Below are 57,671 nucleotides of genomic sequence, written 5' to 3' on the forward strand. Positions count from 1 at the left end.
ACCTCCCCGTTCCGCTTGTCCCCGGGCTCTTTTTGCCCCGCGGCCCTATCCCACCCCCCCCCCGGGGGGGCCGGGGGGGGGGGGGGGCGGGGGGGGCCCCCCCCCCCGGCCGGACCCGTCCCACGGCCCCGCCGCACCCGGGCCCCGCGGCCCCGGGCGGCCCCCCGATGTCCCCATGTCCCCCGAGGAAAGGCAGGGAAGACAAATTCCGGTTACCGACACGCCGACCACCCTCCCCATCGCACCCCGCGTCGGGTCTCCCGGCGGGCCCGAGGCCCGCACGCTGAACGACGTCCGTCCGATGACGGGCGAGGAGTACCTCGACTCGCTGCGCGACGGCCGCGAGGTCTACATCCAGGGCGAACGCGTCGCCGACGTGACCGAGCACCCGGCCTTCCGCAACAGCGCGCGCTCGATCGCCCAGCTCTACGACGCGCTGCACGCACCGGAAGCCAGGGGCACCCTCGCGGTCCCCACGGACACCGGCAACGGCGGCTTCACCCACCCGTTCTTCAAGACCGCCCGCAGCTCCCGGGACCTCTTCCAGGCGCGCGACGCGATCGTCTCCTGGCAGCGCCTGGTGTACGGGTGGATGGGCCGCTCCCCCGACTACAAGGCGGCGTTCTTCGGCACGCTGAACGCGCACGCCGACTTCTACGGGCCGTACGCCGACAACGCCCGCCAGTGGTACAAGAAGGCCCAGGAGCGGGTCCTCTACTTCAACCACGCCATCGTCAATCCGCCCATCGACCGCGACCGGCCCGCCGACCGCGTCGACGACGTGACCGTGCACGTCGAGGAGGAGACGGACGCCGGCCTGATCGTCAGCGGCGCCAAGGTGGTCGCGACGGGCTCGGCGCTCACCAACGCCAACCTGATCGCGCACATGGGCGCCCCGCTGCGCAAGAAGGAGTACGGCGTCACCTTCACGGTGCCGATGAACAGCCGCGGGCTGAAGCTGATCTGCCGCACCTCCTACGAGATGCAGGCAGCCGCCCTGGGCAGCCCGTTCGACCGGCCGCTCTCCAGCCGGCTCGACGAGAACGACTCGATCATCGTTCTCGACCGGGTGCTGGTGCCGTGGGAGAACGTCTTCATGTACGACGCGATGGCGGCCAACTCCTTCGCGTCGAGGTCGGGCTTCCTGGAGCGGTTCACCTTCCACGGCTGCGCACGCCTGGCCGTGAAGCTGGACTTCATCGCCGGCTGCCTGCTCAAGGCGGTGGAGACCACCGGCACCTCGGGGTTCCGCGGGGTGCAGGCGCAGGTCGGCGAGGTGCTGAACTGGCGGGACCTGTTCTGGGGTCTGTCCGACTCGATGGCGGCCTCGGCGACCGACTGGTCCAGCGGCTCGGTGCAGCCCAACCTGCACTACGGGCTGGCGTACCGGACGTTCATGGGCGTCGGCTACCCGCGCATCCGCGAGATCATCCAGCAGAGCGTGGGCAGCGGCCTGATCTACCTCAACTCGCACGCGAGCGACTTCAAGAACCCGGAGGTGCGCCCGTACCTGGACCGGTACCTGCGCGGCTCGCACGGCATCGAGGCGATCGACCGGGTGAAGCTGCTCAAGCTCCTGTGGGACGCGGTCGGCTCCGAGTTCGGCGCCCGGCACGAGCTGTACGAGCGCAACTACGGCGGCGACCACGAGGGCATCCGCGTCCAGACCCTGATGGCCCACCAGGCCAACGGGTCGGCGAACGCGCTCAAGGGCTTCGCCGAGCAGTGCATGTCCGAGTACGACCTGGACGGGTGGACACGGCCCGACCTGTTCCCGCGCCGGGACTGACGGCGGGCGGACAGCACGGGAAGGGCCGGGCGGGGGCGGTTGCCCCCACCCGGCCCTTCCCGTGCGGCTCAGCTCGTGCGCAGACCCGAGCGGTAGGCCAGGCACCGCTCGTACGACGGCAGCGAGCCGTCCTTCTCGCGTTCGGCGAGCGTCGGTGCCACCGCGTCCTTCGCGGACAGCAGCGGCGTCAGGCCGGCCGGCCACTCGATGCCCAGATCGGGGTCCAGTGGGTGGATGCCGTGCTCGCGGCCCGGGGCGTACCCCTCGGAGCACAGGTAGACGACCGTCGCCTCCTCGGTCAGCGCGATGAAGCCGTGCCCGAGGCCCTCGGAGAGGAACACCGCCCGGTGGTCGGTGTCGTCCAGCCGCTTGCTCTCCCACCTGCCGAAGGTCGGCGAGCCGGTCCGGACGTCCACCACGACGTCCAGCACGGCGCCGCGCACGCACTTGATGTACTTGGCCTGGCCGGGCGGCACGTCGGCGAAGTGCACGCCGCGCAGCGCGCCGCGCCGGGAGACGGACAGGTTGGCCTGGGCGAGCGTCAGCTCCTGGCCGGTGGCTTCGGCGAACTCGGCGCTGCGGAACCACTCGTGGAAGTCGCCGCGCTCGTCCGGGAAGACCTTCGGCTCGTGGAGCCATGCGCCTTCTATCGACAGTGGTCGCATAGGGAGGGTTTTCCTCGCGGGTAGAGGGGAGTGGTGTCGGTCATGCCTGCTGGTGCACCGGGTGCGGGTGCCGCTCGGGCCGGCCGTGCCGCAGGTGGGGCAGGGCCGCGGCCAGTGCGGTGCGCCAGTCGCCCAGCGGGGCCAGGCCCGCCGCGTGCCAGCCGTCGTGGCCCAGCACGCTGTTGGCGGGCCTGCGGGCCACGGTGGGGTACGCGTCGCTGGTGACGGGGCGGACCCGGGCGGGGTCGGCGCCGGCCAGCCGGAAGACCTCCCGGGCGAGGCCGCACCAGGTGGTCCGGCCGGCCGCGGTGCCGTGGTAGATGCCCGCCGGGGCCCTGTTGGCCAGTGCCGCCCGCCCCAGCTCGACCAGCCGGCCGGCGAGTTCGACGGCCCAGGTGGGCTGGCCCCACTGGTCGTCGACGACGTCCGGGCGGGCGCCCTCGCCCTCCAGCCGGAGCATGGTCGACACGAAGTTGTGGCCGCCGGTGCCGTAGAGCCAGGCCGTGCGGACCACGAAGCCGGTGTCCGGCAGGGTGGTGGTGACGGCCAGTTCCCCGGCGAGCTTGGTGCGTCCGTACGCGGTGCGGGGGCCGGTCGGGGCGTGCTCGGCGTACGGCAGCGGGGCGTCGCCGTCGAAGACGTAGTCGGTGGAGACGTGCAGCAGTACGGCGCCGGTGGCCCGGCAGGCCTCGGCCAGCCGGGCGGTGCCGGTGCCGTTGACGGCGAGCGCCTCGGCCTCCCGGCCTTCCGCGGCGTCGACGGCGGTCCAGGCCGCGCAGTTGACGACGACGGCGGGCCGGTGCGCCGCGAGGTAGGCGTGCACCGGCTCGCCGTCGGTGAGGTCGAGGGCGTCGCGGCCGGCCGCCAGCGCGGGGATGCCGCGGGCCGCGAGGGCGGCCAGCACGTCCCGGGCGAGCATGCCGCGCGCGCCGGTCACCAGCCAGGGGCGGCCGGGGCCGCCGGTGGCGTCGGGGAGGTCGGGGGTCACAGCTGGGCCCGCTGCTTCAGCGGCTGCCACCAGGCGCGGTTGTCGCGGTACCACTGGACGGTGCGGGCCAGACCGTCCTCGATGGAGACCCGGGGCTCGTAGCCCAGCTCCTCGCGGATCTTGGTGCAGTCCACGGAGTAGCGGCGGTCGTGGCCCTTGCGGTCGTCGACGTAGCGGACGCTGGTCTCCCAGTCGGCGCCCAGCTCCTTGAGGAGGCGGCGGGTGAGGTCGTCGTTGGACAGTTCGGTGCCGCCGCCGATGTTGTACGTCTCGCCCGCGCGGCCCTTGGTGCGCACCAGCTCGATGCCCTGGACGTGGTCGTCGATGTGCAGCCAGTCGCGGACGTTGCCGCCGTCGCCGTAGAGCGGCACCTGCGCGCCGTCCAGCAGGTTGGTCACGAACAGCGGGATGAGCTTCTCCGGGAAGTGGTGGTGCCCGTAGTTGTTGGAGCAGCGGGTCACCCGGACGTCCATGCCGTGGGTGTGGTGGTAGGAGAGCGCCACCAGGTCGCCGGACGCCTTGGACGACGAGTACGGGGAGCTGGGCCGCAGCGGGTGGGTCTCGGGCCAGGAGCCGGTGTCGATGGACCCGTACACCTCGTCGGTGGAGATCTGCACGAAGGTCCGGATGCCCGCGCGGTACGCGGCGTCGACGAGGGTGTGGGTGCCGACGACGTTGGTGCGGACGAACTCCGCGCCGCCGTCGATCGAGCGGTCCACGTGGGACTCGGCGGCGAAGTGCACCACCTCGTCGTGCTCCCGCATCAGCCGGCCGACGAGGTCGGTGCTGCAGATGTCGCCCTGGACGAAGGCGAAGCCGGGGTGGTCGCGCACCTCGTCGAGGTTGGCGAGGTTGCCCGCGTAGGTGAGCTTGTCGAGGACCGTCACCGACACGTCGCCGGGGCCCTGGGGGCCCAGCAGGGTCCGTACGTAGTGGGAGCCGATGAAGCCGGCGCCGCCGGTCACGAGGATGCGGGTGGTCATGGGGTCTCTGCCTTCTTCGGGTCTTCGGGACGGTGGCGCGGGCAAGGTCAGCGGGGTACCGCGAGCGCGGCGAGCAGGAGGCCGCCCTCGGCGAGCCAGCTGCCCCTGAGCACGGCGGGCGGCGGGGGCCCGGTGTCCCGGGGCGCGGCTCTCAGCAGGCGGGCGGTGAGGGCGGGGGGCGAGCGCTCGATGCGTACCGACGCCTCGTGGAAGCCCAGCCAGCCGCCGCCGGTCAGCGGCGACCAGACCTTGTAGACCGCCTCCTTGGCGCAGAACAGCAGCCGGTCCCAGCGCACCGCGCCGTCCTGCGCGCGCAGTTCCTCCTGGTGGTGCAGTTCCTCGGGCAGCGCGATCCTCTCCAGCATTCCGGGGGGCAGCGGGCGGTGCGGTTCGGCGTCGACGCCCAGCGCGCGCAGGTGGGTGTCGCGGGCGAGCGCGGCGCCCCGGTAGCCGGGGCAGTGCGTGAGGCTGCCGACCGTTCCGGCCGGCCATCGGGGTGCGCCCGCCGGTCCGGGGAGCAGCGGGAAGGGGGGCAGACCGAGCTGCCGCCCGGCCCGGCGGGCGCAGTGCCGCACCGAGGTGAACTCGGCGCGGCGCGGAGCGCGGAGCGTGGCCGCGTGGGCACGCTCCGCGGGATGGAGCAGGGGGTCCTCGCCGCGCGGGGTGCCCGGCGCGGTCCGCGGCGGCGTCGGCCGCGGGTCGCCGAAGGACTCGGCGACAGCGGTGCCGGCGGGCAGGATCCGCGCGAGCAGGGGCGGGGCGGGGGGCCGCACGGGTCAGTCCCGGCCCGGTGCGAGTGCTTCGACGTGCGCGACGGGGTCGCCGCCGCGGACCGGAAGCAGCGCGACGAGCGGGGTGTCGATGCCGGCGGCCGTGTACCGGCGCAGGCGTTCGCGGCACTCCTCGGGGGAACCGTGGACGACGAGTTCGTCGACGACGGAGTCGGGGACCGCCTGGCCGGCCCGGTACCAGTGCTCGCCCGCGTCGTGCGAGCGGTGCATCGCGGCGAGCTCCGCCGAGCGCCCCAGCCACTCCTGGAACGCGCGGTAGGCCGGCACCTTGAAGTAGGTGCTGATCAGCAGCCGGCCCGCGGCGCGGGCCTGCTCGGCGTCGGAGGTGGGGCACACGAAGACCGGGGCGACGAGTTCGGGTTCCGGGCCGATCACCTCGCGGATCCTCGGCACGTCCCGGGGCGCCACCCAGTTGGTGATCACTCCGTCCGCCTCGGCGGCGGCCAGCCGCAGCATCCCCGGGCGCAGCGCGGCCAGCAGGACCGACGGCGGGACGGCCGGCGGGTGGTCGAGCCGGAACTGCCGTACCGAGAACGTCGGGTAGTCCTCGCTCACCGTCTTGCCCGCGAACGCGGACCGCAGGAAGCGCAGGGTGTCGCGCGTCCTGCCGAACGGCTGCTCGTGCCGTCCGGCGTTCCACTTCTCCACGATGTTCGGGGAGGAGGCCCCGATGCCGAGGGCGAAGCGGCCGGGGGCGATGTCCGCGAGGGTGGCGGCGGACATCGCCAGCAGTCCGGGGCCCCGGGTGAACACCGGGACGATGGCCGTGCCGAGCCGTACCGCGTCCGACCACTGGGAGACCAGCGTGAGCAGCGAGAACGCGTCGTGCCCCGCGGTCTCGGCGGTCCACACGTCGGTGTAGCCCAGGTCGGGCAGCCTGCTCACCAGCGCGTGGTGCTCGCGCAGTGGTACGCCGGTCAGCGGGAGGAGGATCCCCCAACGGTTCATCGCACGCCCTTCGGCCTTCGTGGTGGTGCTCAGGAGCGGTCGGCGAGCAGGGTGTCCGCGTGGCGGCGCATCACGTCGGCGGCGCGGCGCACCTCGCCGGCCATCGGGCGGTCGACGTCCAGCGGCGGGGAGATCTCGGTGAGTTCGGCCCACAGGCCGGTGCCCTCGGTGGAGCGGCCGGTGATGGCGGCGAGCTGGGTGACGGCGAGGGCGAGGGAGCCGATGGTCAGCCAGGCCAGGTCGAGGGCCTCGCCGACGCCGTTGGCGCTGTTGAGGGCCATCGGGACGTGGTCCTGGTTCCAGCCGTTGGTCGGCAGGGTGGTCAGGGACGCCGGGGTGACCAGCTGGCGGATCCGGGAGATGAAGGAGGTGGTGCTGATCTGCACTCCGGCGAGACCGGCGCCGCGGCCGGCCCGGGGGGTGAGCATGATCGGCAGGCCGTTGTTGGTGGTCGGGTTGAGCAGCACGCCGAGCTGACGCTCCGCCAGGTAGGCGGCGCTGTGCAGGGCGAGGCCGGTCTGCTCGGAGGCGAACCCGACGGGCATGGCGTGGAAGTTGCCGCCGTGCAGGACCTTGTCGTCGTACGTGAGCGGGTTGTCGGTGCAGCCCTCGGACTCGCGGACCAGGATCTCGCCGGCGAAGTTGAGCTGGTCGAGGACGGCGCCGAGCACCTGCGGGGTGCAGCGCAGGCTGTACGGCTCCTGGAGCGGGCGGCTCTCGTTGCGGGTGTGGCCGGCCGGGATCTCCTTGCGGAGCCAGCGGGCCACCTCGATCTGGCCCTGCTGGCCGCGGGCCTGGCCGACGCCCTCCTCGAAGTGCTCCGGGTTGCCGCCGAGCAGCTCGGTGATCCGGGCGGTGAGGGTGCTGATGGCGCGCACGGCGCGGACGGCGGAGCGCTGGTTGAGCAGGGAGACGGCGAGGCAGACACCGGTGCCGTTGACGAAGGCGAGGGCCTCGCGGACCGGCCACTCCAGCGGCTCGCTGCCCAGTTCGGCGAGCACCTCGCGGGCCGGGGCGAGCGACCACTGGCCGCTCTCGCCGCGCACCCACGCCTCGCCGTGCCCGGCGAAGCCGAGCGCCGCGTGCGCCAGGGGCTGGAGGTCGCCGCTGGCGCTGACCGTGCCGTCGCGCGGGATGGCGGGGACGAAGCCGGCGTTCCACAGGTCGGCGACGCGCTGCCAGAACTCCGGGGAGACCGCGGAGAAGCCCTTGCGCATGCTGTTGAGGCGCAGCCAGACGACGAGGCGGCAGGCCTCCGGGTCCAGCGGGCGGCCCTGGGCGGTGCCGAGGTGGGATATCAGCGAGTTGCCCTGCTCGGCCTCGTCCTCGGCCTCGAAGGTGACCAGCGGGCCGAAGCCCAGGGTGAGGCCGTAGATGGGCCGGCCGGTCGCCAGGTGGCCGTCGATCGTGGCCGCGCTCGCCTCCATCCGGTCGATGTCGGCGTCCGTGAGGGGGCCGATCTTCTCCGGCAGCGGCTCATGGATGAGTGTCACGATGTACTCCCTGGCGTGGTGGCTGTGCCTGCGGCTGAGGCGGTGGCGTGGTCGGTGGCGGGCTCGGCGGTCGGGGTGTGCAGCAACTTGCCCGTCGCCGACCGGTTGATACGGGGCACCTTGTGCACCTTCCTGGGGCGTACGCCCAGCAGGGCGGGCACCTCGGACAGGTCGGTGCGCGCGGCCGTACCGGAGGGGTCCGGGCCGTCGGCGGGTACGACGTAGAGGTCGATCTGCTCGCCGGTCATCGCGTCGTCGACCGCGACGAGCGCGAGGTCCTCGCAGCGGACGGCGGCGCGCAGGATGTGTTCGCTCTCGTCGAGGTTGATGCGGCGGCCGTTCACCTTGACCAGGCGTCCGACGCGTCCGACGAGGCGGAAGGTACGGGGTCCCACGGGTTCGACGAGGTCGCCGGTGGGCCAGTGGGCGGGGCGGGGCTCGGCCGGGCGGCGGGCGAGGCGGGGGCTGCGGATCACCAGCGGGACCGCGGTGCCGTCGGTGCCGTCGGTGTTCTCCGTGCCGGGGCTCGTCTCGGTCCCGGCGTCGGGGCGTGCGTCGAGGGGTGCGTCGGGGTGTGCGTCGAACTCCACGTCCGGGAAGAGGGTCCACAGCGGCGGTTCGCCGCCGGTCCAGCTGCGGGTGGCGATGCCGCCGGTCTCGGTGGAGCCGAGCAGTTCGACGACGGTCACCCGCCCCGGGCCGGCCCGCTCGATCAGCTCGTGGGCGTCCGCCGGGAGCATGGCACTGCTGTAGAGCACGGTGAGGTGCGCCAAGGAGCGCACCCAGTCCAGGTTCCGCAGCAGCAGCGAGAAGATCCACGGGGTGGCCACCACCACGGTGTGCCCGTGGCCCGCCTGCGGCATCGCCCCCACGTAGCTCTTGCGGTACCACACCGGCACCCCGAGCCGTGCGGGCACGAGGTAGCTGGCCAGGGCGCCGTAGACGTGCAGGGGAGGAGCGAAGGCGACCACCGCGGCGGGCGGGCCGGCCGGACCCGCGGAGACGAACTCCGCGAGCATCCCGGCCTCCGACCAGGCGTCCTCGCGGGACCGCAGCCAGGTGCGGCTGGGGCCCGTACTGCCCGAGGTGTGGAACTCCAGCTCGGGCGGCAGGAAGTCGAGGACCAGCTGCCGCGTCTCGGCCGCGTCCCTGAGGCCGGTCGCCTCCGGGTCGCCCCACCGCACGTGCCAGGAACGGTCGTTGACCTCCGGGTCGGCGTGTCCCGGGTGGAGCAGTTCCTTCGGCGTCAGCTCCTGGTAACCCACAACTTCTCCCCTGTCCCGTCAGGCGACGGACTGTGCGACCTGCATGAGGTATTGGCCGTACTCGGAATTCCGCATGTGCGTGCCGAGTTCGTAGCAGTGGTCCGCGTCGATGTATCCCATGCGCAGCGCGATTTCCTCGATGCAGGCCACCCGGACGCCCTGGCGCTTTTCGATGACGTGCACGTACTGGCTGGCATCGAGGAGCGAGGCGTGGGTGCCGGCGTCGAGCCAGGTGTATCCGCGGCCGAGCCGGATGAGCCGGGCCCTGCCGTCCTTCAGATAGACCTGGTTGACGTCCGTGATCTCCAGCTCGCCACGGTCCGACGGAGTAATGTCGCGGGCGATTTCCACCACGTCGGGGTCGTAGAAGTAAAGCCCCGTGATCGCGTTGTCGGAACGCGGCCTGAGCGGCTTTTCCTCCAGCGACACCAGATTTCCGGCGGCGTCCGTCTCGCCGATTCCGTACCGCTCGGGGTCGGAGACCGGATAGCCGAAGAGGGTGCAGCCGTCGAGTTCGTCGCGTGCCGTACGAAGGATCTTCGGGAATCCGGCGCCGTGGAAGACGTTGTCGCCGAGAATCAGCGCCACCGGGTCGTTGCCGATGTGCTCGGCGCCGATGATGAACGCCTCGGCGATGCCGCGGGGTTCGTCCTGGATGGCGTAGGTGATCTCAAGTCCCAGGTGGGCGCCGTCCTTGAGCAGGGCGCGCAGCGCCACGACGCTCTCCGGCGTCGAGATCACCAGGATCTCCCGGATTCCGGCCAGCATGAGCACCGAAAGCGGGTGGTAAATCATCGGTTTGTCGTAGACCGCGAGCAACTGCTTCGAAGTCGTCAGGGTGGACGGGTACATACGAGTACCGCGGCCGCCTGCGAGGACAATTCCCTTCACTGCGCTCCCCCGTTCTTTCCTCAAGAAGCTGTCGGACCAATGGGGCGGTATTCAGCGAGTGTGGCAGCCGGATCGGCGGCGGCGGAAGCCATGCCTGCCGAGTTCCGGGCCCGGTGTCCCGCTGGCGGGACAGGCGCCCGATGTGCGCGGCATTCCGCACATTGACCCGGAAACACCGGCTCGCTAGCGTCGCAAGAGGCTGGACTTCCCTGTAGCGGGCCGCAATTCACCGGCCCCGGAGCGTCGTTTCGGCACATGCCACCGAAAGACCGCAGGGAACGGTCCCGGCGCGGACCGCACACGACCGAGGCCCGACTCCCCTTTCCGTCGCCGCCGTCGCCGCCGTGCCGTCGCGCGCCCATTTCCCTGACCCGGCAACCTTGAGAAGGCAATTGCCCATGACGGAAATTTCCGCAACCCCTCTTGTCGCTTCGGCGGTGATCCTCACAGACGCGCAGCGCGACCAGGTGCGCGCGGTGGCCGACGAGCTGTCCCGTGCGGCGGACGGCGTCATCGACGGGCCCGGCTGGCTGCCGGCCGCCCGTGCCGCCTCCCAGCGCCTGCCCCGCGAACTCCGCCACGAGCTGCGCGAGTTCCGGCACGACGCGGGCCCCGACGGGCTGCTGCTGATCCGCAACCTGCCCGTCGAGGACCAGCTGCCCACCACCCCGGTGCGTCCGGGTTCGGTGCGCCGGACGGCGACGGTGGCCAGCTCGGCCATCACCGCCGTCATGCTCCAGCTCGGTGAGGTGATGGCCTACCGGAGCGAGAAGACCGGCGCGCTCGTCCAGGACGTGGTGCCCGTTCCCGGGCACGAGAAGCAGCAGAGCAACGCGGGCTCGGTGGCCCTGCACATGCACACCGAGAACGCCTTCCACCCCAACCGCCCGCACTACGTGGGCCTGATGTGCGTCCGCGCCGATCCGACGGGCGAGGCACGGCTGTGCACCTCCTCCGTCCGGCGGGCGCTGCCGCTGCTGACGGCGCAGGCCCGCCGGGTGCTGACCGAGCAGCGCTTCATGACGGAGCCGCCGCCGTCGTTCGGCGACCTGGGCGAGGTCACCCCGGTGCACGCGGTGCTCCAGGGCGACCCGGACGACCCGGACGTGGTGGTCGACTTCGCCGCCACGCACCCGCTGGACGACACGGCCCGTGCGGCCATGGAGGAGCTGCGGGAGGTCTTCGAGCGGATCGCCCTCCCGCACGACCTGGGCGCCGGCGACCTGGCGGTCGTCGACAACCGGCTGACCGTGCACGGGCGGACGTCGTTCAGCCCGCTGTTCGACGGCACCGACCGGTGGCTGCACCGGGTGTACGCCTCGCTGGACCGCCGGCGCACCCGGCCCGACCTGGAGCAGGCGGGCGGAGCCGTACTGCGCTGACCCGGCGCGGCGGCACACCGACCGGAAACGGCGGGCGGGCCCCCGGGGGGTCCCCCCCCGGCCCCCCCCCCGGTCCGCCCCCCCCCGCCGGCCCGGCGCCCGGGACCAGCCCCGCGCCCCCCCGCGCCCGCCCCCCCCCCCCCGCCCCCGGGGGGGGCCCCGGGGCCCCCCCCCCCGCCCCCCCCCCCGCCGTTTCCGGTCCCGTTTCCGGTCCCGGCGGCAGGTCCTAGCCGCGCTCCCCGCGGCACCACTCCAGTACCGCCATGGCGCTGTGCATCTTGTTCTCGGCCTGCGCGAAGGCGATGCTGTGCGGCCCGTCGAGCACCTCGGCGGTCACCTCGTCGCCCCGGTGGGCGGGCAGGTCGTGCAGGAACACCGCGTCCGGGCTGCTCTCCCACAGTGCGGAGCTGACCTGGAACGGGGCGAACAGCTCGCGCCAGTCGGGGTCGGGCTTCGTGGTGCCGGTGGTCTCCCAGCGCGTCGTGTAGACCACGTCGACGTCCCGGGGCAGGTCGTCCATGGTGTGCGACTCGCGGACCTGGGCCCCCGAGCGTGCCGCGTGCCGCCGCGCGGACTCCAGCACCGGGGCGGCGAGGCCGTAGCCGGGCGGGGTGCGCAGCTCCAGTTCGACGCCGGGGTAGCGGCTCAGGGCGAGGGCGAGGGCGGCGGCGGTGTTGTTCCCCTCCCCCAGATACAGCACCCGCAGACCGGCCACGCGGCCGAACTGGCCGAGCAGCGTGACCAGGTCGGCGATGGCCTGGGTGGGGTGCTCCTCGGCGCTCATCGCGTTGATCACCGACATCCGGTCCTGGCGCGCCCAGGCCCGCATCTCCTCCTGCGGCCCGGCGGTCCTGGCGACCAGCAGGTCGAGCATCCGGGAGAACACCCGGCCGGTGTCCTCGCTGGTCTCGCCGGTGTTGGTCTGGAGGTCACCGGGCCCGTACGCGACCACGGAGCCGCCGAGCCGCTGGGCCCCGGCGGAGAACGCGGTACGGGTACGGGTGGACGTCTTGGCGAAGTAGACGCCCGTCACACAGCCCGCCAGCGGGCGCGCGTCCCCGGCGGCGTCGGTGGCCCGGCCGGTGCGGGCGGCCCGCGCGGAGAACTCCGCCCCACGGGCCGCGACCGCGTACAGCTCGGCGTCGGTCAGGTCGTCCAGGGAGATGAAGTGCCGTACGGGGGTGCCCTGTTGCGCGGCGGAGTCGCGCGGCTCGGGCGAGCCCTGCGCGGCGGAGGACTCCTCGGACGTCGGTGACTCCTGCATGAGCGACATGCTTGATCAGCCTTCCTTCCCTGTGTCGTGGGCAGCGGTCCGGGCGTGGGCCGCGACGGTGTCGCGGGCGCCGGCCGGGGCCGCCGCGGTGCCGTGCGGGACGGCGGTGTCGTGGGCGACGGCGAGCGCCGCCACGGTCGGGTTGCGCAGGATCGTGCTCAGGTCCAGCTCCAGCCCCGCCGACCGGCAGCCGGCCAGGACGGACAGCGACAGCAGCGAGTCGCCGCCCAGGTCGGTGAACCGGTCGTGCACCCCCACCCACGCCAGCCCGAGCACCTTCTGCCACACCTCGGCGATGGTGCGCTCGGTCCTGGTGCGGGGCGCGGTGAAGGTGTCGGTGCTGCGCGGCCTGGCGTGCTCCACACCGATCCGGGCCATGGCCCGCCGGTCGTACTTGCCGTTCTCGGTCAGCGGCAGTTCGGCGACGATCCGGTACGTCGCCGGGACCAGCGGCTCCGGCAGCAGGTCGCGGAGGCGTCCGCGCAGCGCAGCGCCGGTCAGCCGGGCGGCGCCGTCCGCGGGCACCACCCACACCGTCGCCGTGCTGCCGCCGATGTCGCGCGGCACCGGGACCACCAGGGCCTCGCGCACCCGCGGGTCGGTCAGCAGCGCCGCCTCGATCTCGGCGGGCTCGACCCGGTGGCCGCGCACGTTGAGCTGGCGGCCCAGGCGTCCGGCGAACTCCATCTCGCCGCCCGGCAGCACCCGGGCCAGGTCGCCGGTCCGGTAGAGCCGGCCGCCGGGCGGGCCGTAGGGGTCGGGCAGGAAGCACTCGGCGGTGTGTCCGGGCTGCCTGGCGTAGCCGCGGGCCAGTCCGTCGCCGCCGATGTACACCTCGCCGACGGCGCCGTCGGGCACCGGGAAGAGGTTCTCGTCCAGGATCCGCAGGGTGGTGCCGGGCAGGGCCAGGCCCATCGGGACCAGGTCGCGGACGACGGTGCCGTTGGTGCGGTAGGCGGAGGCCGCCACCGTCGCCTCGGTCGGCCCGTACTCCGCGACCAGCCGCAGCGTGCCGCCGCTGTCGGCGACCCGGGCGGCGACCCGTTCGGCCTGGCCCGCGGGCAGCGCCTCGCCCGCGGTCACCAGCAGGGGGGCGAGCGCGGCGAGTTCCTTGCCGTCGAGCTGCTCCTCCAGCAGTGCCAGGTGTCCGGGCGTCAGCCCGACGAAGGAGTACGGCGCCCCGGCGGACAGCAGCGCGCCCAGTTCGGCGGGCTCCCAGCGCTGCGGCAGCAGCGTGACGGTGCGGCCGGTCAGCAGCGGTCCGAAGAGCGCGGGCACGCCCAGGTCGGCGCCGATGGAGGTGAAGAACGGCGCCCCGCCGACGGGCCGGCCGAACTCGTCGCGCCCGTCCAGGTAGTGGTGGACCGCCCAGTCCAGGTAGTGCCCCAGGGCCCGGTGGCTGACCTCGACGCCCTTGGGCCGCCCGGTGGAGCCGGAGGTGTGCAGGACGTAGGCGAGCCGGTCCGGGTCGGTGAACCGGGCGGGCCGGGGCGCGGAGTCAGCCCGCTCGGGCGCGCTTTCCTCGGGCGCGCTCTCCTCGGGCGCGTCGACGCACAGCACGTCGAGGGTCACCGCGATGCGCGGGGCGTACCCGCTGTCGGTGACGACGAGCCGGCAGCCGGCGTCGCCGAACAGCGCGCGCAGCCTGGTCTCCGGGGTGCAGGGGTCGACCGGGACGTAGGCGCCGCCGGCCTTCCAGATCGCGAGGAGCGCGACGACGAGGGCGGGGCCGCGGTCCAGCAGGACCCCGACACGGGTCTCCCCTCCGGCGCCCAGCCGGGCGAGCCGGGCGGCCAGCCGGTCGGCCCCGGCGTCGAGTTCGGCGTACGTCAGCCGGGCCGCCCCGGCCACCACGGCGGGGGCGTCCGGGGTGCGGCGGGCCTGCTCCTCGAAGGCGGCGAGGGCGTCGAAGGGGCCGTCGGAGCCGGGCAGTCGCGGCACGCACGGCAGCCCGTAGTCGTCGGCGATCACCTGGACGTCGACGCCGCGCTCGGTCGCCTCGGGGTAGCCGCGCAGCGCGTCGCCGTGCGGTCCGGTCGCCGCCATGTCCTCCAGTACGGCCCGGTAGAGGCGGGCGAGCCGCTCGGCGCGGTCGCGGCGCAGGGTGCGCACGTCGGAGGCGAGGCTGAGCAGGCCCCTGGTGGGCGTACCGACGACGAGCGGGAACTCGTTGGGGCTGATGTCGCGGGAGACGGCGCTGTCCACCAGGTCGCCGTCCACCTGGTAGAAGTCGAGGTAGTGGAAGAGCACGTCGACCAGGTGCCGGTCGCCGCCCTCGCGGCGCATGGCGGGCATCGGGAAGCGCCGGTGCGGCCACACCTGGACCTCGGCGTCGAAGACCTCGCGGGCCAGCTCGCCCCAGGTGGCCGCGCCCCGCCGGTAGGGGAAGGGCACCGAGTTGAGGTACATGCCGGACACCCGGTCGGCGCCGCGCACCTCGGGCCTGGCGTCGATGACCATGCCGCCGCGGAAGCTCTCCTGCCGGGTGAGCAGGCCGAGCACCTTGCTGTGCGCGGCGTGCAGCACGCTCTTGTAGGGCACTTCGGCGCCGGTGGCCAGGGCGCGCAGGCCCGGTTCCAGGTCGCCCAGCGGGATGTCGATGCGGTACCGCTCGGGCACCCCGGTCCCCTCGCCGTCCCCGGCGTCGGGCGTCCAGTCGTCGGCGGCCCAGCCGCGCGGCACCCGGAACTTCTCGTGCGCGTCCACCAGGGCGCGCCAGAAGTCGCGGTCCTCGCCCGCCTCCAGGGAGCGGAGTTCGGCGGCGATGAAGTCGGCGTAGCGCAGGACGGGCGGCTCGGGGGCGGGGTCGGCCTCGTGGCCGTCGCGGTAGCGCTCGTAGGCGCGGAGCATCTCCATGAGCTGGTTGTGGTAGCTCCAGCCCTCGATGGCCGGGTGGCCCTCGGTGATGGACAGCCACCAGCCCTCGTCGTCCAGGACGTGGGTGGCCATGCGCATCAGCGGTGCGCGGGCGGCGTCCAGCAGCCGCATCCGGTCGGCGTCGGCGTACGCGGTCAGGGTGGGCCAGCGCAGGTCCTCGGGGAGGTGGCGCAGGTCCTCGTGGTGGCAGGGCATGGTGCCGTTCGCGTGGACGATCTGCAGCGCCCGGGAGTAGCCGGTGAAGACGAAGGAGGTGCGCATCACCTCGTGGCGCGCGACGACGAGGTCGGCGGCCCGCTGGAAGGCGGCGGGGTCGAAGGGCTTGTCGTCGCGGATCCGGAAGGAGGTGATGTTGTGGTACCGGTGCTCGGCGTCCGCGTACATCTCGATGAACATGCCGGCCTGGGTCCGCGAGAGCGGGTAGGCGTCGACGGCGTCCGCCGGGAGCGCGGCCCGGTCCTGCTCGGTGATCAGCGCGAACGGCTCGACGGGCGTGAAGACCTCGCCGCCGCCCCCGCCGCCCTGCCCGATCACCCGGCACAGATCGGCCACCGTGCGGTGCTCGAAGATGTCGCGCACCGCGACCGGCTGGCCCTGTTCGCGCAGCGCGCCGGCGAGGGCGACGGCGCGCATGGAGTCGCCGCCCAGGTCGAAGAAGTCGTCGCGCACTCCGACCCGGTCCAGTCCCAGCACCCCGCACCAGACGGCGGCCATGGACCGCTCCTCCTCGGTGCGCGGGGCGACGTGGTCGCCGACGGCGGCGGCCTCCCGGCCGGGCACCGGCAGCGCGGCGCGGTCCAGCTTGCCGTTGGCGGTGAGCGGCAGGGCGGGCAGCGTGACGAACGCGGACGGGATCATGTAGTCCGGGAGCGCGGTCTCCAGGTGCGCGCGGAGCTGTTCGGGGGCGACCGGCAGGACGCCGTCCGCCGTCTCCCCCGCCGCGTCCGGCACCAGGTAGGCGACCAGCCGCCGGTCGCCCGGGGTGTCCTCGCGCACCAGTGCCACCGCCTCGGCGACGCCGGGAACGGAGGTGAGGGCGGTCTCGATCTCGCCGGGCTCGATGCGGTAGCCGCGCAGCTTGACCTGGTGGTCGGCGCGGGAGACGAAGTCCAGGTTGCCGTCCGGCAGCACCCGGGCCAGGTCGCCGGTGCGGTACAGCCGTCGGCCCGGTGCCCCGAAGGGGTCGGGGAGGAAGCGCTCGGCGGTCTGGCCGGGGCGGCCCGCGTAGCCGCGGGCGAGGCCGATGCCGCTGACGTACACCTCGCCGATGCCGCCGATGGGCACCGGGCGCAGGCCCTCGTCGAGGACGCGCATGGTGGTGTGCGGGATGGCGCGGCCGATGGAGACGAGTTCGGCGTCCTGGGGTCCGTCGAGGAAGTAGGCCGAGTTGCCGACGGTGATCTCGGTGGGCCCGTACTCGGCGGCGAGCCGGGTGCCGCCGGGGCCCGCCTTGCGCAGCCAGCGGTTGGCGAGCCGCCCGGTGAAGGCGTCGCCCGCCGCGATCACGACACCGGCCAGTGAGGCGGCCTGCTCGTCCGTCAACTGCTGGGTGAGCAGGTCGAGGTGACCGGGCGTCAGCTTGACGAAGGCGTACGGGGCGCGCAGGGCGAGCAGTTGGCCGAGCGCGGTGATGTCGGCGTCCTGGGAAAGCAGGTGCACCGGCTGGCCGGTCATCAGCGGGGTGTAGAGGTCGGGCACCCCGAGGTCGAAGGCGAGCGAGGAGAAGAAGGGGGCGCCGCCCGTACCGGCGCTCGCGTACGCGTCGACGGTCCAGCCTAGGTAGTTGGCGAGGCCGCGGTGCGGGACCAGGACGCCCTTGGGGCGCCCGGTGGAGCCGGAGGTGTAGATGACGTACGCGAGGTGGTCGAGGTCGTAGCCGCCGGGCGGCGGGTCGAGCGGGCCGCTCGCGCTGCGCCGCACGGCGGCGCGCCCCTCGGGGGTGTCGACGACGAGCAGGGTGACGTCCAGGTGGGCGAGCCGCTGCGCGTAGCGCCGTTCGGTGATGACGAGCCGGCTGCCGGTGTCGGCGACCATGTACGCCAGCCGGTCGTCCGGGTAGCCGGGGTCGAGCGGCACGTAGGCGCCGCCGGCCCGCCAGATGCCCAGCAGCGTGGCGAGGGTCTCGGGGCAGCTGTCGAGCAGGACGGCGACGGTCCGCTCGGGTCCGACCCCGTGCTCGCGCAGCAGGTGGCCGGTCCGGCAGGCGTGCTCGTCGAGTTCGCGGTACGTCACCGAGCGGTCGCCGTGGTGCACGGCGACGGCGTCGGGCGTCGCGGCGGCCTGGCGGGCGATGGTCTCGTGGACGGGGTGCAGCGCGGTGGCGTCCAGCGGGGCGCGGGTGCCGACCGGGTCGGGCCTGCCGTCCACCAGCAGGGTGCGCTCCTCGGCGTCGAAGATGTCGAGGGCGGCGACGGGCTCGGCGGGGGTGGCGGACGCGGTGTCGAGCAGCCGTACGTACTGGCCGGTCAGCCGGCGGGCGGTGGTCGCGTCGAAGAGCGCGGTCGCGTATTCGAGGGCGCCGTCGATGCCGCCGTCGGGCCGCTCCTCCAGGTGCACGGTGAGGTCGAAGCGGGCGATCGGCGCGGGTACGTCGACGGCGTGCGCGGCGGCCCCGGGCAGCCGCAGCGGGTCGGCGCCCGCCGCCTCGGCCAGGTCGAACATCACCTGGTAGACGGGGGTGGTGGACAGGTCGCGGGTCAGCTCCAGCGACTCGGCGATCCGGTCGAAGGGGGCCGCGGCGTGGTCCAGGGAGGCGAGGACGGTGTCGCGGTTGGCGGCGAGCAGTTCGCGGAAGGACGGGTCGCCCTCCCAGCGGGCGCGCATCACCAGGGTGTTGAAGGCGTAGCCCGCCATGGTGGCCAGCTCGGGGCGGGTGCGGGCGGAGACCGCGGTGCCCACCGCGATGTCGCGCACCCCGGTGTGCCGGGCCAGCAGTGCCTGGAAGGCGGTGAGCGTGACCATGAACAGCGAGGCGCCGCTCTCCAGCGCCAGCTCCCGCAGCCGGGCGGCGACGGGCTGCGGGACGGTGAACCGCTCGGTGTCGCCCGCCCAGGAGCGCACGGCGCCCCGGGGCCGGTCGGTGGGCAGGTCGAGCGGGGCGAGGCCGGCCAGCTGGCCGCGCCACCAGTCGTGGGCCTCGCGGACCTCGGGGCCCGCCTGCTGTTCGGTGAGCCAGGCCGCGTAGTCCGCGAACTGCACCGGGTCGGCGGGCAGCCGGGGGGCGCGGCGTTCGGTGCGGGCCGCGTACAGCTCGGAGAGTTCGGCGAGCAGCAGGTGGCGGGTGGCGCCGTCGCACACGATGTGGTGCAGCACCACCACCAGGAGGTGGTCGTCGTCGGCGAAGCGGGTCAGCCGGACGCGCATCGGCGGCTGCGCGGCGAGGTCGAGGGGACGCAGCGCGGCGTCCTTCAGGCAGTGCGCGGCCTGCTTCTCGCGCTCCTGGGGGGCGAGGCCGGTGCGGTGCTCGGTGAGGAAGTCGGCGGGGCCCGGCGGGTCGATGACCTGGCGGGGCTCGCCGCCTTCGAGCACGTAGCGGGTGCGCAGGATCTCGTGGCGTTCGGCGAGCTGTCCGAACGCCTCGCGCAGGGCAGCCGCGTCGACCGGGCCGCTCAGCCGGTAGGCCATCGGCAGCAGGTACTCGGGTGCCTCGGGGGCGAGCTGGTGCAGGAACCAGAACTGGCGCTGCCCGGACGACAGCGCGAGCGGCCCGTCCCGCCGCACCCGGGGGATGCCGGACGCGGCCTTCGCCCGGCCGCCGGGGCGGGCGGCCGACTTCCCGGCGAGCCTGCGGCGCAGCAGCTCGGCGCGGAGCGCGGCGGCGTCGGAGGCACCCGTGGCGCCGTTGGCGCCGACGGCGCCGTGGTCTCTCTGCGAGCTGGTCACGGGCGGAACTCCTCGTGTGCGGCGTTCAGTTCGGCGTCGGTGAGCTCCGCGATCTCCGCGCGGACGGCGTCCTCGACGGCGCGGGCGAGACCCGCGACGGTGGGCTGTTCGAACAGCGTCCGGGGCGCCAGCCTGATGTCGTACTCCTCCCGGACCCGGGCGATGACCCGCGCCGCGCGGAGCGAGTCGCCGCCGATCCGGAAGAACCCCGTCCGGGCGCCGATGTGCGGGGTCTCCCCGCCCGGCTCCGCCAGCACCTCGCCCCAGATGCGGGCGATGGACTCCTCCAGCTCGCCCTCGGGCGCGACGTAGGACTCCTCGTCGTCCCCGGCGGTGGCGCCGGGGTCGGGCAGTGCCGCGACGTCCACCTTGCGGTGCCGGGTGAGCGGCAGCGCGTCGAGCGGGACGATGTACGTGGGCAGCATGTGGTCCGGCAGCGAGCGGGCGCAGTGGTCCAGCAGTTCGCCCAGGTAGGGGAGCTTTCCGCCGGTGGCGGGGACGCAGTAGGCGGCGAGCCGGGCGGCGTCGCCGGTGCCCCTGGCGACCACGACGGCGGCGCCGACGGCGGGGTGCTCGGCGAGCACCGCCTCCACCTCGCCGGTCTCCACCCGGCGGCCCCGGATCTTGACCTGGCCGTCGGCGCGGCCGACGAACAGCAGCGTGCCGTCGGATGTCATCCGGGCCAGGTCGCCGGTGCGGAAGAGCCGCGATCCGGCCGGTCCGTACGGGTCGGGCACCAGGCGGGCGGCGCTCTGCCCGGGGCTGCCGGCGTAGCCGCGGAACAGTCCGCTGCCGCCGATGCACAGTTCGCCGACGGTGCCCAGCGGCACGGGCCGCAGCATCGCGTCGAGGACGTGGGTGGTGGTGTGCGGGTAGGGGCGGCCGATGGCGACGGTGTCCGCCGTGCTGTCGGCCTCCCAGCGGGTGGCGGCGATGGTGGTCTCGGTGAGCCCGTACTCGTTGACGAACCGCTTGAGCCGGCCCGCCAGGTCGCGGGAGAGCGCGGGCGGCGGGGCCTCGCCGCCGGTCTGGCCGACCAGCGGGCGGCTGCCGAGCCCGGCGTCGATGAGCATCCGCCACTGCGGGTAGCCCATCTGGACGTGGGTGACGTCGTGCCGGTCGAGGAGGCCGAGCACGGCGGACGCGTCGGTGGTCGCCCCGTCCGGTGCCAGCACGACGCGCCCACCGGTGAGCAGCGGCATCACCAGTTCGGTGAAGGCGATGTCGAAGGTGATCGGCGCGAGCGCGAGCCAGGCGTCGTCGCCGCCCTCGCCGAACTCCAGGTGAGCGCCGCCGGCCCGCAGCGCGCGCACCAGCGTTCGGTGCTCGACGGCGGCGCCCTTGGGGCGTCCGGTGGTGCCGGAGGTGTAGATGAGGTAGGCGAGGCGGGCCGGGTCACGGTCGGCGGGGCCGCCGGACTCCGCCACGGCGCCGGTGCCGGTGCCGGTGCCCGCGCCGTTGTCGTTGCCGCCGGACTCGGGTGCCGGGGCCGGGGCGACCGTCTCGACGGTCACGAACTCGCCCCGGTGGAAAGGCTTGAGCCGCTGTGCGCCCGCCTCGTCGGTGAGTACGGCGACGGGGCCCGCGTCCGCCAGGATGTGGGCCAGCCGCTCGTCGGGCGAGCCCGCGTCGAGCGGCACCAGCGCCGCACCCGACCGCCAGATGCCGAACAGCGCGGCCACCAGGTCGGCGGAGCGCGGCAGCAGCACCGCGACGGTGCGCTCGGGGGCCGCGCCCACCGGCCGCAGGGCCGCCGCGAGCGCCTCGGCCCGCTGCGCCAGCTGCGCGTAACTCCACTGGGTTTCGCCGCAGTTGACGGCGACCGCGTCGGGGGTGCGGCGGACTGCGGCGGCGAAGGCGGTGTAGGCGCACTCGTCGGTGCCGGTGTCCGCGCCGCGGCTCTCCGCCGGGGAGGGCGAGGCGAGCGCGACGAGCCTGTCGTGCTCCTCGGCGGGCAGCAGCCGGACCGCGCCGAGCGCCGCCCCGGGGTCCTCGGTGAAGGACTCCAGCAGCTGCGCCCAGCAGGCCAGGAACCGCTCCACGGTGTCCTCGTCGAACAGCGCGGACGCGTAGTGCACCCGGGCCAGCAGCGAGCCGTCGGCCTGCTGCTGCACCACCAGCGACAGGTCGGTGCGGGCCGAGCGCCAGCCGTCCTTGAGCGCGTCGAGCCCCTCCTGCGGGAGGGTGGTCGCGGAGCGCCCCTCCTCGTGGAAGTCGAAGACCACCTGGTAGAGCGGGGTACGGGACAGGTCGCGGGCCGGTTCCAGCTCCTGGACCAGCCGGTCGAAGGGCAGCTCCTGGTGGGCGAGCGCGTCCAGGACGGTGTCGCGGACCACATCCAGCGCGTCCGCCACCGTGCCCTCGGCGTCCGTGCGGCAGCGCAGCACGAGGGTGTTGAGGAAGAAGCCGACGGTCTGCGCGACCTCGGGGCGGTGGCGTCCGGCCACCGGCATGCCGACGGTGAGGTCGGTGCGCCCGGTCAGCCGCGTCAGCAGCACGGAGAACGCGGTCAGCAGGGTCTGGTGCAGGGTGGCGCCCCGGGTACGGCCGAGTGCGGCGACGGACTCGGCGAGCTCCACGGGCACGGTGCGCACGACCATGCCGCCGACGCCGTCGCGCTCGGCGGGCCGGGGGCGGTCGGTGGGCAGCTCCAGCGGGGTGATCCCGTCGAGCACGGCCCGCCAGTGGGCGAGCTGCGCCTCGGTCTCCGCCGGGTCCGCCCGGCCCTGCCAGACGGCGTGGTCGGCGAACTGGACGGTGACGGGCGGCAGTTCGAGGCCGTCCTCGGTACCGGAGTGGAGTCCGGCGCCGAGCACGTACAGGTCGCGCTCCAGCAGGACCGAGGACCAGCCGTCGCAGCAGATGTGGTGGCTCAGCAGCAGCAGGAGGTGGTCCGCGCCGCTCGCGCCGGGTGCGGTGCCGCCGGGGATCAGCACCGCGCGCCACACCGGCCCCCGCTCCAGGTCGAAGCCGCGTGCCAGCTCCTGCCGGGCCAGGGCGGCCACGGCGGCGGAGTCGGCCGCCTCGCAGACCGTCAGCGGTACGTCCCCGCCCGGCGCGTCGGCCAGCTGTACGGGGCCCTCGGCGCGCAGCGCGTAGCGGGTGCGCAGGATCTCGTGCCGGTCGGCGAGACGTCCCAGCGCCGCGCGCACGGTCGACGCGCTCCACGCGGCGGGCAGCCGCATCCACTGCGGGGTGACCCACTCGGAACTGCCCGGCCGCAGTTGCTCCAGCAGCCACAGTCCGCGCTGCCCGGAGGAGAGCGGCAGGCCCTCGGCGGGGCGCGGCACGGGGACGACCGGAGCCGTGCGCAGGGGCGCGGCGTCCCGGTCCGGGGCCGCGCCGGGCGCGGCGAGCAGGGCGGCCTGGGCCGCGACGGTGGCCGCGGTGAACAGTTCGCGCGGGCCCACCCCGGCCGCCCCGTGCTCGCGCAGCCGTGCGGCGAGCTGGGCCAGCAGGAGGGAGGAGCCGCCGCGGGCGAAGAAGTCGTCGTGCGCGCCGACGGACGCGAGGGGCAGTGCGAGCAGTTCGGCCCACACCGCGGCCACCGCGCGCTCCCGGTCGTCGCGGGGTGCCACGCCGGAGCCGTCCTGGCCGCCGGCCGTCGCGCCGGGCGCGGGCAGCGCCGCGCGGTCCGTCTTGCCGCTGGGGGTGCGGGGGAACGCGGCGAGCGGTACGAACACCGCGGGCACCAGTGGCCGCGGCAGCGACTCGCGCAGGAAGGAGCGGAGTTCGGCGGGGGTGGGCGCGGTGCCGCGCACCTGGATCCAGGCCACCAGCCGCTGCCCGCCGGCCCCGTCGGGGGCGGCGCCTGCGACGGCGTCGTCCACCCGGGGGTGGCCGCGCAGGGCGCGCTCCACCTCGTCGGGTTCGATGCGCACGCCGTTGACCTTGAGCTGCTGGTCGAGCCGGCCGAGGTACTCCAGTACGCCGTCGGCGCCGAGCCGCACCCGGTCGCCGGTGCGGTACGCCCGGGAGCCGGCCGGTCCCGACGGGTCCGGAACGAAGCGTTCCGCCGTGCTTGCGGGGTTGCCGAGGTAGCCGAGGGCCACTCCGGCGCCCGCCGCGTACAGCTCGCCCTCGCCGCCCGGCGCCACCGCCTCGCCGTGCTCGTCCAGCACCAGGCAGCGCAGCCCGCCGATGGCCCGGCCGATCGGGACCGGGCCGTGCGTCTGCGCCGGGTCGAAGCGGTGCTCGGTGACGTCCACGGCGCACTCGGTGGGCCCGTAGGTGTTCCAGATCTCCACCCCGGCCACCCGGTCGACGACCTGGTGGCACAGCTCGGCGTGCAGCGCCTCGCCCGCGCTGAACAGCAGCCGCAGCGCGCCGCAGCCCTCCCAGCCCGGTTCGGCGACCAGGGCGCGCAGCACCGAGGGCACCACCTGGAGGACGGTGATCCGCCGGGCGGCCACGGTGGCGAGCAGCAGCGCGGGGTCGTGCTCGGCGCCGTGCGGGGCGAGGACGACGGTGGCGCCCGCGACCAGCGGCGCGAAGAGTTCGAGGCCGGCGGCGTCGAAGCCGATGGTGGTCTTCTGGAGCATCCGGTCGCCGGGGCCCAGGCCGTGTTGCCGGGCGAGCCAGGCCACCCGGTTGGCTATCGCGCCGTGCGTGATCACGACGCCCTTGGGGCGCCCGGTGGAGCCCGAGGTGTGCAGGACGTACGCCGCGTCGTCCGCGTGCGGCAGCGCCGGGGCGCCGTCCGCCGCGCGGGTCCCGCCGGCCGCGTCCGTACCGTTCGCGCCTTCCCCGTCGCCCGTGCCGCCCGTATCGCCCGTGCCGCCCGTGTCGCCCACCAACAGCATCGGTACGTCCGGGAGTTCGGGCAGGACGTCGCGCGCGGAGCGCTCGGTGACGACGACGGCGACCCGGGTGTCGGCGAGCACCCCGGCGAGCCGGCGGGCCGGGTGCTCGGGGTCCAGCGGCACGTAGGCGGCGCCGGTCCGCGCGACCGCGAGGAGCACGGCCACCAGGTCGGTGCCGCGCCGCAGGCACACCCCGACCCGGCCGCCGGGTCCCGCGCCGAGCGCGCGCAGCCGGTGCGCGAGCGCTTCGGCGCGGTCCTCCAGCGCGGCGTAGGTCAGGCGCGCTCCGGACCCGCCCGCGTCCTCGACCGCGACCGCCTCCGGCGTACGCAGCGCCTGCGCGGCGATCAGTTCGGACAGCGGAGCGGACGGCATCCAGATATCCACGAAACCTCTCTTCGACAAGGCAGCACACCGCGCGGGAAACGGGAAAGGGTGAATTCCTGCGGAGCGGCACGGCATTTGCTGCGCAATAAAAGACCTAAATCAACAGGGTTCAGCCAGAGGTGAATACCGACCGTAACCACGCGTCCGGCACAGGGTCAACCGTCGCAAACCGGTAAGCATTCGGGAACCTGCCCCCGGTGTCCCGCCGGCGGGACGGCCGCCCGGCGGCCCTCCGGCCGGGCAGCCCTTCAACACCAGGCAGGAGCCCCGCCGGGCCGCCCGCCGCGCTCCCACCGTACGGCCGGCCGGGGGTCGCAAGCAGGGCTGCGGCATTGCCCGTCCAATTGCCGTGGGTATAGAAAGCAATTGCATTCCCAACGGGCCGCCCGTTCACACCGGGATCCCGAATCAAGGAAGAGAAGGAAGAGATCGACTTGCTTTTCCCTCACACTAAATCCAGGCGGCTGGCGCTGCGGGCCGCCGGTGCCGAGGATGCCGCCCAGGCCTACGAGATACTTTTCCGGCTGGGCGCTCCGGGGCTTCCCCTGATCGACGACTATGTGAAAACGTTCGGCGAACGCCTCGCCGCATGCTTCCTCCTGGAGGACGCGCAGAGCGGGGAGGTCGTCGGGCTGAGCACGCTCTCGACGCTGACGGCTGCCGGCCATCTGCGCATGGAGGTCTCGCTGGCCTCGGACCGGGCGGCCGAATTCCGTACCGACGCCCACGCGCTGACGGCCAACTTCGCCTTCTCGATGTGGCGCACCCGCAAGGTCTACGTCCACCTGCACTCGGCGGACACCTCGCCGGTCGGCTTCCGGGACGGCCACGGCCCGCTGCTGCGGCCCGAGACCGTACTGCCCGAACACACCTTCTTCCACGGCGAGTTGTGGGACGTGCACGTCCACGCCATTCACCGCGCGGACTGGGACACGCTCGGCGTGGACCTGCTCAAGCAGATCGTCTGATCCCGAATCAATCACCAAGAACCTGGAGGGCGCGATGACCCAGCATGTGTGGGGGTACTTGCTGGAGTACGAGAAGGAACGCGCGGAGATCCTCGAAGCCGTGGACACGGTGTTCAGCTCGGGGCAGCTGGTGCTCGGCAAGAGCGTCCGCGCCTTCGAGGAGGAGTTCGCCGCCTACAACGACTCCGCCCACTGCGTGGGTGTCGACAACGGCACCAACGCCATCGTGCTCGGCCTGCGGGCCCTGGGTGTCGGACCCGGTGACGAGGTGATCACCGTCTCCAACACCGCCGCGCCGACCGTCATCGCGATCGACGCCATCGGGGCGAAGCCGGTCTTCGTCGACATCGACCCCGACACCTATCTGATGGACGTCGGCCAGGTCGCCGCCGCCATCACCCCGCGCACCAAGTGCCTGCTGCCGGTGCACCTGTACGGCCAGTGCGTCGACATGGCGCCGCTGGAGGCGCTGGCCGCCGAGCACGGCCTGGCCGTCTTCGAGGACTGCGCGCAGGCGCACGGCGCCCGCCACCACGGCCGGATCGCCGGCTCGATGGGCAAGGCCGCCGCGTTCTCCTTCTACCCGACCAAGGTGCTGGGCGCGTACGGCGACGGCGGCGCGACCGTCACCAGCGACCCCGAGGTGGACAAGCGGCTGCGCCGGCTGCGCTTCTACGGCATGGAGGACCGGTACTACGTCGTCGAGACGCCCGGTCACAACAGCCGGCTCGACGAGGTCCAGGCGGAGATCCTGCGCCGCAAGCTGACCCGCCTCGACGGCTATCTGGAGCGCCGCCGGGCCATCGCCGCCCGCTACGAGGAGGCGTTCAAGGGCACCGACATCGTCACCCCGGTCCTCGCCCCGGGCAACGACCACGTCTACTACGTGTACGTGGTCCGCCACCCCGAGCGCGACCGGATCATCGAGGAGCTGAAGAAGCACGACATCGTGCTCAACATCAGCTACCCGTGGCCGGTGCACATCCAGTCCGGGTTCAGCCACCTCGGCTACTCGGAGGGGGACCTTCCGGTCACCGAGCGGGTGGCCAAGGAGATCTTCTCGCTGCCGATGTACGCCTCGCTGTCCGACGAGGAGCAGGAACGGTTCATCGAGAAGCTCCTCGATGTCACGGGAAGGCTCTGACCCAGGTGAGCGCCACCCGTCCCGCGCGCCACTGCCCGTCCGGCGCACCTCAGTCATGGAGTGACCAGAGATGACACACGTCGTGGAGCCCGGAGCGGCCGGGCACGCCGCCGCACGCTGGGAGGCGGACGGGCACCGGCTGACCTCTTCGGCGCAGTTCCACCAGTGGTGGGACGAGCGGCTGCGCGCGGGCGGGTTCGCGGTGGAGCGCATCCCCTTCGACCAGCTGGACACCTGGGCGTTCGACCCCCGGACGGGGAACCTCGGACACACCAGCGGCCGGTTCTTCACCGTCGAGGGGATGCGGGTGCGCGAGGGCGGGCACGAGGTCCGCGCGCAGCCCATCATCCACCAGCCCGAGATAGGCATCCTCGGCATCGTCGTCAAGGAGTTCGACGGCGTCCTGCACTGCCTGATGCAGGCGAAGATGGAGCCGGGCAACGTCAACACCATCCAGCTGTCGCCCACCGTGCAGGCCACCCGCAGCAACTTCACGCGGGTGCACAAGGGCGGCGGCACCCAGTACCTCGAACGGTTCGTGGGGCCCGACCGGGACCAGGTCCTGGTCGACGTGCTCCAGTCCGAGCAGGGCGCCTGGTTCTGGCGCAAGCGCAACCGGAACATGGTCGTGCTGGCCACCGGCGACGTCCCGCTGGCCGAGAACTTCGTCTGGCTCACGCTCGCCCAGGTCCGCGAACTCACCCGGCGGGACAACCTGCTGAACATGGACGCCCGCACCGTGCTCTCCTGCATGCCCTTCGCGCTGCCGGACGACCCGGACGCGGTGGGCCGGGGCGCCTTCGGAGCGGCCCTGGTCCGCTCCTACCAGGACGCGGCACCGAGCGGGCGCGGCTTCGCGCTGCACACCCAGAGCGACCTCCTGAGCTGGTTCACCGAGGCGAAGACCCGGTGCGAGTGGACGGGCCGGCTGGTCCCGCTCGACGAGGTGGCGCCCCGGACCGGCACCGCCGCCGGCACCCCGGCCGGCTGGTCGCGCGACGACCACGAGATCACCGACGCGGGCGGCAGGGACTTCCGCGTCATCGCGGTCGAGGTCGCCGCCAACACCCGTGAGGTGACCGGCTGGAAGCAGCCGCTGCTCCAGCCGCACGGCCAGTCGCGCGCCGCGTTCCTGACCCGTGCCGTCGACGGCGTGCTGCACCTGCTGGTGCGCGCCCGCCCCGAGTACGGGCTGCTCGACCAGGTGGAGATGGCGCCGACCGTGCACCTGCTGCCCGGCCAGGACCTCGACGACGTGGCCGAGCCGTTCCTGCGGGAACTGCTGCGCTCGGGCGCGGTGACCTCGCACTACGACCAGGTGCTCTCCGAGGAGGGCGGCCGGTTCCTGAACGCGCTGACCCGCTATCAGATCCTGGAGGTGGACGAGAGCTTCCCGCTCGACGTCCCCGAGCACTTCACGTGGGTGACGGTGCGTCAGCTCACCGATCTGCTGCGGCACGGCCACTACCTGAACGTCGAGGCCAGGTCCCTGCTCACCTGTCTGTACAGCCTGTGCTGAGCACCCGCACGCACCCCGCGCACCGCCCGTCCGGGCCCAGGCCCGCCGTACGCACCTTCCGCGTACGCCTTCACTCCGTACGCCATCACTTCCGGAAGCTGGTCGGACATGTTTGAGGCAGCACACGTCACCGAGATGAAAATCCGGGATGCGTACCGGATCGCCCCGAACAAGTACCCGGACCAGCGCGGCTGGTTCTTCGAGGCGTTCCGCTCCGACATCCTCACCGACATCATCGGTTACCCCTTCACCGTCGGGCAGGCGAACTACTCGCTCAGCCGGCGCAACACCGTGCGCGGCATCCACAGCACCTCGCTGCCGCCGGGCCAGGCCAAGCTGGTCACCTGCGTGCGCGGCGCGGTGCTGGACGTCGCGGTGGACCTGCGGGTCGGCTCCCCCACCTTCGGCATGTACGACGTGACGCCGCAGGACGAGGAGTCCGGCATGGCGGTCTACCTGGCCGACGGCATCGGGCACGCCTTCCTGACCCTGACCGACGACGCCTGCATGAACTACCTCTGCTCGGAGGCGTACGTGCCGGGGACGATGATCGAGGTCAACCCGCTGGACCCGGACATCGGTCTGCCCTGGGACCTCAAGGAGCCGCCGGTGATGTCCGAGAAGGACGCCACCGCGCCCACCCTCTCCGAGGCGCAGGCCCTCGGCATGCTGCCGTCCTACGAGGACTGCCTCGCCCACTACGAGGCGCTGCGCAAGCGGTCCGGCAGCTGATCCCCACCACCGCGGAGGGCCGACCGCCTCCCACCGTCCCATGTTGCTGAGCGGAGTTCTTCCATGTTCCTAGAAACGCGCGACAGACTGCGCATCGGCGTCATGGGGTGCGCCGACATCGCCTGGAGGCGCACCCTGCCCGCCATGGCCGGCAGCCCCGCGGTGGAGATCGCGGCGGTCGCCAGCCGCAGCGAGAGCTCCGCCGTCCGGTTCACCGACCGGTTCGGCGGCGTCCCCCTGGAGGGGTACGCCGCGCTGCTGGAGCGGGACGACCTCGACGCGGTGTACATCCCGCTGCCCGGCCTGCTGCACGCCGAGTGGGTGGAGCGGGCGCTGGAGGCGGGCAAGCACGTCCTGGTCGAGAAGCCGATGACCGGCAGCCTCGCCGAGACGCGGCGGCTGGTGGAGCTGGCCCGCGCCCGCGGACTCGTGCTGCTGGAGAACTACATGTTCCTCCACCACTCGCAGCACGAGGCGGTCCGCAAGACCCTCGCGGACGGCGCGATCGGCGAACTGCGCGGGTTCTCCTCCATGTTCACCATCCCGCCCAAGCCGCCGGGCGACATCCGCTACCAGAGCGCGGTCGGCGGCGGCCCGTTCCTGGACTTCGGCGGCTACCCCGTGCGGGCCGCCCAGTACTTCCTGGGCCACGAACTGCGCGTGGTGGGAGCCGTGTTCCGCTACCACGAGGAGTACCGGGTCGCGATGTCCGGCAGCGTGCTGCTGTGCACGGCCGACGGCATCCCCGCCCAGCTGACCTTCGGCATGGAGCACGCGTACGGCAACAGCTACAGCCTGTCCGCCAGCACCGGCCGGCTCACCCTGGACCGCGCCTTCACGCCGCCGCCCACCTACCAGCCGCAGCTGCGCATCGAGCGGCAGGACCACACCGAGCGGCTGACGCTGCCCGCCGACGACCAGTTCGCCAACATCGTGGACACCTTCGTACGGGCCGTCCTCGGCGAGGTGTCGGTGCGCGAGCACCAGGAGGGCACGCTGCGGCAGGCGGCCCTGATCGAGGAGATCAAGCGGGTCGCGCACCACGCGCCGATCTAGCCACCCCCCTGCCCCCCCGCGCAACAGTGAAGCCTCCCGGATCACCGGGAGGCTTCACTGTTGCGCGGGGGGGGGCTTCGGACGCGTTACGCGGGCAGGAAGCCCTCGACCCGGGTGCCCAGGCCCTGGCGCTCGCACTCGTCGTACACCCAACGGGTCAGCGCGATGTCCAGGGCGCCCAGGCCGAACGGCGAGAACACCGCGATCCGCTCCGGGTCCCGGACGAAACCGGCGGTGCCGGCCAGCAGGGCACCGATGCTCGCGTCGATGAACTCCCGCCCTCCGGTGGCCTGTTCGGCCAGGTGGAGCGAGGTGCGCTCGCGGCACACGTGGTCCGCGTCGTCCACGACGTTCTGCGCGCCGAGGATCGACTCCACCGTCAGGTCGCGCAGCGAGACGTGCAGCACGGTGGCGCCCGGCAGGCACGCCGAGAGGTCCATGTGCGGCTCGCCCGCCGTGGTGGCCAGCGACACCAGCCGGTGGGCGCCCAGCAGGTCCTCGACCCGCCCGACGACGTCGAACACCAGGTCCGGGTGGTCCTCGCCGGCGCTCTTGGCGAACTCCGCGGCCCGCTCGGCGTCCAGGTCGAAGACGGTCACCTCGCGCAGCGACGGCAGGGCCGCCTTCACGAAGCGCAGCACCTCCCGGTTGATCGGCCCGCAGCCCAGCAGCGAGATGCCGCGCGTCGCGGGGCCGTGCACCAGCCGGGCGGCGGCCAGCGCCGCGGAGGCCGCGGTGCGCCGGGCGGAGATCACGGACGCCTCCACGCAGGCGCGCGGGGTGCCGTCCTCGGTGGAGTTGAGCAGGATCGCCGCGCTGGCGCGCTCCTTGCCCGCGGCGACGTTGCCGGGGAAGCTCGCGATCCACTTCATCCCGGCCGCCGCCCGCTCCCCGCCGACGTACGCGGGCAGACCGATGACGCGGTCGCGCGGCCGGTCGGGGAAGCGCAGGAAGACCGAGTGCGGCACGGCGGTCCGCCCGGCCTCGTGGGTCCGGTAGGTGTCGCCCACCAGCGCGAGGACGTCCTCCTCGCGGTCCGCGAGCACGCGGTGGACCTCACGGTTTCCGATGATCAGCACGAAAGGGGCTCCTTGGTTTCGTCGGGTCCGCCGCCCGGCGGCGGACCCGCGTGCGGGGGCCCCGCGTGCGACGCGGACTCCTTCCACAGGTGCGAGACCTCGCCGAAGTGGCTGCGGACCCAGGTGTCGGAATAGACGGTGTCGAGATAGCGGTCGCCGCCGTCGGGGAGTACCAGCACACAGGTGGAGCCGGCCGGGATGCCGGGCGCCATCTTCTCCAGGGCCGCGACCAGCGCACCCGACGAGCCGCCGGCGAGCAGCGCCTCGCGGCGCACCAGCCTGCGGCAGCCGACGACCGACTCCAGGTCGCTGACGTGCACCACGTGGTCGGCCGCCGAGGCGTCGAACAGTGCGGGCAGCACCGAGGTGCCGTGCCCGGGGATCAGCCGGGAGCAGGACACCGGCGAGCCGAACAGCACGCTGCCCACCGCGTCGACCGCGACGAGCTGCGTGCTGAGGCCGTGGCTGCGCACGTAGGAGGCGCAGCCGCCGAGCGTCCCGGTGGTCCCGGCGGCGCAGAAGAGGTAGTCGATCCGCCCGTCGAGGGCCTCGGCTATCTCCCGCATCGTCGTCAGGTGCGCCGCCGCGTTGCGCGGGTTGGCGTACTGGTCGGGCACGTAGGAGTCCGGGATGAGCTCCGCGAGCTCGCGCACCCGCAGCAGCCGCCCGGGGAGGTACTCCCCCGACACCGGCTCGGGCTCCGTGACCACCTCGACCTCGGCCCCGTACGCGCGCAGCACCGCGAGGTTCTGCTCGGTGGTGCGGATGTCCACGACGCACACGAAGCGCAGCCCGAAGTAGCAGCAGGCCTGTGCGAGGCCGATGGCGAGATTGCCCGAACTGGACTCGATGACGGTGTGCCGGCCGGGCACCAGCTCCCCGGACCTGACCTTCTCCAGCAGCATGTTCAGCGCCGGGCGGTCCTTGATGCTGCCGCCCGGGTTGAAGCGCTCGACCTTCGCGAAGACCCGGAAGTCGAAATCTGCCGCCAGTTTCTCCAGCTCCACCAGCGGGGTGCCTCCGACGGCCGAGAGGATTCCTTTCGTCCCCGCCATGGGTTCGTTTTCGCGTTCCCGTTCCTGAAGGAGACTCTGCGGTTCCTCCATGCGCTTGTCGCCCCTGTCTGTGGCTAACGACCCCACCCGGGATGAGAGTCGTACGGTTTTTGATAACCGTACGCAGGCTATTCGGGCACCTGTCCATATCCACCGGCCGACTTTCTCTCTCCCCCGACCGGCCGCGGCGTGCGCGTCAAGACCCTGCGGACAGGTGCCCGCTCCCAGGTCAACTCGTTCTGCCGGGAAGGTGGTTGCTCCGGCCGGTGTCCCGCCAGCGGGACAGAATTCCAATTCGCCACTTCCCTCCGGAGGCGGCGCCGCGAAGAATTCATTCCGTCCGCCTCGGTGTGGGCCGCACGTCAACACAGGCTGATTAATCCGACGGGCTTTCCGCAGAACGGGTTTTCCGCGGACCATCGTCCGGACCACCGTCCGTGCCATTCAGGAGATTCCATGTCGAGCACTTCGCAGTGCCGCATTTGCGGCGACCAGGTCGACGAGTTCTACGACTTCGGCAAGCAGCCCCTGTCCGATGCCTTCCCGGCGCCCGACGCCGACCACTCGTCGGAATTCTTCTTCCGGCTCGCGGTCGGCCTGTGCCGCGGCTGCACCATGGTCCAGCTCATGGAGGAGGTGCCGCGCGACCGCATGTTCCACGAGGAGTACCCCTACGTCTCCTCCGGCTCCTCGTACATGCGCAACCACTTCGAGGGCCTGGCCAAGCAGCTGCTGGCCACCGAGCTGACCGAAGAGGACCCCTTCGTCGTCGAGCTGGGCTGCAACGACGGCGTGATGCTCAAGGTGATGGCCGAGGCCGGCGTCCGGCACCTGGGCGTCGAGCCCTCCGGCGGCGTCGCCGACCTGGCCGCCGCCAAGGGCGTCCGGGTCCGCAAGTCCTTCTTCGAGGAGGCCACCGCGCTGGAGATCGCGGCCGAGGACGGCCGCGCCGACGCCATCTACGCGGCCAACACCCTGTGCCACATCCCGTACATGGACTCGATCCTGGCCGGTGTGCGCGCCCTGCTCAAGCCGACCGGCGTCTTCGTCTTCGAGGACCCGTACCTCGGTGACATCGTCCAGCGCACCTCGTTCGACCAGATCTACGACGAGCACTTCTTCTTCTTCACGGCCCGCTCCGTGGGCGAGATGGCCCGTCGCAACGGCCTTGAGCTGGTCGACGTCGAGCGCCTCACCGTGCACGGCGGCGAGGTCCGCTACACGCTGGCCCCGGCCGGCGAGCGCACCCCGAGCCAGGCGGTCACCGACCTGCTGGCCTCCGAGGAGGAGGCCAAGCTCGGCGAGCTGGCCACGCTCCAGGGCTTCGGCGCCAATGTGTCGAAGATCCGCGACGACCTGGGGGCCCTGCTGCGCCGCCTCAAGGACGAGGGCAAGACCGTCGCCGCGTACGGCGCCACCGCCAAGAGCGCCACGGTCGCCAACCTGATCGGCATCACGCCCGACCTGGTCTCCTACGTCTGCGACACCACCCCGCAGAAGCAGGGCCGGCTCACCCCGGGCACCCACATCCCGGTCGTCACGCCGGAGGCCTTCGCGGCCGACTACCCGGACTACGCGCTGCTGTTCGCGTGGAACCACGCCGAGGAAATCATGGAGAAGGAGCAGGCGTTCCGGGACGCCGGCGGCAAGTGGATCCTCTACGTGCCCGACGTCCGGATCTCGTAGCGGCACAGACCGAGGAGCGGTACCGGGCAGGGGAATCGACGGCGGGGAGAGAGAGCACTGTGGAGACGACCACCGAAATGCGGCAGCGAAACGGCAGCGGGGCCGCGGTCCTGCCCGGATCCGGGCCGGAGGCCGTGCGGCCGGGGTCCGGGGCGGGGGACGCGGGCGACGGCACCTCGCACGCCTTCCGCGACTTCATGAGTTCGTACTTCACGGGTGTCTCGATCGTCACCGCCGTCGATCCCGCGGGCCGGCCGCACGGTCTGACGTGCAGCTCGCTGACGAGCGTGGCGATGGACCCGCCCACCCTCCAGGTCTGCCTGGCGGACCGCAGCGGCACCCTCGCGGCGCTGCGGGCGCAGGGCACCTTCGCGGTGAACCTGCTGCACCAGGGCGGCCGGGGCACCGCCAGCGTGTTCGCCTCGACCCGCCCCGACCGGTTCGAGCGCACCGCCTGGCGGCACACCCCGACGCACGGTCTGCCCTGGCTGCACGAGGACGCGTACGCCGTCGCCGAGTGCGAGGTCGCCGAAACCCTCACGATCGGGGACCACGTGGCCGTCTTCGGCCGGGTCCGGCACGTGGAGAACGGTGCGGGCCGTCCCCTCCTCTACGGCAGGCGCGGCTTCCTGAGCCTGCACCCCACCGAGGCCACCGAGCCCGTACGCACCGAGGGGGCTGCCCGGTGAAGCCGGCCACCCGCCCCGGCGGGATACCGCGCGGCGCGTCCGCCGAGGGCCCGCCGCCCGTCGCCGGGACCCCCGCCGACGGCACCCCGGGCCCGCTCCCCGGCGGTGTCCTCACCGGCTCCCGGCTGGGGGTCGCCCTGGCGGTGCTCGCCTGCGGTGTCCTCTTCCTCGTCGTCACCGGGCTGTTCGACGGCGGGAAGGGCTCCCTGTGGGAGAACCCGCTCACCCGCTTCCTGGTGACCGTCGCGGTCGTGCTGTGCGTCAGCCACCTGCTCGGCGCGCTGCTGGGCAGGCTGGGCCAGCCGCCGGTGCTCGGCGAGATCCTCGGCGGTCTGGCGCTGGGCCCCTCCGCCCTCGGCCTGCTGTGGCCCGAGGCGTCCGCCGCGCTCTTCCCGCCCTCCGTGCTGGACAACCTCGACAAGGTCTCCCAGCTCGGCCTGGTCATCTTCATGTTCCTGATCGGCTGCGAGATACGGACCGGCCGGCTGCGGGACCAGGGCCCGCTGGGCGCCACCCTGCTGGGGAGCATCGCGCTGCCCTTCGTGTGCGGTGCCGCGTTCGCCCTGCTCTTCGCCCCCCAGCTGCTCGGCCCGAAGGCCACCACCACCGAGTACGCCCTCTTCCTCGGCCTTGCCACGGCCATCACCGCGGTACCGGTGCTGGCCCGTGTGCTGGTCGACCTGAAGATGGACCGCACCCCGGTCGGCAGCCTGTCGATGACCTGCGCCGCCATGGGCGACGGACTGGCCTGGCTGGTCCTGACGATCCTGCTCACCGGTTCCACCGGCGGCGGCACCGACCAGCTGCTGCGCACCGGCGGCTGGGTCGTCGCCCTGGGCGTCCTCGCCTTCCTCGGCGTACGCCCCCTCCTCCAGGTCCTCACCCGGCGGCTGCCCGAGCGCGGACTCACCCTCGTGCTGGTCATCGGCGCGCTCGCGTTCGCCGTCCTCACCCAGCTGATGCACCTGCACCCGGTGATCGGCGCCTTCCTCTTCGGTGCGGTCGTCCCCCGCGACGTCCCGGTGATCGACCGGATCACCGCCCAGCTCCGCGGCTTCGTCCTGCTGATCCTGCTGCCGCTGTACTTCGTCGGCATCGGCCTCAAGACGTCCGTCGGCGCGTTCGGCTCCGGCCCCGGCATCTGGGGGATCTTCGCCCTGCTGCTGATCGTGGCCCAGCTCTCCAAGCTGCTCGGTGCGGGCCTCGGCGCCCGGCTGGCGGGCCTGGACCGCCGGGAGTCGCTCCAGGTCGGCATCCTGATGAACTGCCGGGGAGTGACCGAACTGGTCGTCGCGGGCATCGGCTACGAGGCGGGCCTGATCAACACGGCCTGCTTCACGATGCTGGTGCTCCTCGCGGTGCTGACCACCGCCCTGACCGGCATCCTGATCCCCCGCCTCAACGGCTCCAGGACCGCGCCGGAACCGGCCGCGCCGGCCTCCCGCGCCCTGGAGGGCGAAGGGCCCCGGGCCTGACGGCCCGCCCCGCACGGCGGCCGACGCACCGCGCCAAGTCCCCCCTGGCGGCCCGCGGTGCGTCGGTCGCACAAGGAAGCCGGCCCCGGTCGTCCCCTGGGGCCGGCTTCGTATTCGTACTCGTCCTCGTCCTCGTCCTCGCGCGGCCGGCCGCCGGGCGGGACCGCTCGGGTCAGGGGCGGCGCACCACGCCCCGCGCGTGGGCGTGCAGCAGGGCCGCCATCCGGAAGCGGTCCGGGGCCACCTCGCGCAGCAGACCGGCGTCCACGAGCGCGTCCAGGGCCCGGCGGCACTCCTCGGGGGTGAGCCCGCTGAGGACGGCGCCCGCGGAGGGCGTCAGCTCGGGGTGCCGGCTGCGGCCCAGCACCCGGTACAGGTGGGCGGCGTCCGCGGGCAGCGCGTCGTACGACCAGTCGAAGACGGTGGTCAGGGTGGAGTTCGCGTCACCGGTCAGATAGAGCGCCGAGGTGAGGTCGGTGGTGTGGCTCAGCCGCCGCAGGGTGGTGCCCGGGAACGGCGAGATCTTGATCAGGGTGGCCGCGACCCGCAGCGCCAGCGGCAGCCCCTCGCAGGCGGCGATGAGCCGGTCCGCCTCCTCGCGGTACTCCGCCACCAGGGTCTCGCCCACGATGCCGGTGAACAGCCGCGAGGCGTCCTGCCCGCGCAGCGGCTCCACCACGAGACGGCGGGCGCCGTCCTGGGCGATCAGCCCGGACAGGCCCCAGCGGCTGACGACGATCACCAGGCCGGTGGGGGTGCCGGGGAGCAGCGGGCGGACCTGGTCGACGGAGGTCGCGTTGTCCAGGATCAGCAGCATCTCGCGGTCCGCGACCAGGCTGCGGTACTCGGTCTCGGCGTCCAGGCCCAGGGTCTCCGGGCCGCCGCGGAGCGTGGAGTTGAGCCGCCGCAGCGCGAGTTCGGCGCTGCGGGCCGGGCTGCTCGCCGGAAACGCGCGTAGATCGAGGTGGTACTGGCTGTCGGCGAACCTCCCGTCCAGCGTGCGGGCGAACTGCGTGGCGAGGGCCGCCTTTCCCGCGCCGGGCGGTCCGGTGAGCAGGATCAGCCCGGACTCGTCGGCCTCGTCCGCCTGGCCCAGCAGCTCGTGCAGGGCGGCCAGGTCGTCCTTGCGGCCGATGAACCAGCGCGGCGCGCGCGGCAGTTGGCGCACCGCGGGACCGGCGGGGGCCTTGCGGGCCGCCGCCGGGGCGGGGGCCGCGGGGGCGGCGGGCAGCGCGGTGGCGGGCCCGGCGGCCACCGCGGGCACGGCAGGGGCCACCGGCACGGTGACGGTCCGGCCGGGCATGGCGGTGGGCACCGCCCGGGACCGGCCGCGGGCGTACTGGCGGGGGATGCCCGGCAGCCGGTCCGCGTTCAGCGCCTGCTCGTACAGCTCCCGCAGGCTCTCGCCGGGCTCGATGCCCTGGCCCTCGGCGAGGCGGATGCGCAGCGAGTGGTACTCGCCGATGGCGTCCGCGTGCCGGCCCAGTTCGATGTGACATCGCATCAGCAGCAGCCGCAGCCGCTCGCGGAGCGGGTGGCGGTGCACCAGTGCGGACAGTTCCCCGATCGCGAGGGCGGGGCGGCCCAGTTCGAGGAGCATCTCGGCGTGGTCCTCGATGGCCAGCAGCCGGGTCTCCGCCAGGCGTTCGCGCTCGGACTCCACGAAGGCGCCCACCGTGCCGGCGTAGGGGGTGCCGCGCCACAGCGCGAGGCCCTCCTCCAGCTTGTAGGCGGCCCGTTCGGTGGCGTTGTCGGCGCGCAGTCTGCGGGCGGCGCTCAGTGCTCCGGTGAAGCGCCGGGCGTCGATCCGTTCGGACGGCACGCGGAGCAGGTAGCCGAGGCTGTCGGAGACCAGCACCTCGGACTGGGCGAAGCGGGCCCGGTCCGGGTCCAGGACCTTACGGAGCCGGGCTATGTAGGTGTAGACGCTGTTCATGACGGTCTCGGAGGCGTCGGAGCCCCAGACCGCGCGTATCAAGTCGTCCTTGCTGACCACGGTGTTCTCGTGGGCCGCCAGGACTGCGAAGACCGTCCGCTGGGTAGGTGAACCGAGCTCGATCCGACGTCCCTCACAGGTGGCTCCTACGGAGCCGAGCAAACACACACTCAACGAAGTATTCAACACGTGACCCCCGTGTCACACATGCGAAGTACTGAATATCGCCTCTGACCAATCACACGACCGCGCACGCGCGGTCCGGCCGTCCGGTCGCCCCTGACCGGCCGGTTCTCGTCGGGTTCCCATGACCGTCCGGGTACCCGAAAACCGCCCGGTCGCCCGGACGGCAGCGCAGGCGGCAGGGCCCATCGGAGTCACCCGATGGACCCTGCCGCCTGCGGTACGGGGCCGCGCCCGCTCGGTGGAGCGGCCGGCCCTCCTTGCGGTATGTCAAGAAGCCGCCTTGGACGAGCGCCAGTACTGGCGCTTCTTGTCGTCTCGCACGACCACTCCCATCCGGCCCAGTTCGGCCCGCAGTTCCCTCAGCTGCTCCTCGTCGGATCCCTTCTCCAGCGCGACCGAGCGCGCCGCGAGCAGTGCGTTGGCGCCCTCGGGCAGACCCGCCATGCCGGAGACCCAGCGGCGGAAGGACTCCTTGTAGGGGTCCCGCTCCAGCCACGTGTAGCCGTGTCCGCTCATCGCGGCGCCGACCCGCTTGGCGTCCAGGTCGGTCTTCTCCCGGGCCAGTTCGGTTCCGTCGTGCGCCACCAGCACGAACTGCTTGTCGTCCAGGAAGGACTGGGCGACGTCGCGGCCGGTGATCTGCCACGACTTGCCCTTGCGGGTGAGCGTGACGCTGTCGCCGGTCACTTCGAGGGACAGCTCCTCGAAGCGGCCGTACACGACCAGGGCGACACCGATCAGACCGCCGAGTGCGGCGATGCCGATCGTGAGACCGGGCTCGGGAAGCGAGGTGACCAGCTTCGCGGGGCCCTGCATGGGCGCCCACGGCAGACCGACCAGCCACTTCGCCGCGATCTTGATGAGCCAGCCGAGCCCAGCACCCAGCACCAGGAAGGCCGCACTGACCAGCACAAGCTCCTGGGTCGACTGCTTCAGGACGCTGGGTGCGCTCAACGTCTTGTTCTGCTCGTCCTTCAAGGTAGATCAATCCATTCGTTCGCTCGTGGGGGGCTGTGGCCGACTTTGGTGCGGTCGACCGCAGGGAGCTCCATCGGGCCGATGGGCCCAAGTGCCTTGCGGCTGAACCCCGTTGCAGGTCACCGCCCGTTTGTTGCACTCGTGTCGATGAGCAGCCGAACGCGAGCAGCTGCCGGATGATCAACTTCCGGCGGCCTGATCACGACCCTACTCGACAACACTCCTACGGGGAGGGCTTCTTGATCCATTTTTAATCGGCCCCCGCCCGCGGCGCACCCGGCCAGAAGACCATTGCTCCGCAACTTTGGTAGGTAACCGCGGTCAACCATCGGCGCGGTGCTTCGCGGTCAACTCAAGCAGGGTCGGTACAAGTTCGTTCGGCGAGGGCAGCGCGTCGAACTCGTCCCGCAGTCTGCGGGCGCCGGCCCGGCGGTCCGGGTCTTCGAGCAGCCGCAGCACCTGGGCCCTGACGGTTTCCCCGCTGGTCGCCTCGGGTTCGATGTGCAGCCCGGCACCGTTCGCCGTCAGGGCGGCGGCGAACAGCGGCTCGTCGAAGCTGTAGGGCAGGGAGAGTTGGGGCACCGCGTGGCGGGCGACGGTGGCCAGCGTGCCGGGGCCCGCGTGGTGGACGACCACGTCGCAGGTGGGCGCGAGGGCGTGCAGCGGCACGAACGGCACCAGGCGGGCGTTGTCGGGCTTGCGCAGCCCCTCGCGGGCACTGTCCGCGACGGTGGCCACGACCTCGATGTCCAGGTCGGCGAGGGAGTCCAGCACGTCCTGGATGCCGAAGGTGTAGCCGCTGAAGAGGTCGGTGGCGCTCAGCCCCATGGTGAGCGCCACGCGCGGCCGGGCCGGCTTCTTCCACAGCCAGCCGGGGACGACGGCGGGGCCGTTGTACGGGATGTAGCGCATCCGCTCGTAGTGCAGGCCGGCCGCCTCCAGCTGGAGGCCGCGCGGGAACTGGTCGATGGTGAAGTGCCCGGACGCCATGTCCTCGGTGTACTCGCCCCCGTACCGGCGCGCGTAGCCGCCCAGCCAGTCGGCCAGCGGGTCCTCCCGCTCCCCCTCCGGCTGCTCCTCCTTGAGCCGCAGGAACTCCTCGCGGGCCACGCCGAAGACGTCCACCCCGAACAGCAGCCGGGCGTGCGCGGCACCGACCGCCTTGGCGGCTACGGGCCCCGCGTAGGTGAGCGGGTCCCAGATCACCAGGTCGGGCCGCCACTGCCGGGCGAAGTCCACCAGCCCGGAGATCATCGGGAAGTTCTCGGGCTTGTGCCCCTCCTCGACCGCGTCGCGGTAGCCGGCCAGCATGTTCTTCCAGACGGCCTTCGCCGGGTCCTCGGCCACGTCCCAGGGCGCGTGCAGTCCGGCGCGGGCCTCCTCCAGCAGCTCGGGGGTGGTGCGCGCCACGCGGAACAGGTCGCTGTCGCGGCCCACCGGCACGGCGGTCAGTCCGGCCTGGGTGATGGTGTCGGCGAACTTGGGCTGGCTGGCGAACCGCACCTCGTGCCCGGCCGTGCGCAGTGCCCAGGCCAGCGGCACCATGCTCATGAAGATGGTCTTCTCGGGGGTGGTGGTGAACAGAACTCGCATCGTGGTCTCTCCGGGTGCGTCGTACGGGGTCAGGCCGCGAGGGCGGGGGTACGGAAGCGGGCGGTCAGCTCCTCCAGCCGCCCCACCAGCTCGTTCGGCGTCGGCAACGCCCACAGTTCGTCCCGCAGGTCCGCCGCCCGCCGCGCGAACGACGGCTCCTCCAGCAACCGCACCAACCGCTCCCGCAGCAACGGACCCGTCACCTCACTCGTATGCAGATCCAGACCCGCCCCGTGCTCCGTCAACTTCCGCGCCAGCACCGGCTGATCGAAGTGGTAGTGCAACGACAGATGCGGCACCGGATGCCGCGCGAACGTCGCCAGCGTCGCCGCCCCCGCATGATGAATCACCGCCGAACACCGCTCCGCCAGCACATGCATCGGCACATACGGCACCATCCGCACATTCGACGGCACCCGACCCAACCGCTCCTGCTCCGCGGCGGCCACCGTCGCCACCACCTCGACATCCAGACCGGCCAAGGAGTCGAGCACCTCGCTCGTGTCGATCGTGTAGCCGTTGAACACGTCCGTCGCGCTCAGTCCCATCGTCAGTGCCACACGGGGGCGCGCGGGCTTTTCCCACAACCACCTCGGCACCACCGCAGGTCCCCCATAACCCACCCACTGCATCCGCTCGTAGTGCAGGCCCGGGGCCTCCAGCTGGATGCTGCGCGGGAACTGGTCGACGGTGAAGTGGCCGGTGACCATGTCCTCGGTGAACTCGCCCCCGTACCGGCGCGCGTAGCTCCCCAGCCAGTCGGCCAGCGGATCCACCCGCTCCCCCTCCGGTTGCTCCTCCTTCAGCCGGAGGAACTCCGCGCGGGCCACGCCGAAGACGTCCACCCCGAACAGCAGCCGGGCGTGCGCGGCACCGACCGCCTTCGCGGCGATGGCACCGGCGCAGGTGAAGGGGTCCCACAGGACCAGGTCGGGGCGCCACTGCCGGGCGAACTCCACCAGGTCGTTGACCAGCGGGAAGTTCTCCTCGCGCAGCGAGTCGGTGGCCAGGGCGTAGCCCTCGGCGAGGTACTCCCAGTCGGCCAGGGAGGGGTCGGCCGCCACGTCCCAGGGCCGGGGCAGGCCCCTGCGGGACTCGGCGACGACGCTCGGATCGAGCAGGTCCAGGGGCCGGTCGAGATTGCGGCGCCGGCCCACGGGGACGGCGGTCAGCCCGGCCTGGGTGATCGTCTCCGCGAACGACGGCTGACTCGCCACCCGCACCTCGTGACCCGCCGTGCGCAACGCCCACATCATCGGCACCAGGTACTGGAACACGCTCTTGTGCGGATTCACCGCCAGCAGCACACGCATCAGGCACCCGCCCCGGCCGTCGCACCCGCGACCGATGCCCCCGCGCCCACCGCTTCGTCCGCGGCCGGCTCCGGGCGGGTGCGGTGCCTGCGGACCAGCTCCTCCAGCCGCGGCACCAGCCCGTTGGGGGTCGGCAGCGTCTCGATGTGGTCGCGCAGCCGGGCCGCGCCCTCGGCGTACGACGGGTCGGACAGCACCTTGACGACCTGCTCGCGGATGGCCGCGCCGGTCGCCCCGCCGTTGGGTATCCACACCGCGGCACCGGCCTGGGCGAGCTTCTCGGCGAACAGCGGCTCGTCGAAGCTGTACGGAATGGCCACCTGGGGCACCCCGTACCTGGCGACCGTGGCCAGCGTGCCGGGGCCCGCGTGGTGGATGACCACGTCACAGGTGGGGGCCAGCACGTGCAGGGGCACGAACGGCAGCAGCCGGGCGTTGTCCGGGATCCGGCGCAGCTTGGCCTTCTCGGAGTCGGCGATGGTCGCGACGACCTCGATGTCCAGGTCGGCCAGTTCGTCCAGCAGGTCCTGGGTGTTGACGGTGTACCCGTCGAAGATGTCGGTCGCGGTGAGCCCCAGCGTCAGGGCGACGCGCGGCCGGGCCGGCTTCTTCCACAGCCAGCCGGGCACCACGGAGGGGCCGTTGTACGGGATGTACTGCATGCGCAGGTAGTCGAGGCCGGGCGCCTCGCTCTGGAGGGCGCGGGGGAACTGGTCGATGGTGAAGTGGCCGGTGACCATGTCCTCGGTGAACTCGCCCCCGTACCGGCGCGCGTAGCCGCCCAGCCAGTCGGCCAGCGGGTCCTCCCGCTCCCCCTCCGGCTGCTGCTCCTTGAGGCGCAGGAACTTCTCCCGGGCCACGCCGAAGACGTCGATGCCCCACAGGATGCGGGCGTGCGCGGCACCGACCGCCTTGGCCGCGACGGCGCCCGCGCAGGACAGCGGCTCCCAGATCACCAGGTCGGGCCGCCACTGCCGGGCGAACTCCACGAGGCCGGAGATGATGGGGAAGTTCTCCGGCTTCTCCACGTCCTCGACGGTCCGCGCGTACCCCTCGACCATCCGCTCCCAGGTGGCGTTCCGCGGTGCGTGGGCGACGTCCCAGGGTGACGGGAGACCGGCCCTGGCGGCCTCGTACAGGTCCTCGCCCGCCGCCTCCAGGACCCGCCCGAGGTCGAAGTCCCGGCCGGCCTGGACCGCGGTCAGGCCGGCCCTGGTGATCTCGTCGGCGAACCCGGGGCGGCTGGCGAACCGCACCTCGTGCCCCGCGGTGCGCAGCGCCCACGCCAGCGGCACCATGGATTGGAAGATGCTGGTCCCGGGGTTGACGGTGAACAGGATGCGCACGGCGCGTTCCCTTCTTCGGCTCTCGGCTCTCGGCTCTGCGGCTTCGGGGTGAGGGGGGTACTTCGGGACGGCGGCCCGGGATCAGGCCGTCGCGGGCACGGGCACGGCCGCCGCGGCGGGGGTGCGTCCCCGGGCCGCCAGCTCCTCCAGCCGGGCGACCACGTCGTTGGGCGCGGGGAGCGCGCCGATCTCGTCGCGCAGCGCCGCCGCCCGCTCGCGGAAGGCCGGTTCGGACAGCAGCCGCAGCACCGCCTCGCGAACCGAGGCGCCGGTGGCCCGGTCGGCCGGGACGACGAGCGAACCGCCCTGCTCCCCCGCCCTGCGGGCGAGGACCGGCCCGTCGAAGTCCCAGGGCAGCAGCAGCTGCGGCACCGGCTGGCGGGCCATCGTCAGGAAGGTGCCGAAGCCCGCGTGGTGGATGACCGCGTCGCAGGTCGGGGCGAGCGCCTGGAGCGGTACGTAGCTGACGAGGCGGGCGTTGTCGGGGACTCGGGGCAGCTTGGCCTGCTCGGACTCCGCGAGGGTGGCCACCACCTCGATGTCCAGGTCGGCCAGCGACTCCAGGACGTCGGCGACGCTGATCGCGTACCCGGCGCCGTGGTCGGTGGCGCTGACCCCGAGGGTGAGGGCGACCCGGGGGCGGGCGGGCGGGGTCCACAGCCAGCGCGGCACCACGGCGGGTCCGCCGTACGGCTCGAAGCGCATCCGCACCGTGGGCAGCGCGGTGTCGGCGGCGAGCGAGCCGGGGAGCTGGTCGACGGTGAACTGCCCGGTGACCATGGTCTCGTCGAACCCGCCCCCGTACCGGCGGGCCCAGCCGCCCAGCCACTCGGCCAGCGGGTCGGTCCGCCGGTCCTCGGGCTGCTGCTCCTTCAGCCGCAGGAACCGCTCGCGGGTCGCGCCGAAGGCGTCGTAGCTCCACAGCAGCCGGCCGTGCGCGGCGCCGCACGCCTGCGCGGCCACGGGCCCGGCGAACGCCAGCGGCTCCCACAGGACCAGGTCCGGCTGCCAGGACCGCGCGAACTCCACCAGGCCGGACATCAGCGGGAAGCAGGCCGGCTTGTGCCAGGACCGGACGATCTCCGCGTAGCCGTCGCGCATCCGCGCCCAGTCGTCGCCCGCCGGGTCCTGGTCCTGTACGCAGTCGTAGGGCGCGGGGAGCCCGAACTCCGGCTCGTACTCCCAGTCGGGCACGCCACGGCGCAGCTGGTCCCACAGGTCGGCGTCCCGGCCCACGGGGACGGCGGTGAGCCCGGCGCGGGTGATGGTGTCGGCGAACCAGGGGGTGCTGGCGAACCGCACCTCGTGACCTGCCGTGCGCAGCGCCCAGGCCAGCGGCACCATGGCGAGCACGTGCGCCTTCTCGGGATTCGCGACGAAGAGTACTCGCACTGTTCCGTTACCCCTTTGAATCTGTGCCGGGAAGTGTCCGGTCCGCCACGAACTGCTCCAGCAGCGGTACCAGTTGGTTGGGGGCGGGCATCTCCAGGAGGGTGTCGCGCAGCGCCCGCGCCCCCTTGCGGAAGCCCTCCTCCGACAGCAGCCGCCGGACGCCGTCGCGGACCTCCGCGCCGGTGGTCTCCTTCGGGTTGAGCGTCAGTCCCGCCCCGGCCCTGCTGACGGCGTCGGCGAGGGCCGGGCCGTCGTTGTCCCAGGGCAGCATCAGGTGCGGAAGCCCGCGCAGCGCGGTGGTGGCGAGGGTGCCGTAACCCGCGTGGTGGATGACCGCGTCGCAGGTGGCGGCGAGCGCGTCCAGCGGTGCGTAGGACACGACGCGGGCGTTGTCGGGGACGGGGCCGAGCTTGCGCTGCTCGCTCTCGGCGATGGTGGCGACGACCTCGATGTCGAGTCCGCCGAGGGAGTCGAGGATGTCCTGCACGCCCGCGGCGTACTCGCCGCCGTGCCCGACGGTGCTCAGACCGAGGGTGAGGGCGACGCGCGGCCTGCTGGGCGCGGCGCGCAGCCAGGCGGGGACGGTGGCGGCGCCGCCGTAGGGGACGTACCGCAGCGGCACGTAGTCGCGGTCGGCGCGCAGCTGGAGGACGTCGGGGACGAGGTCGATGGTGAACTCGCCGGTGATCATGGATTCGTCGAAGGCGGCCCCGTACTGCCTGGCGTGCCCCTCCAGCCACTGGCGCATCGGGTCGACGCGGTCGGCCTCGGGCTGCTGGTCCTTCAGCCGCAGGAAGTGGTCGCGGGTCACCCCGTACATGTCGGTGCCGAAGATCAGCCGGGCGTGCGCGGCGCCGGACGCCTTGGCGGCTACGGGCCCCGCGTAGGTGAGCGGGTCCCAGATCACCAGGTCGGGCCGCCACTGCCGGGCGAACTCGGCCAGGTCGGCGACCATCGGCAGGTTGCTGGCCATGTGCCAGCGCCTGACCTGCCGGGTGAAGCCGTCGCGCAGGTAATCCCAGGTGATGTCCTCGGGGTCCCGGCCGGTCACGTCGTACGGCAGCGGCATGCCGCCCCCGTCGAGGGGGCCGAGCCAGTTCGGGTCGCGGGACAGGATCTGCCAGAGGTCCCGGTTGTTGCCGACGGGCACGGCGGTCAGCCCGGCCTGGGTGATGGTGTCGGTGAACTTGGGCTGGCTGGCGAACCGCACCTCATGGCCGGCCGTGCGCAGCGCCCAGGCCAGCGGCACCATCATCAGGAAGTGGGTGCGCTCCGGGTAGGTGGTGAACAGAACTCGCATCGTGGTCCCTCCGTGTGCGTCGTACCGGGTCAGGCCGCGAGGGCGCGGGTACGGAACCGGGCGGTCAGCTCCTCCAGCCGCCCCACCAGCTCGTTCGGCGTCGGCAACCGCAACAGCTCGTCCCGCAGGTCCGCCGCCCGCCGCGCGAACGACGGCTCCTCCAGCAACCGCACCAACCGCTCCCGCAGCAACGGACCCGTCACCTCACTCGTATGCAGATCCAGACCCGCCCCGTGCTCCGTCAACTTCCGCGCCAGCACCGGCTGATCGAAGTGGTAGTGCAACGACAGATGCGGCACCGGATGCCGCGCGAACGTCGCCAGCGTCGCCGCACCCGCATGATGAATCACCGCCGAACACCGCTCCGCCAGCACATGCATCGGCACGAACGGCACCATCCGCACATTCGACGGCACCCGACCCAACCGCTCCTGCTCCGCGGCGGCCACCGTCGCCACCACCTCGACATCCAGACCGGCCAGCGAGTCCAGCACCTCACGGGTGTCGATCGTGTAGCCGCTGAAGACGTCGGTCGCGCTGAGCCCCATGGTCAGGGCGACCCGGGGGCGTTCCGGCTCCTCCCAGAGCCACCTCGGCACCACCGCGGGCCCGCCGTAGCCCACCCACTGCATCCGTTCGTAGTGCAGGCCGGGGGCCTGCACCTGGATGCTGCGGGGGAACTGGTCGACGGTGAAGTGGCCGGTGGCCATGTCCTCGCTGTACTCGCCGCCGTACCGGCGCGCGTAGCTCCCGAGCCAGTCGGCCAGCGGATCCACCCGCTCCCCCTGCGGCTGCTGCTCCTTGAGCCGCAGGTACTGCTGCCGTACGCCGCCGAAGACGTCGATGCCGAAGAGCAGCCGGGCGTGCGCGGCACCGACCGCCTTCGCGGCGATGGCACCGGCGTAGCTGAGCGGGTCCCACAGGACCAGGTCGGGGCGCCACTGCCGGGCGAACTCCACCAGGTCGTTGACGATCGGGAAGTTCGCGAGGTGGTGCCGGCCGCGGACGGTCTCGGCCATTCCGGCGGACAGGTAGGCCCAGTCGTCCTTCGCCGGGTCGTCGAAGGCGTCGTAGGGCGCCTCGATCCCGGCCCGGCCGCGGGCGGCCCGTTCGTCGGCGACGGCGCGTCCCGCGAGCAGCCGGACGTGGTCCCGGCCCACGGGGACGGCGGTCAGCCCGGCCTGGGTGATCGTCTCGGCGAACGACGGCTGACTCGCCACCCGCACCTCATGACCCGCCGTGCGCAACGCCCACATCATCGGCACCAGGTACTGGAACACGCTCTTGTGCGGATTCACCGCCAGCAGCACACGCATCAGACGGACGCAGCCGTGGCGGGAGCCGTCGGGAAGAGGTTCGGGCCCAGGCCCATCGCGAGGTCCATCGCGAGTCCGGCACCGGAGCCGGCCCCCGCGCTGGACGCGATGCCGGACGCGCCGTCGAGGCCCGGCGTGCGGTAGCGCTCGGTCAGCTCCTCCAGCCGCACCACCAGCTCGTTGGGGCTGGGCAACGCCTGGAACTGGGCGGCGAGCTGGGCGGCGGCGGAGACGTACCCCGGTTCGCACAGCACCTTGATCAGGCTTTCCCGCACCGCCTGTCCGGTGGCCCCATCGGCGCGCAGCGCCAGGACGCTGCCCTGCGCGGCGGCGCGCCTGGCCAGCTCCGGCTCGTCGAAGTCCCACGGCACCGCGACCTGCGGGACCCCGTTGATCGCGGTGGTGAGGAAGGTGCCGGGGCCGGCGTGGTTGATGACCGCGTGGCAGGTGGGGACGAGGACGTGCAGCGGTACGTAGGACACCACCCGGACGTTGCCGGGCACCGGGCGGGTGAGCTTGCGCTGCTCGGACTCGGCGAGGGTGGCGACGACCTCGATGTCCAGGTCGGCCAGCGAGTCGAGGATGTCGGGCACGTTGGCGACGTACCCGGCGAACCTGTTGGTGGCCGCGATGCCCAGGGTGAGGGCGACGCGCGGCCTGGCGGGCGGCTCGCGCAGCCAGTCGGGGACCGAGACCGGTCCGCCGTAAGGCACGTACCGCATCGGCACGTAGCGGTGGCCGGGGGCGGTCATCCGCAGCGACGCGGGGAACTGGTCGATGCTGAAGTGCCCGGTGGTCATGGACTCGCTGAACTCGGCGCCGTACTTGCGCGCGTAGCTGCCGAGCCAGTCGGCGAGCGGGTCCTTCCGCTCCGACTCCGGCCGGAGCGACTTGAGTTCGAGGAAGCGGGCACGGGTCAGGCCCAGGACGTCGATGCTCCAGAGCAGTCGCGCGTGGGCGGCGCCGCACGCCTTGGCGGCGATGGCGCCCGCGTAGGACAGCGGCTCCCAGAGGATCAGGTCCGGCTTCCAGGCGCGGGAGAAGGCCACCAGGTCGGCGGTGACGGGGAAGTTGTCGTTCTTGTGCCAGCGGCCGACGACGCGCTCGTAGCCCTCCAGCATGGTGGCCCAGTCGAGGTCCTCGGGCGGGCGCTCGGCGGCGTTGTAGGGGATGCCGAGGCCGTCGCGCTCGGCCTCGGTGTGCTCGGGGCGCAACTGCGGCAGGCGCCAGACCGAGCGCTCGTTGCCCACCGGCACGGCGGTGAGCCCGGCCTGGGTGACGACGGCGGCGAACGACGGCTGGCAGGCCACCCGCACCTCGTGGCCCGCGGTGCGCAGCGCCCACGCCAGCGGCACCATCTGCTGGAAGAGGCTCTTGTCGGGGGTGGTGGTGAACAGAACGCGCATGTGCCGTGCCCCCTACGCCGAGGTCCGGGCGGTGGGCCGGCCGCGTTCGGCGAGCACCGCGCTGGTCAGCGCCGCCAGGCCCTCGGCCAGCGGAGTCCGCGCCCGCCAGCCGGTCGCCTGCTGGAACCCCAGGTCGCTGAGGACGAAGTCGATCTGGTCGGTCGGCATCGCGAACTCGGCCGGCGTGGTGTCCTCGACGGGCACCTCGGGCTTGCCGGTGATCCGGGCCACCGTCGCGGCGACGGCGGTGAACAGTTCGGCGACGCTGGTGCAGTCACCGGTGCCGATCTCCCAGTTGCGGCCCTCGACCTCCTCCAGCGCGTCCAGCGCGGCGGTGAAGGCGGCGGCGGCGTCGTCCACCGTGATGAAGTCCCGCTGGGCCCGGCCGCCGTGCCACAGCGTCAGCGGCTCCCCGTCGAGCGCCCGGCGCACCATGCTCGCCACGACGCCCCGGTCGAGGTCGGTGCTGCCGGTGCCCTGGCTGTAGAGGGTGGACAGGCGCAGCGTGCTGCCCCGGACGATGCCCTCGGCGGTGGCCGCCTCGATCGCCTGCTCGGCGGCGAGCTTGTGCCGGTCGTACGCGGTGGGCGGCTGGTCCGGCGGGGTCTCCCCGGCGCCCTTCACCGGCATCCGGGCCGCCTGCGAGACGGAGCCCGCGAAGAGCAGGGCCGGCCACCGCGCGGTGTGCCCGTCGCGTATCGCGTCGATCACCTCGCACACCAGCCCGAGGTTGACCCGCTCGGCGAGCGCGTCGCCGTCGGCCACCCGCCAGGTGCCGGGGCCCCCGGTGTGCGCCACCAGGTGCACGACGGCGTCGGCCCCGGCCACCGCGCGGACGACGGCGCCCGGCTCGGTCAGGTCGAGGGTCAGCTCCTCGATGCGGGCGACGGGGTTCTCGGGCAGGGTGACCGGCCTGCGGCCGACCAGCCGCAGCCGCCCGGGGCGGGCCGCCAGCTGGGCGACGACGGCCGTGCCCAGCAGGCCCGACGCACCGAGCACGGTGATCAGTCTGTCCGTTCCAGGACCTGACACTGGTCCTCCTTCGCTGCGGTGGGGGTCTTGATGGTGGTTGTGGTGGGGGTGGTGCGGGTGCGGGGTCAAGCGGCCGGTGCGGGGGCCAGGTTCGGGTCCCGGCGCCAGCTCAGGGGCTGTCCGTCGGGGCCGGAGCCGAGCACGTCGCCCAGGTGTCCGTCGGCGAGGAAGTCCCACTCGTCGCGGGTGACCTCGAAGTTGTGCAGGTTCCAGTGCCGGCCGCGGAAGTAGAGGTGCTCCTCCAGGACGCCCTTGGCCTCGTCGTCGTTGGCGACCCCGATGGACCCGAAGGTCGCCTCGGTGGTCTGGCCGAGCAGCTTGGCGACCGGGAACGCGGCGAAGGCGTAGTTGGTCGTGAGGTACATGCCTTCGGCGCCGACGCCGAACCGGGCGCGCGCCGGGTCCAGGTAGAGGCCGGAGCGCAGGTGCCCGGCCGGGTCGAGCCCGTGCAGGGTACTGAAGCCGATGACGTCGCCGCTGGTGCGCAGGGCGACGAGGAAGGAGGCGCAGGAGTCGAGCGAGGCCCTGGCCCGTGCCGGGGTGACGCTCTCGATCCCGGTGCGCAGCAGGGTACGGACGAACTCCGCCCGGTCGTCGGCGGACGCGGGGCGCAGCTCCAGCCGCCTGGACCTGGTGTGGGGGAAGAGCACGGTCATCGGTTCGGTCCGTCCTGTGTGGTGCGGTCGCGGGGGTCCGCCGGGGCGGCGGGCGCGGTCGGTGCTCCCGGACCGGCGGGCGCGGACCGGGCGTCCGGGGCGGCGGGCGGTGCGTCCGGGGCGGCGGGCGCTCCCGCCGGTACGGCCGGCCGGCGTCCCGTACGGCCGGACCTGACCAGATCCGCCCCGTGCGGCCGGACGCTGTCCCAGCGCATCTCGCCCATCGCCGTGGGCAGCCCGTCGAGCAGGGCCATGTCCTCCTCGGTCAGGCGCAGTTCGGTGGCCGCCGCGTTCTCCGCCAGCCACCGCAGCCGCCTGGTGCCGGGTATCGGCACCACGTCCGGCCCCTGGGCGAGCACCCAGGCGATGGCAACCTGGGAGGGGGTGGCCCCCTCGTGCCGGGCGCACACGTCGCGCAGCCCGGCGAGGATGGCCTCGTTGGCCAGCATCGCGTTCTGGTCGAACCGGGGGTCGCGGTTGCGCGAGTCGCCCGTGAAGAGGTTCTCGCGGCTCACCTTGCCCGACAGGAAGCCCCGCCCGATGGGGGCGAAGGCGAGGAATCCCACGCCGTGGGCCCGGCACCAGGGCAGTACCTCCGCCGCGTTCTCCGGCGCCCAGACGGACAGTTCGTACTGTGCCGTGGTGAGCGGGAAGATGCTGTGCGCCTGGCCGAGTTCGGCGGTCGTGGCGTGCGAGATGCCCAGCGCCCTGACCTTGCCCTCGGTGACCAGCTCACCCAGTGCGCCCCAGGTTTCGGCGAGCGGCACCTCGGGGTCGATGCGGTGCAGCTGGTAGAGGTCGATGGCCTCCTTGCGCAGCCGGCGCAGTGACGCCTCGCAGGCGGCCCGCAGGTGCTCGGGCCGGCCGTTGCGGGTCAGCTTGCCGTCCGGTCTGGCGATCAGACCGCACTTGGTGGCGAGCCGGACCCGGTCGCCGTACGGCTTGAGGGTCCGGCCGAGGAGTTCCTCGTTGGTGAAGGGTCCGTACACATCGGCCGTGTCGAAGAGGGTGATGCCCAGTTCGACGGCCTGGTGGAGAACTCTCGCGGATTCCTCGTCGTCCCGGTCCCCCGGACCGTATCCGTGGGACATCGAACTGCAACCGAGACCGAGGGCGCTGACCGCGAATCCGTCGCCCAGCTTTGTTTCCCACATATACCGCAACTCCCAGAAATCCGCTCCGGCCGACAAAGGAATTCCGACAAAGGAAGTCGAATACCTTCCGCCGGGCGCATAGGAAATTCTCTGCCTTCACAGTGATGCCCTGATGATTACTCATTCACGGTGGGCCCGGGGAGCTGTCGCGGGCCGTTTTTCCGGCCGCCGGCCGGATTGCTCCGCGTACTCTCCGGGTCTTCCGGCAGTGCGCCCGAATCCGCTTCCGGCCGCTCGGCGGAAGGCACGTCCGGGGTGCCGTGCCCGGCGGTGCCGGACGGCTGCACCAGAAACTCCGCCAGCAGCCCGGGAGCCGCTTCGTTCGCGAATACCAGGTACTGGTCGACGCTCATGTCGGGCGCCTGGTAGAACCGCTCGCCCGCCGCCGTCGAGAGCCCCGCCGTCAGCAGTCCCATGCGCCGCTGGAGCAGCGACTGCCGCACCTTCAGCCCGATGACCGCCTCGGTCCGCAGGGCCGCCGTCACCCGGCGCGAGACACCGCACCTGAGCACCAGGTAGCCGCCCGCCAGGGTGTGCCCCAGCGCCCGGTAGGCCATGACGGCCAGCAGCACCGCCACCGGGAACATCCCGGCGCCCACCCACTCGGCCCACGCCGGGAGCACCCCGGTGGACCTGAGCCACAGCACCACCCCGGTCACCACGACAGGCGTGACCAGCGCCCACACCATGCGGCGCACCAGCGCCGCCCGGGGGTGCCTGCGCAGCGGCTCCTCCAACGGCCGCACCGGGCCCGGCAGTACGAGGGCCGCCACCCGCCGGGCCTCCGCGAGGGGGGCGCGCGGCAGGATGCTGGTGGCCGGGTCGCCGCTGAAGTCGATGATGGCAAGCCCGGTGGACAGCACGGACGTCTCGGTCGTCCCGAGCCACCGCGACAGCAGCGGCTCGCTGATCTGGATGCCGCGCATGCGCCGGTCGTCCCGGTGCACCTCGCGGGTGGAGAACAGGCCGCGCCGGGTGAGCAGCGCCGTACCGTCCTCGCGGCGCACCCGGACGAGCCGGAAGCCCCAGTTCTCCATGATGAAACCGGTGGCCAGGGCGCAGTACCCGAGGAGGGCGACCACGACGGCCCAGTACAGCCACAGCAGGACGCCGCCGCCCGGGGCGAGCCGGTCGCCGAGGTCGGCGAAGGTGCCGGCCACGTCGAGGCCGACGATCAGCAGCATCGAGTGCATGCTCCACAGCAGCAGCCCGCCGACCAGCACACAGGTGACGTTGACGACGTGGTGGAGCAGCCAGCGCCAGCGGAACTCCGCGATCGGGGTCTCCTTGGGGACGCCGTCCGCGTCCGCCTCGTCCGCCGCCTCGTCCGCCACGTCCCGGCCGTGCATCAGCTCGCGCTGGAGGGCCAGCGCCATCTGCTTGGTGACGGCGTCGAGTTTGACCGCGGGCCTGGTCCGGCCGGAGCTGATGGAGACGATGCGCAGCCCGGCGAGCCGGTGCCGGAGCTTGGACTTGACGTCCACCGCGCGGATGCGGTCCCGGGGGATCTGCCGGTAGATGCGCACCAGCCGGCCGGTACGGATCTCCACCAGGCCGTCCGTGACCCGGTAGCGGGTCCGCAGCCAGCGCACGACGTCGCCGACGCTGATGAAGACGCCGATCCCGGTGGCGATCATCGCGGGCCAGTTGTCCAGCAGGTCGCCGCCGGTCCCGAAGACGAAGAACGACAGCAGGGTGGGCACCAGCGAGAGCCCGAAGCGGGCCGCGTTGACCCAGATCAGCCGGGGGTGCAGCCGCTGCCAGGGGACCGAGGAGTCGTCCTCCGCCACCTCGCCGGGGCCGGCCGGGGACGGCTTCTCCACCTCCGAGACGGTCATGTCGCGTCCCCGGCGCTCGTCTGCGTCAGCTCGGTCAGCACCGCCGCTTCCTTCGCGACGACGTCCGCGTCCAGGCCGACGATCTTGATCCGGCCCTCCGGCGACGCGGTGACCACCCGGAGGGTGCCCAGGCCGAGCATCAGCTGGAGCGGGCCGCGCACCATGTCGACGCTCTGGATGCGGGAGACCGGGATGATCCGCCACTCCCGCACCAGCCAGCCCTTGAGCTCGTAGACGGCGTGCTCGGTGCACTCCCAGCGGTGCACGTGGTACCGCCAGGCCGGCATGACCGCGGTGGTCACCAGGAACCCGGCCGCCGCGACGAGCGCCACCGGCCCGACCCACGGCCTGGACGCCTCCCAGAGCCAGTACGTCAGGCCCAGCGCGCCGAGCGTGACGCCCGCGCCGACGAGCATCCGCAGCGTCCACCAGAGCACCGCCCGGCGGTCCACCCGGTGCCGCGGCCCCCGGATGTGCGCTGCCGAGGTGCGGGAGGCGATCGCCGAAGGTGGTGGTGGCCCGGTCGCCGTCGAAACCTGATCCCGCATCTCTTCCTCCGCACACGGCACTCGGCCGCCTCGCCTACTTCGGTACGCCCCGGACGCTCCATCGGTACGTCCTGGGCGTCCAGTTCAGCCGTACCGGCCCCGCCGGGGCTACGCCGTCACCGCGAAACGTCGTCGAGGATCCTGGTGATCCACGCCAGGAGGTCCACCGCCTCGTGCTCGGCCGCCTCCTGCCAGCGCTGCCGCTGGTCGTCGTTGGGCCGCATCTTCAGCCGCGCCGGAACGCGTCCGCCGGCGATCTCCTTGCTGGCCTTCACCTGCCGCCTCAACTCGTTGCGGGACCAGCCGAGTTCCTTGGCCCGGCGCAGCCAGTGCGACCGCTCGTCGGCGGGCAGGCTGGCCACCTCCGCGTGGTGCTGGAAGGTGAGGCCGGAGACCCGCAGGTGCGAGTCGAAGCGCCGGGCGACCCAGGCGTAGTTGCGCAGCGTCTGGTAGTCCAGCGAGGTCTGCGCGATGGCGTGCTTGTACCGGCTGGGGTACTCCTCCTGCCCGTACAGCAGCCAGTCCCCGAGCCACCACGCCGAAGAGCTGGAAACGGCGTGGATGTGCTGTCCCAGATTCCGCCACGCCCCAATGGGAATACCCGGAGGAATGGAAAGGGAGGTACGGCGCTTCATCGCCTGGCCGTAGGTGGCCATCGACGCGCGCTTTTCCTGTCCCTTTTCCGCCACTGGAACGACTCTGGTCCGCTGCATCAGCTCTGACATTGGTTACTGCCTCCCGTTGGGCATTGCGCCTTGGTCGGAGACTGACACGGCGACCTTGATGGCACCTGAACGCGATCAAAATGGCCTGGTCGGACGCCTCTGGGGGGCCTGCGACCTGATCGCGCCCGCCACTGTCCCGCTGGCGGGACAGTGCCCGGGTGAAATTGCCAAATGGCGGGAACCGACGTACTCCTGGCCGAATCCGCACGGTCCCCGGGAGTCATTACCGGACAAAAACGCACCGAGGCCCGGCACCCCCGAAGGGGCACCGGGCCTCGGTGCTGCTCAGTCACTCAGCCGCTCGGCACTGCTGCCGGCCGGCCGCCGACGGTCCGCGGGGGGACGTCAGTGGGAGTGGCCGTGGCCACCGTGCGCGGCCTCGGGCTCCTCCTCGGCCGGCTTCTCGACGACCAGGGTCTCGGTCGTCAGGAGCAGCGAGGCGATGGAGGCGGCGTTCTCCAGGGCGGAGCGGGTGACCTTGACCGGGTCGATGACGCCGGCCTTGACCAGGTCGCCGTACTCGCCGGTGGCGGCGTTGAAGCCCTGGCCCTTGTCGAGCTCGGAGACCTTGGAGGTGATGACGTAGCCCTCAAGACCGGCGTTCTCGGCGATCCAGCGCAGCGGCTCGACGGCGGCGCGGCGGACGACCGCGACACCCGTGGCCTCGTCGCCGGTCTTGTCGAGGTTGCCCTCCAGGACCTTCACGGCGTGGACGAGCGCGGAGCCACCACCGGAGACGATGCCCTCCTCGACCGCGGCGCGGGTCGCGGAGATGGCGTCCTCCAGACGGTGCTTCTTCTCCTTGAGCTCGACCTCGGTCGCGGCGCCGACCTTGATGACGCAGACGCCTCCGGCGAGCTTCGCCAGGCGCTCCTGGAGCTTCTCGCGGTCCCAGTCGGAGTCCGTGGCGTCGATCTCGGCCTTGATCTGGTTGACGCGGCCCTGGACGTCCTCGGCGTTGCCGCCGCCGTCCACGATGACCGTGTCGTCCTTGGAGATCGTGACGCGGCGGGCGGTGCCCAGCACGTCCAGACCGGCCTGGTCGAGCTTGAGGCCGACCTCCTCGGCGATGACGGTGGCACCGGTGAGGGTGGCCATGTCGCCGAGCATCGCCTTGCGGCGGTCGCCGAAGCCCGGGGCCTTGACGGCCACGGCGTTGAACGTGCCGCGGATCTTGTTGACGACGAGGGTGGAGAGCGCCTCGCCCTCGACGTCCTCGGCGATGATCAGCAGCGGCTTGGAGCCACCGGCCTGGATGACCTTCTCAAGGAGGGGGAGCAGGTCCTGGATGGAACCGATCTTGCCCTGGTGGATCAGGATGTACGGGTCGTCGAGGACGGCCTCCATGCGCTCCTGGTCGGTCACCATGTACGGGGACAGGTAGCCCTTGTCGAAGGCCATGCCCTCGGTGAAGTCGAGCTCCAGGCCGAAGGTGTTGGACTCCTCGACGGTGATGACACCGTCCTTGCCGACCTTGTCCATGGCCTCGGCGATGAGCTCGCCGACCTGCTGGTCCTGCGCGGAGAGCGCGGCCACGGCGGCGATGTCGGACTTGTCGTCGATCGGGCGGGCGGTCGCGAGGAGCTCCTCGGACACGGCCTTGACCGCGGCGTCGATGCCCTTCTTCAGGGCGGCCGGGGAAGCGCCGGCGGCGACGTTGCGCAGACCCTCGCGGACCAGCGCCTGGGCCAGCACGGTGGCGGTGGTCGTACCGTCACCCGCGATGTCGTTGGTCTTGGTCGCCACCTCCTTCACCAGCTGGGCGCCCAGGTTCTCGTACGGGTCGTCGAGCTCGACCTCACGCGCGATGGTCACACCGTCGTTGGTGATGGTGGGGGCGCCGAACTTCTTGTCGATGACGACGTTGCGGCCACGGGGGCCGATCGTCACCTTCACGGTGTCGGCAAGCTTGTTGACGCCGCGCTCAAGGGCGCGACGGGCGTCCTCGTCGAACTTCAGGATCTTCGCCATGGAGCTTTTCAAGTCCTCTCGGAATACGAACTGCGGCACTTCGCACGGTGCCTGGCACAACGAGCGGTGCAAAACGAACTACGCCCCTCGCCACCCGGCGTGTGAGCGGGGGCCAGGGGCGCAGTCCAGGAAATGCGGGAAGTGGGTTACTCCCCGGCCTGCTTACTTCTCGACGATGGCGAGAACGTCGCGGGCCGACAGGACGAGGTACTCCTCGCCGCTGTACTTCACTTCGGTGCCGCCGTACTTGCTGTACAGCACTACGTCGCCGACGTTCACGTCGAGCGGAAGGCGCTCGCCGTTCTCGAAGCGGCCCGGACCCACGGCGAGGACGACGCCCTCCTGGGGCTTCTCCTTCGCGGTGTCCGGAATGACCAGGCCAGAGGCGGTGGTCTGCTCGGCGTCGAGCGGCTGGACCACGATGCGGTCCTCAAGCGGCTTGATGGCAACCTTGGAGCTGGCGGTCGTCACGATCCGGTCTCCCCCTTCGGAGATCTCACGGGGTTAACAGTCTGGGGTGGCGACCAGGTGGATCCGTCGTCGCGGGTGCCGGACCTGCCCGTCGCTGTGTTGGCACTCTCCAGTGGTGAGTGCCAGAGCCGAGACTATGACGCGGTTAGCACTCGGTCAAGCGGAGTGCCAATTCAGGACCGCCGGTGGTGGCGGGGACCCCGGTACGAGCCGGAAGAACCCCGGTACCAGCCGCAAGAACCGGGCACGGGCCGGAGGGACCGGGGTACGGGCCGGGGCACGGGCCGGAGGGACCGGGGTACGGGCCGGCGCACGTCGCGGTACGGGGCCGGAAGCGTCTCGGTACGGACAACGCGCCCACCCCCTCCCCGGTTCCGTACGACAGTGCGAACCATGGCCCCCGACAGCGGCGCACCGCGCCGGAATCCGCCCGCGGGACAGCCCCACCGGCCCCCGAGCCGGTGGGGCGACGCGGCCCTGGCGGTACTGGTGCTCGTCGCCGACGCGGTGGTGCTCGCCGCAGCGGTGGCCTACTTCGTCGTCCGCTCCCTGCCCCGGCTCGGCGCGGTGAACAGGACGACCCCCGGCCGGGCGGGCCCGGAGGAGGCCCCGGCCATGGACTGGACGCCCGTGATCACCTTCGGCGCCGTCGCCGCCGTCGTCCTGCTGACCGCCTGGGTCTTCCTGCGCG

General features: G+C 72.8%; 40 protein-coding genes and 1 pseudogene (1 of these 41 running past the window's edge). 11 read left to right on the forward strand and 30 right to left on the reverse strand.

The genetic code is table 11. The features are described from left to right. The first annotated feature begins 301 nt into the window (after positions 1 to 301). Positions 302 to 1,789: a 4-hydroxyphenylacetate 3-hydroxylase N-terminal domain-containing protein gene (locus ACFYVL_RS28975; RefSeq protein WP_389249954.1), complete on the forward strand. Its 1,488-nt coding sequence runs from the start codon at positions 302 to 304 to the stop codon at positions 1,787 to 1,789. A gap of 68 nt (positions 1,790 to 1,857) precedes the next feature. On the opposite strand, the gene rfbC is transcribed toward ACFYVL_RS28975, so the two are convergent. The 8 genes from rfbC to rfbA form a co-directional block, all read right to left on the reverse strand. After that, entirely contained in the window at positions 1,858 to 2,454 is a 597-nt protein-coding gene (gene rfbC / locus ACFYVL_RS28980) for a dTDP-4-dehydrorhamnose 3,5-epimerase (RefSeq protein WP_389249956.1), read from the reverse strand. A gap of 40 nt (positions 2,455 to 2,494) precedes the next feature. Then, positions 2,495 to 3,373 (reverse strand): dTDP-4-dehydrorhamnose reductase, encoded by an 879-nt coding sequence (gene rfbD / locus ACFYVL_RS28985; RefSeq protein WP_389250215.1) that lies wholly within the window; start codon positions 3,371 to 3,373, stop codon positions 2,495 to 2,497. Between the two features lie 65 nt (positions 3,374 to 3,438). Further along, positions 3,439 to 4,425 carry a dTDP-glucose 4,6-dehydratase gene (gene rfbB, locus ACFYVL_RS28990; protein WP_389249958.1) on the reverse strand — a complete coding sequence of 329 codons (987 nt, stop codon included), beginning with the start codon at positions 4,423 to 4,425 and terminating at the stop codon, positions 3,439 to 3,441. 47 nt (positions 4,426 to 4,472) lie between these two features. Continuing rightward, complete coding sequence (locus tag ACFYVL_RS28995; protein WP_389249959.1) at positions 4,473 to 5,198, reverse strand: 4'-phosphopantetheinyl transferase; 726 nt, start codon at positions 5,196 to 5,198, stop codon at positions 4,473 to 4,475. Positions 5,199 to 5,201: 3 nt separating this feature from the next. Further along, a complete protein-coding gene (locus ACFYVL_RS29000) occupies positions 5,202 to 6,164 on the reverse strand; it encodes an LLM class F420-dependent oxidoreductase (RefSeq protein WP_389249961.1) in 963 nt (320 codons plus the stop codon). Positions 6,165 to 6,193: 29 nt separating this feature from the next. Continuing rightward, a complete protein-coding gene (locus ACFYVL_RS29005) occupies positions 6,194 to 7,657 on the reverse strand; it encodes an aromatic amino acid lyase (protein ID WP_389249963.1) in 1,464 nt (487 codons plus the stop codon). Next, a complete protein-coding gene (locus ACFYVL_RS29010; RefSeq protein WP_389249965.1) occupies positions 7,654 to 8,922 on the reverse strand; it encodes an AMP-binding protein in 1,269 nt (422 codons plus the stop codon). Before ACFYVL_RS29010 ends, ACFYVL_RS29005 begins: the two co-directional genes overlap by 4 nt. 18 nt (positions 8,923 to 8,940) lie before the next feature. After that, positions 8,941 to 9,813 carry a glucose-1-phosphate thymidylyltransferase RfbA gene (rfbA, locus tag ACFYVL_RS29015; RefSeq protein WP_389249967.1) on the reverse strand — a complete coding sequence of 291 codons (873 nt, stop codon included), beginning with the start codon at positions 9,811 to 9,813 and terminating at the stop codon, positions 8,941 to 8,943. Between the two features lie 398 nt (positions 9,814 to 10,211). On the opposite strand from rfbA, the gene ACFYVL_RS29020 reads away from it, so the two are divergent. Then, the gene (locus tag ACFYVL_RS29020) at positions 10,212 to 11,195 is read left to right on the forward strand and encodes a TauD/TfdA family dioxygenase (RefSeq protein ID WP_389249969.1); all 984 of its coding nucleotides are present in this window, start codon (positions 10,212 to 10,214) and stop codon (positions 11,193 to 11,195) included. Positions 11,196 to 11,421: 226 nt separating this feature from the next. On the opposite strand, the gene ACFYVL_RS29025 is transcribed toward ACFYVL_RS29020, so the two are convergent. Genes ACFYVL_RS29025 through ACFYVL_RS29035 form a run of 3 tightly spaced genes read right to left on the reverse strand, consistent with a single transcriptional unit; the run spans position 11,422 to position 24,416 of the window. Then, positions 11,422 to 12,468, reverse strand: a complete 1,047-nt coding sequence (locus tag ACFYVL_RS29025; RefSeq protein WP_389249971.1) for an ornithine carbamoyltransferase — start codon at positions 12,466 to 12,468, stop codon at positions 11,422 to 11,424. Between the two features lie 6 nt (positions 12,469 to 12,474). After that, entirely contained in the window at positions 12,475 to 19,227 is a 6,753-nt protein-coding gene (locus ACFYVL_RS29030) for an amino acid adenylation domain-containing protein (protein ID WP_389249973.1), read from the reverse strand. Then, on the reverse strand, positions 19,224 to 24,416 hold the full coding sequence (locus ACFYVL_RS29035) for an amino acid adenylation domain-containing protein (protein WP_389249975.1): 5,193 nt from the start codon (positions 24,414 to 24,416) through the stop codon (positions 19,224 to 19,226). The genes ACFYVL_RS29030 and ACFYVL_RS29035 overlap by 4 nt, the downstream gene beginning before the upstream one ends. 434 nt (positions 24,417 to 24,850) lie before the next feature. Between ACFYVL_RS29035 and ACFYVL_RS29040 the strand changes: the two genes are divergently transcribed. The 5 genes from ACFYVL_RS29040 (at position 24,851) to ACFYVL_RS29060 (ending at position 29,835) form a co-directional block, all read left to right on the forward strand. Next, a complete protein-coding gene (locus ACFYVL_RS29040; RefSeq protein ID WP_389249976.1) occupies positions 24,851 to 25,384 on the forward strand; it encodes a hypothetical protein in 534 nt (177 codons plus the stop codon). Between the two features lie 34 nt (positions 25,385 to 25,418). After that, on the forward strand, positions 25,419 to 26,528 hold the full coding sequence (locus ACFYVL_RS29045) for a DegT/DnrJ/EryC1/StrS family aminotransferase (RefSeq protein ID WP_389249978.1): 1,110 nt from the start codon (positions 25,419 to 25,421) through the stop codon (positions 26,526 to 26,528). A gap of 70 nt (positions 26,529 to 26,598) precedes the next feature. Continuing rightward, the gene (locus tag ACFYVL_RS29050) at positions 26,599 to 28,047 is read left to right on the forward strand and encodes an NDP-hexose 2,3-dehydratase family protein (protein WP_389249980.1); all 1,449 of its coding nucleotides are present in this window, start codon (positions 26,599 to 26,601) and stop codon (positions 28,045 to 28,047) included. Between the two features lie 108 nt (positions 28,048 to 28,155). Continuing rightward, positions 28,156 to 28,779 carry a dTDP-4-dehydrorhamnose 3,5-epimerase family protein gene (locus tag ACFYVL_RS29055; protein ID WP_389249982.1) on the forward strand — a complete coding sequence of 208 codons (624 nt, stop codon included), beginning with the start codon at positions 28,156 to 28,158 and terminating at the stop codon, positions 28,777 to 28,779. 63 nt (positions 28,780 to 28,842) lie between these two features. After that, positions 28,843 to 29,835 (forward strand): Gfo/Idh/MocA family protein, encoded by a 993-nt coding sequence (locus tag ACFYVL_RS29060; RefSeq protein WP_389249984.1) that lies wholly within the window; start codon positions 28,843 to 28,845, stop codon positions 29,833 to 29,835. An 86-nt stretch (positions 29,836 to 29,921) separates the two neighbouring features. On the opposite strand, the gene sbnB is transcribed toward ACFYVL_RS29060, so the two are convergent. After that, entirely contained in the window at positions 29,922 to 30,914 is a 993-nt protein-coding gene (gene sbnB / locus ACFYVL_RS29065) for a 2,3-diaminopropionate biosynthesis protein SbnB (protein ID WP_389249986.1), read from the reverse strand. Further along, entirely contained in the window at positions 30,908 to 31,969 is a 1,062-nt protein-coding gene (gene sbnA / locus ACFYVL_RS29070; protein ID WP_389249988.1) for a 2,3-diaminopropionate biosynthesis protein SbnA, read from the reverse strand. Before sbnA ends, sbnB begins: the two co-directional genes overlap by 7 nt. A gap of 456 nt (positions 31,970 to 32,425) precedes the next feature. Between sbnA and ACFYVL_RS29075 the strand changes: the two genes are divergently transcribed. Genes ACFYVL_RS29075 through ACFYVL_RS29085 form a run of 3 tightly spaced genes read left to right on the forward strand, consistent with a single transcriptional unit; the run spans position 32,426 to position 35,819 of the window. Continuing rightward, positions 32,426 to 33,655: a methyltransferase domain-containing protein gene (locus tag ACFYVL_RS29075; RefSeq protein WP_389249990.1), complete on the forward strand. Its 1,230-nt coding sequence runs from the start codon at positions 32,426 to 32,428 to the stop codon at positions 33,653 to 33,655. Between the two features lie 59 nt (positions 33,656 to 33,714). Continuing rightward, positions 33,715 to 34,344: a flavin reductase family protein gene (locus tag ACFYVL_RS29080; RefSeq protein WP_389249992.1), complete on the forward strand. Its 630-nt coding sequence runs from the start codon at positions 33,715 to 33,717 to the stop codon at positions 34,342 to 34,344. After that, positions 34,341 to 35,819, forward strand: a complete 1,479-nt coding sequence (locus ACFYVL_RS29085; RefSeq protein ID WP_389249994.1) for a cation:proton antiporter — start codon at positions 34,341 to 34,343, stop codon at positions 35,817 to 35,819. The genes ACFYVL_RS29080 and ACFYVL_RS29085 overlap by 4 nt, the downstream gene beginning before the upstream one ends. 172 nt (positions 35,820 to 35,991) lie before the next feature. Here ACFYVL_RS29085 and ACFYVL_RS29090 read toward each other — a convergent pair whose 3' ends face one another. The 17 genes and pseudogenes from ACFYVL_RS29090 to groES all read right to left on the reverse strand — a co-directional run bounded on the left by ACFYVL_RS29090 (position 35,992) and on the right by groES (position 56,980). Then, entirely contained in the window at positions 35,992 to 37,917 is a 1,926-nt protein-coding gene (locus tag ACFYVL_RS29090) for a BTAD domain-containing putative transcriptional regulator (protein WP_389249996.1), read from the reverse strand. Between the two features lie 291 nt (positions 37,918 to 38,208). Further along, complete coding sequence (locus ACFYVL_RS29095) at positions 38,209 to 38,919, reverse strand: hypothetical protein (RefSeq protein ID WP_389249998.1); 711 nt, start codon at positions 38,917 to 38,919, stop codon at positions 38,209 to 38,211. Between the two features lie 321 nt (positions 38,920 to 39,240). Then, positions 39,241 to 40,512 carry an activator-dependent family glycosyltransferase gene (locus ACFYVL_RS29100; RefSeq protein ID WP_389250000.1) on the reverse strand — a complete coding sequence of 424 codons (1,272 nt, stop codon included), beginning with the start codon at positions 40,510 to 40,512 and terminating at the stop codon, positions 39,241 to 39,243. Between the two features lie 29 nt (positions 40,513 to 40,541). Then, complete coding sequence (locus tag ACFYVL_RS29105; RefSeq protein ID WP_389250002.1) at positions 40,542 to 41,825, reverse strand: activator-dependent family glycosyltransferase; 1,284 nt, start codon at positions 41,823 to 41,825, stop codon at positions 40,542 to 40,544. Continuing rightward, positions 41,825 to 43,171 (reverse strand): activator-dependent family glycosyltransferase, encoded by a 1,347-nt coding sequence (locus ACFYVL_RS29110; protein ID WP_389250004.1) that lies wholly within the window; start codon positions 43,169 to 43,171, stop codon positions 41,825 to 41,827. The genes ACFYVL_RS29105 and ACFYVL_RS29110 overlap by 1 nt, the downstream gene beginning before the upstream one ends. 81 nt (positions 43,172 to 43,252) lie before the next feature. Beyond that, complete coding sequence (locus ACFYVL_RS29115; RefSeq protein WP_389250006.1) at positions 43,253 to 44,563, reverse strand: activator-dependent family glycosyltransferase; 1,311 nt, start codon at positions 44,561 to 44,563, stop codon at positions 43,253 to 43,255. Between the two features lie 7 nt (positions 44,564 to 44,570). After that, on the reverse strand, positions 44,571 to 45,863 hold the full coding sequence (locus tag ACFYVL_RS29120) for an activator-dependent family glycosyltransferase (protein WP_389250008.1): 1,293 nt from the start codon (positions 45,861 to 45,863) through the stop codon (positions 44,571 to 44,573). Between the two features lie 29 nt (positions 45,864 to 45,892). Continuing rightward, positions 45,893 to 47,179: an activator-dependent family glycosyltransferase gene (locus ACFYVL_RS29125; RefSeq protein ID WP_389250010.1), complete on the reverse strand. Its 1,287-nt coding sequence runs from the start codon at positions 47,177 to 47,179 to the stop codon at positions 45,893 to 45,895. Beyond that, a complete protein-coding gene (locus ACFYVL_RS29130) occupies positions 47,179 to 48,585 on the reverse strand; it encodes an activator-dependent family glycosyltransferase (RefSeq protein WP_389250012.1) in 1,407 nt (468 codons plus the stop codon). Before ACFYVL_RS29130 ends, ACFYVL_RS29125 begins: the two co-directional genes overlap by 1 nt. A 12-nt stretch (positions 48,586 to 48,597) precedes the next feature. Beyond that, positions 48,598 to 49,617 carry an NAD-dependent epimerase/dehydratase family protein gene (locus tag ACFYVL_RS29135; RefSeq protein ID WP_389250014.1) on the reverse strand — a complete coding sequence of 340 codons (1,020 nt, stop codon included), beginning with the start codon at positions 49,615 to 49,617 and terminating at the stop codon, positions 48,598 to 48,600. Between the two features lie 65 nt (positions 49,618 to 49,682). Continuing rightward, a complete protein-coding gene (locus tag ACFYVL_RS29140; protein WP_389250016.1) occupies positions 49,683 to 50,273 on the reverse strand; it encodes a GNAT family N-acetyltransferase in 591 nt (196 codons plus the stop codon). Positions 50,274 to 50,476: 203 nt separating this feature from the next. Continuing rightward, positions 50,477 to 51,427: pseudogene (locus tag ACFYVL_RS29145) on the reverse strand (aldo/keto reductase); the annotation flags it as partial. Between the two features lie 116 nt (positions 51,428 to 51,543). Then, entirely contained in the window at positions 51,544 to 53,265 is a 1,722-nt protein-coding gene (locus ACFYVL_RS29150; RefSeq protein ID WP_389250018.1) for a PH domain-containing protein, read from the reverse strand. After that, the gene (locus tag ACFYVL_RS29155) at positions 53,262 to 53,813 is read right to left on the reverse strand and encodes a PH domain-containing protein (RefSeq protein WP_389250020.1); all 552 of its coding nucleotides are present in this window, start codon (positions 53,811 to 53,813) and stop codon (positions 53,262 to 53,264) included. Before ACFYVL_RS29155 ends, ACFYVL_RS29150 begins: the two co-directional genes overlap by 4 nt. Before the next feature lie 116 nt (positions 53,814 to 53,929). Next, positions 53,930 to 54,502, reverse strand: coding sequence for an LmbU family transcriptional regulator (locus tag ACFYVL_RS29160; RefSeq protein ID WP_389250022.1), 573 nt, complete (start codon positions 54,500 to 54,502; stop codon positions 53,930 to 53,932). A gap of 381 nt (positions 54,503 to 54,883) precedes the next feature. Further along, the gene (groL, locus tag ACFYVL_RS29165) at positions 54,884 to 56,509 is read right to left on the reverse strand and encodes a chaperonin GroEL (RefSeq protein WP_389250024.1); all 1,626 of its coding nucleotides are present in this window, start codon (positions 56,507 to 56,509) and stop codon (positions 54,884 to 54,886) included. Between the two features lie 162 nt (positions 56,510 to 56,671). Beyond that, entirely contained in the window at positions 56,672 to 56,980 is a 309-nt protein-coding gene (gene groES, locus ACFYVL_RS29170; RefSeq protein WP_147987721.1) for a co-chaperone GroES, read from the reverse strand. A 393-nt stretch (positions 56,981 to 57,373) separates the two neighbouring features. Between groES and ACFYVL_RS29175 the strand changes: the two genes are divergently transcribed. After that, positions 57,374 to 57,671 carry the 5' portion of a hypothetical protein gene (locus tag ACFYVL_RS29175; RefSeq protein ID WP_389250026.1) on the forward strand. 236 nt of this gene lie beyond the right edge of the window, so only the first 298 of its 534 coding nucleotides appear in the window; it begins with the start codon at positions 57,374 to 57,376; its stop codon lies beyond the right edge, outside the window.

The sequence above is a fragment of the Streptomyces sp. NPDC004111 genome, assembly GCF_042874215.1.
Lineage (GTDB): Bacteria > Actinomycetota > Actinomycetes > Streptomycetales > Streptomycetaceae > Streptomyces.

Excerpts from the sequence above, each read along its gene's own strand:
- ACFYVL_RS28975 (WP_389249954.1), top strand. The coding sequence starts at position 302 with ATGACGGGCGAGGAGTACCTCGACTCGCTGCGCGACGGCCGCGAGGTC.
- rfbC (WP_389249956.1), bottom strand. The coding sequence starts at position 2,454 with ATGCGACCACTGTCGATAGAAGGCGCATGGCTCCACGAGCCGAAGGTC.
- rfbD (WP_389250215.1), bottom strand. The coding sequence starts at position 3,373 with ATGCTCGCCCGGGACGTGCTGGCCGCCCTCGCGGCCCGCGGCATCCCC.
- rfbB (WP_389249958.1), bottom strand. The coding sequence starts at position 4,425 with ATGACCACCCGCATCCTCGTGACCGGCGGCGCCGGCTTCATCGGCTCC.
- ACFYVL_RS29000 (WP_389249961.1), bottom strand. The coding sequence starts at position 6,164 with ATGAACCGTTGGGGGATCCTCCTCCCGCTGACCGGCGTACCACTGCGC.
- ACFYVL_RS29020 (WP_389249969.1), top strand. The coding sequence starts at position 10,212 with ATGACGGAAATTTCCGCAACCCCTCTTGTCGCTTCGGCGGTGATCCTC.
- ACFYVL_RS29025 (WP_389249971.1), bottom strand. The coding sequence starts at position 12,468 with ATGTCGCTCATGCAGGAGTCACCGACGTCCGAGGAGTCCTCCGCCGCG.
- ACFYVL_RS29045 (WP_389249978.1), top strand. The coding sequence starts at position 25,419 with ATGACCCAGCATGTGTGGGGGTACTTGCTGGAGTACGAGAAGGAACGC.
- ACFYVL_RS29050 (WP_389249980.1), top strand. The coding sequence starts at position 26,599 with ATGACACACGTCGTGGAGCCCGGAGCGGCCGGGCACGCCGCCGCACGC.
- ACFYVL_RS29055 (WP_389249982.1), top strand. The coding sequence starts at position 28,156 with ATGTTTGAGGCAGCACACGTCACCGAGATGAAAATCCGGGATGCGTAC.
- ACFYVL_RS29060 (WP_389249984.1), top strand. The coding sequence starts at position 28,843 with ATGTTCCTAGAAACGCGCGACAGACTGCGCATCGGCGTCATGGGGTGC.
- sbnA (WP_389249988.1), bottom strand. The coding sequence starts at position 31,969 with ATGGCGGGGACGAAAGGAATCCTCTCGGCCGTCGGAGGCACCCCGCTG.
- ACFYVL_RS29075 (WP_389249990.1), top strand. The coding sequence starts at position 32,426 with ATGTCGAGCACTTCGCAGTGCCGCATTTGCGGCGACCAGGTCGACGAG.
- ACFYVL_RS29100 (WP_389250000.1), bottom strand. The coding sequence starts at position 40,512 with ATGCGAGTTCTGTTCACCACCACCCCCGAGAAGACCATCTTCATGAGC.
- ACFYVL_RS29105 (WP_389250002.1), bottom strand. The coding sequence starts at position 41,825 with ATGCGTGTGCTGCTGGCGGTGAATCCGCACAAGAGCGTGTTCCAGTAC.
- ACFYVL_RS29120 (WP_389250008.1), bottom strand. The coding sequence starts at position 45,863 with ATGCGAGTTCTGTTCACCACCTACCCGGAGCGCACCCACTTCCTGATG.
- ACFYVL_RS29125 (WP_389250010.1), bottom strand. The coding sequence starts at position 47,179 with ATGCGTGTGCTGCTGGCGGTGAATCCGCACAAGAGCGTGTTCCAGTAC.
- ACFYVL_RS29130 (WP_389250012.1), bottom strand. The coding sequence starts at position 48,585 with ATGCGCGTTCTGTTCACCACCACCCCCGACAAGAGCCTCTTCCAGCAG.
- ACFYVL_RS29140 (WP_389250016.1), bottom strand. The coding sequence starts at position 50,273 with ATGACCGTGCTCTTCCCCCACACCAGGTCCAGGCGGCTGGAGCTGCGC.
- ACFYVL_RS29150 (WP_389250018.1), bottom strand. The coding sequence starts at position 53,265 with ATGACCGTCTCGGAGGTGGAGAAGCCGTCCCCGGCCGGCCCCGGCGAG.
- ACFYVL_RS29155 (WP_389250020.1), bottom strand. The coding sequence starts at position 53,813 with ATGCGGGATCAGGTTTCGACGGCGACCGGGCCACCACCACCTTCGGCG.
- groL (WP_389250024.1), bottom strand. The coding sequence starts at position 56,509 with ATGGCGAAGATCCTGAAGTTCGACGAGGACGCCCGTCGCGCCCTTGAG.